At 61.7% G+C, this 57671-nt stretch carries 47 protein-coding genes, 2 tRNA genes and 2 pseudogenes (2 of these 51 running past the window's edge); 43 read left to right on the forward strand and 8 right to left on the reverse strand.

Annotated elements, in window-relative coordinates:
• Positions 1 to 1598: the 3' portion of a xanthine dehydrogenase family protein molybdopterin-binding subunit gene (locus AC1DOP_RS07685; protein ID WP_477250661.1), read on the forward strand. Its footprint begins 724 nt before the window's first position; 1598 of the gene's 2322 nt are visible here — the last part of the coding sequence; its start codon lies off the left edge, out of view; it ends in the stop codon at positions 1596 to 1598.
• On the opposite strand, the gene AC1DOP_RS07690 is transcribed toward AC1DOP_RS07685, so the two are convergent.
• Positions 1599 to 2024 (reverse strand): thioredoxin family protein, encoded by a 426-nt coding sequence (locus AC1DOP_RS07690; protein ID WP_442123171.1) that lies wholly within the window; start codon positions 2022 to 2024, stop codon positions 1599 to 1601.
• Positions 2025 to 2076: 52 nt separating this feature from the next.
• Between AC1DOP_RS07690 and tsaB the strand changes: the two genes are divergently transcribed.
• The 4 genes from tsaB to AC1DOP_RS07710 are packed head-to-tail and all read left to right on the forward strand — an operon-like array spanning position 2077 to position 5210.
• Complete coding sequence (gene tsaB / locus AC1DOP_RS07695) at positions 2077 to 2799, forward strand: tRNA (adenosine(37)-N6)-threonylcarbamoyltransferase complex dimerization subunit type 1 TsaB (protein WP_442123170.1); 723 nt, start codon at positions 2077 to 2079, stop codon at positions 2797 to 2799.
• Positions 2799 to 3269 carry a ribosomal protein S18-alanine N-acetyltransferase gene (gene rimI, locus AC1DOP_RS07700; RefSeq protein WP_477250662.1) on the forward strand — a complete coding sequence of 157 codons (471 nt, stop codon included), beginning with the start codon at positions 2799 to 2801 and terminating at the stop codon, positions 3267 to 3269. Before tsaB ends, rimI begins: the two co-directional genes overlap by 1 nt.
• Positions 3266 to 4246 carry a uracil-DNA glycosylase gene (locus tag AC1DOP_RS07705; protein WP_477250663.1) on the forward strand — a complete coding sequence of 327 codons (981 nt, stop codon included), beginning with the start codon at positions 3266 to 3268 and terminating at the stop codon, positions 4244 to 4246. Before rimI ends, AC1DOP_RS07705 begins: the two co-directional genes overlap by 4 nt.
• A complete protein-coding gene (locus AC1DOP_RS07710; RefSeq protein WP_477250664.1) occupies positions 4230 to 5210 on the forward strand; it encodes a DUF1853 family protein in 981 nt (326 codons plus the stop codon). Before AC1DOP_RS07705 ends, AC1DOP_RS07710 begins: the two co-directional genes overlap by 17 nt.
• Positions 5211 to 5445: 235 nt before the next feature.
• Here the strand turns inward: AC1DOP_RS07710 and lplT are convergent, their stop codons facing one another.
• Positions 5446 to 6708: a lysophospholipid transporter LplT gene (lplT, locus tag AC1DOP_RS07715; protein WP_442123166.1), complete on the reverse strand. Its 1263-nt coding sequence runs from the start codon at positions 6706 to 6708 to the stop codon at positions 5446 to 5448.
• Positions 6709 to 6870: 162 nt separating this feature from the next.
• On the opposite strand from lplT, the gene alr reads away from it, so the two are divergent.
• The 16 genes from alr to AC1DOP_RS07795 all read left to right on the forward strand — a co-directional run bounded on the left by alr (position 6871) and on the right by AC1DOP_RS07795 (position 24089).
• Complete coding sequence (gene alr, locus AC1DOP_RS07720; protein ID WP_477250665.1) at positions 6871 to 7974, forward strand: alanine racemase; 1104 nt, start codon at positions 6871 to 6873, stop codon at positions 7972 to 7974.
• A 27-nt stretch (positions 7975 to 8001) separates the two neighbouring features.
• Positions 8002 to 9381 carry a DNA repair protein RadA gene (radA, locus tag AC1DOP_RS07725; protein ID WP_442123164.1) on the forward strand — a complete coding sequence of 460 codons (1380 nt, stop codon included), beginning with the start codon at positions 8002 to 8004 and terminating at the stop codon, positions 9379 to 9381.
• 49 nt (positions 9382 to 9430) lie between these two features.
• On the forward strand, positions 9431 to 9748 hold the full coding sequence (locus AC1DOP_RS07730; RefSeq protein WP_442123163.1) for a PilZ domain-containing protein: 318 nt from the start codon (positions 9431 to 9433) through the stop codon (positions 9746 to 9748).
• 478 nt (positions 9749 to 10226) lie between these two features.
• Entirely contained in the window at positions 10227 to 11270 is a 1044-nt protein-coding gene (gene pstS, locus AC1DOP_RS07735) for a phosphate ABC transporter substrate-binding protein PstS (RefSeq protein ID WP_442123162.1), read from the forward strand.
• A 68-nt stretch (positions 11271 to 11338) separates the two neighbouring features.
• Positions 11339 to 12346 (forward strand): phosphate ABC transporter permease subunit PstC, encoded by a 1008-nt coding sequence (gene pstC, locus AC1DOP_RS07740; protein ID WP_442123161.1) that lies wholly within the window; start codon positions 11339 to 11341, stop codon positions 12344 to 12346.
• Positions 12347 to 13201, forward strand: coding sequence for a phosphate ABC transporter permease PstA (pstA, locus tag AC1DOP_RS07745; RefSeq protein ID WP_442123160.1), 855 nt, complete (start codon positions 12347 to 12349; stop codon positions 13199 to 13201).
• 10 nt (positions 13202 to 13211) lie between these two features.
• Positions 13212 to 14021 carry a phosphate ABC transporter ATP-binding protein PstB gene (pstB, locus tag AC1DOP_RS07750; protein WP_442123235.1) on the forward strand — a complete coding sequence of 270 codons (810 nt, stop codon included), beginning with the start codon at positions 13212 to 13214 and terminating at the stop codon, positions 14019 to 14021.
• A 175-nt stretch (positions 14022 to 14196) separates the two neighbouring features.
• Positions 14197 to 14898, forward strand: coding sequence for a phosphate signaling complex protein PhoU (phoU, locus tag AC1DOP_RS07755; protein WP_442123159.1), 702 nt, complete (start codon positions 14197 to 14199; stop codon positions 14896 to 14898).
• A 4-nt stretch (positions 14899 to 14902) separates the two neighbouring features.
• Positions 14903 to 15595, forward strand: coding sequence for a response regulator (locus tag AC1DOP_RS07760; RefSeq protein WP_442123158.1), 693 nt, complete (start codon positions 14903 to 14905; stop codon positions 15593 to 15595).
• Positions 15596 to 15700: 105 nt separating this feature from the next.
• Positions 15701 to 16993, forward strand: a complete 1293-nt coding sequence (phoR, locus tag AC1DOP_RS07765; RefSeq protein WP_442123234.1) for a phosphate regulon sensor histidine kinase PhoR — start codon at positions 15701 to 15703, stop codon at positions 16991 to 16993.
• A gap of 85 nt (positions 16994 to 17078) precedes the next feature.
• Positions 17079 to 17996 carry a patatin-like phospholipase family protein gene (locus tag AC1DOP_RS07770; RefSeq protein ID WP_442123157.1) on the forward strand — a complete coding sequence of 306 codons (918 nt, stop codon included), beginning with the start codon at positions 17079 to 17081 and terminating at the stop codon, positions 17994 to 17996.
• Between the two features lie 33 nt (positions 17997 to 18029).
• Positions 18030 to 18437, forward strand: coding sequence for a GlcG/HbpS family heme-binding protein (locus tag AC1DOP_RS07775; protein WP_442123156.1), 408 nt, complete (start codon positions 18030 to 18032; stop codon positions 18435 to 18437).
• A 222-nt stretch (positions 18438 to 18659) separates the two neighbouring features.
• Complete coding sequence (carA, locus tag AC1DOP_RS07780; protein ID WP_442123155.1) at positions 18660 to 19829, forward strand: glutamine-hydrolyzing carbamoyl-phosphate synthase small subunit; 1170 nt, start codon at positions 18660 to 18662, stop codon at positions 19827 to 19829.
• On the forward strand, positions 19830 to 23060 hold the full coding sequence (gene carB, locus AC1DOP_RS07785; RefSeq protein ID WP_442123154.1) for a carbamoyl-phosphate synthase large subunit: 3231 nt from the start codon (positions 19830 to 19832) through the stop codon (positions 23058 to 23060).
• An 89-nt stretch (positions 23061 to 23149) separates the two neighbouring features.
• Positions 23150 to 23623: a transcription elongation factor GreA gene (greA, locus tag AC1DOP_RS07790; protein WP_442123153.1), complete on the forward strand. Its 474-nt coding sequence runs from the start codon at positions 23150 to 23152 to the stop codon at positions 23621 to 23623.
• Positions 23624 to 23669: 46 nt separating this feature from the next.
• Positions 23670 to 24089, forward strand: coding sequence for a DUF4149 domain-containing protein (locus tag AC1DOP_RS07795; RefSeq protein WP_442123152.1), 420 nt, complete (start codon positions 23670 to 23672; stop codon positions 24087 to 24089).
• Between the two features lie 33 nt (positions 24090 to 24122).
• On the opposite strand, the gene yhbY is transcribed toward AC1DOP_RS07795, so the two are convergent.
• Positions 24123 to 24590, reverse strand: a complete 468-nt coding sequence (gene yhbY, locus AC1DOP_RS07800; RefSeq protein WP_442123151.1) for a ribosome assembly RNA-binding protein YhbY — start codon at positions 24588 to 24590, stop codon at positions 24123 to 24125.
• A gap of 46 nt (positions 24591 to 24636) precedes the next feature.
• Between yhbY and AC1DOP_RS07805 the strand changes: the two genes are divergently transcribed.
• The 6 genes from AC1DOP_RS07805 (at position 24637) to AC1DOP_RS07830 (ending at position 30109) form a co-directional block, all read left to right on the forward strand.
• Positions 24637 to 25275, forward strand: coding sequence for an RlmE family RNA methyltransferase (locus AC1DOP_RS07805; RefSeq protein WP_442123150.1), 639 nt, complete (start codon positions 24637 to 24639; stop codon positions 25273 to 25275).
• Between the two features lie 258 nt (positions 25276 to 25533).
• Positions 25534 to 27417: an ATP-dependent zinc metalloprotease FtsH gene (gene ftsH, locus AC1DOP_RS07810; protein WP_442123149.1), complete on the forward strand. Its 1884-nt coding sequence runs from the start codon at positions 25534 to 25536 to the stop codon at positions 27415 to 27417.
• A 72-nt stretch (positions 27418 to 27489) separates the two neighbouring features.
• Entirely contained in the window at positions 27490 to 28329 is an 840-nt protein-coding gene (gene folP / locus AC1DOP_RS07815) for a dihydropteroate synthase (protein WP_442123148.1), read from the forward strand.
• A 27-nt stretch (positions 28330 to 28356) separates the two neighbouring features.
• Entirely contained in the window at positions 28357 to 29697 is a 1341-nt protein-coding gene (glmM, locus tag AC1DOP_RS07820; RefSeq protein ID WP_442123147.1) for a phosphoglucosamine mutase, read from the forward strand.
• Between the two features lie 82 nt (positions 29698 to 29779).
• Positions 29780 to 29856, forward strand: a tRNA-Pro gene (locus AC1DOP_RS07825).
• A gap of 179 nt (positions 29857 to 30035) precedes the next feature.
• Positions 30036 to 30109 (forward strand) — tRNA-Arg (locus AC1DOP_RS07830).
• 496 nt (positions 30110 to 30605) lie between these two features.
• On the opposite strand, the gene AC1DOP_RS07835 is transcribed toward AC1DOP_RS07830, so the two are convergent.
• Positions 30606 to 30938: a helix-turn-helix domain-containing protein gene (locus tag AC1DOP_RS07835; RefSeq protein WP_477250666.1), complete on the reverse strand. Its 333-nt coding sequence runs from the start codon at positions 30936 to 30938 to the stop codon at positions 30606 to 30608.
• Positions 30939 to 31087: 149 nt separating this feature from the next.
• Here AC1DOP_RS07835 and AC1DOP_RS07840 point away from each other — a divergent pair, with 149 nt between their 5' ends.
• The 3 genes from AC1DOP_RS07840 to AC1DOP_RS07850 all read left to right on the forward strand — a co-directional run bounded on the left by AC1DOP_RS07840 (position 31088) and on the right by AC1DOP_RS07850 (position 32751).
• Positions 31088 to 31582: a hypothetical protein gene (locus tag AC1DOP_RS07840; RefSeq protein ID WP_477250667.1), complete on the forward strand. Its 495-nt coding sequence runs from the start codon at positions 31088 to 31090 to the stop codon at positions 31580 to 31582.
• A gap of 268 nt (positions 31583 to 31850) precedes the next feature.
• On the forward strand, positions 31851 to 32234 hold the full coding sequence (locus AC1DOP_RS07845; protein WP_477250668.1) for a hypothetical protein: 384 nt from the start codon (positions 31851 to 31853) through the stop codon (positions 32232 to 32234).
• A 229-nt stretch (positions 32235 to 32463) separates the two neighbouring features.
• The gene (locus tag AC1DOP_RS07850) at positions 32464 to 32751 is read left to right on the forward strand and encodes an antitoxin Xre/MbcA/ParS toxin-binding domain-containing protein (protein ID WP_477250738.1); all 288 of its coding nucleotides are present in this window, start codon (positions 32464 to 32466) and stop codon (positions 32749 to 32751) included.
• 453 nt (positions 32752 to 33204) lie between these two features.
• Here AC1DOP_RS07850 and AC1DOP_RS07855 read toward each other — a convergent pair.
• The 3 genes and pseudogenes from AC1DOP_RS07855 to AC1DOP_RS07865 form a co-directional block, all read right to left on the reverse strand.
• Positions 33205 to 34026: pseudogene (locus AC1DOP_RS07855) on the reverse strand (IS3 family transposase); the annotation flags it as partial.
• An 80-nt stretch (positions 34027 to 34106) separates the two neighbouring features.
• Positions 34107 to 35468 carry an IS110 family RNA-guided transposase gene (locus AC1DOP_RS07860; protein WP_477250669.1) on the reverse strand — a complete coding sequence of 454 codons (1362 nt, stop codon included), beginning with the start codon at positions 35466 to 35468 and terminating at the stop codon, positions 34107 to 34109.
• 128 nt (positions 35469 to 35596) lie between these two features.
• Positions 35597 to 35950 carry a transposase gene (locus tag AC1DOP_RS07865; RefSeq protein WP_477250670.1) on the reverse strand — a complete coding sequence of 118 codons (354 nt, stop codon included), beginning with the start codon at positions 35948 to 35950 and terminating at the stop codon, positions 35597 to 35599.
• A gap of 180 nt (positions 35951 to 36130) precedes the next feature.
• Between AC1DOP_RS07865 and AC1DOP_RS07870 the strand changes: the two genes are divergently transcribed.
• The 8 genes from AC1DOP_RS07870 to AC1DOP_RS07905 all read left to right on the forward strand — a co-directional run bounded on the left by AC1DOP_RS07870 (position 36131) and on the right by AC1DOP_RS07905 (position 49645).
• Positions 36131 to 37642, forward strand: a complete 1512-nt coding sequence (locus tag AC1DOP_RS07870) for a sigma 54-interacting transcriptional regulator (RefSeq protein WP_477250671.1) — start codon at positions 36131 to 36133, stop codon at positions 37640 to 37642.
• Between the two features lie 148 nt (positions 37643 to 37790).
• Complete coding sequence (locus tag AC1DOP_RS07875; protein ID WP_477250672.1) at positions 37791 to 38591, forward strand: vWA domain-containing protein; 801 nt, start codon at positions 37791 to 37793, stop codon at positions 38589 to 38591.
• Positions 38591 to 39289, forward strand: coding sequence for a PP2C family serine/threonine-protein phosphatase (locus AC1DOP_RS07880; protein ID WP_477250673.1), 699 nt, complete (start codon positions 38591 to 38593; stop codon positions 39287 to 39289). The genes AC1DOP_RS07875 and AC1DOP_RS07880 overlap by 1 nt, the downstream gene beginning before the upstream one ends.
• A complete protein-coding gene (locus tag AC1DOP_RS07885; RefSeq protein ID WP_477250674.1) occupies positions 39290 to 40654 on the forward strand; it encodes a protein kinase domain-containing protein in 1365 nt (454 codons plus the stop codon).
• A gap of 4 nt (positions 40655 to 40658) precedes the next feature.
• Positions 40659 to 43952, forward strand: a complete 3294-nt coding sequence (locus tag AC1DOP_RS07890) for a DEAD/DEAH box helicase (RefSeq protein WP_477250675.1) — start codon at positions 40659 to 40661, stop codon at positions 43950 to 43952.
• Positions 43936 to 45405, forward strand: coding sequence for a hypothetical protein (locus AC1DOP_RS07895; RefSeq protein WP_477250676.1), 1470 nt, complete (start codon positions 43936 to 43938; stop codon positions 45403 to 45405). The genes AC1DOP_RS07890 and AC1DOP_RS07895 overlap by 17 nt, the downstream gene beginning before the upstream one ends.
• A gap of 20 nt (positions 45406 to 45425) precedes the next feature.
• The gene (locus AC1DOP_RS07900) at positions 45426 to 47840 is read left to right on the forward strand and encodes an AAA family ATPase (RefSeq protein ID WP_477250677.1); all 2415 of its coding nucleotides are present in this window, start codon (positions 45426 to 45428) and stop codon (positions 47838 to 47840) included.
• Complete coding sequence (locus AC1DOP_RS07905; protein WP_477250678.1) at positions 47837 to 49645, forward strand: hypothetical protein; 1809 nt, start codon at positions 47837 to 47839, stop codon at positions 49643 to 49645. The genes AC1DOP_RS07900 and AC1DOP_RS07905 overlap by 4 nt, the downstream gene beginning before the upstream one ends.
• Before the next feature lie 15 nt (positions 49646 to 49660).
• On the opposite strand, the gene AC1DOP_RS07910 is transcribed toward AC1DOP_RS07905, so the two are convergent.
• Entirely contained in the window at positions 49661 to 49813 is a 153-nt protein-coding gene (locus tag AC1DOP_RS07910) for a hypothetical protein (protein WP_477250679.1), read from the reverse strand.
• 317 nt (positions 49814 to 50130) lie between these two features.
• Here AC1DOP_RS07910 and AC1DOP_RS07915 point away from each other — a divergent pair.
• The 5 genes and pseudogenes from AC1DOP_RS07915 to AC1DOP_RS07935 form a co-directional block, all read left to right on the forward strand.
• Positions 50131 to 51414 (forward strand): annotated as a pseudogene (locus AC1DOP_RS07915) (IS4 family transposase).
• A gap of 116 nt (positions 51415 to 51530) precedes the next feature.
• A complete protein-coding gene (locus tag AC1DOP_RS07920) occupies positions 51531 to 52013 on the forward strand; it encodes a glycine-rich domain-containing protein (RefSeq protein WP_477250680.1) in 483 nt (160 codons plus the stop codon).
• Positions 52014 to 52025: 12 nt separating this feature from the next.
• The gene (locus tag AC1DOP_RS07925) at positions 52026 to 52712 is read left to right on the forward strand and encodes a class I SAM-dependent methyltransferase (RefSeq protein WP_477250681.1); all 687 of its coding nucleotides are present in this window, start codon (positions 52026 to 52028) and stop codon (positions 52710 to 52712) included.
• On the forward strand, positions 52709 to 53572 hold the full coding sequence (locus AC1DOP_RS07930; protein ID WP_477250682.1) for a TauD/TfdA family dioxygenase: 864 nt from the start codon (positions 52709 to 52711) through the stop codon (positions 53570 to 53572). The genes AC1DOP_RS07925 and AC1DOP_RS07930 overlap by 4 nt, the downstream gene beginning before the upstream one ends.
• Positions 53569 to 57671, forward strand: the 5' portion of a protein-coding gene (locus AC1DOP_RS07935; RefSeq protein WP_477250683.1) for an excinuclease ABC subunit UvrA. It continues 133 nt past the right edge of the window; 4103 of the gene's 4236 nt are visible here — the first part of the coding sequence; its start codon is at positions 53569 to 53571; its stop codon lies off the right edge, out of view. The genes AC1DOP_RS07930 and AC1DOP_RS07935 overlap by 4 nt, the downstream gene beginning before the upstream one ends.

Here is a 57671-nt window from a genome sequence, read left to right on the forward strand (position 1 = left end):
GCCTGATCGGCCAGCCCGTGCCGCGCCGCGACAGCCCGGCCAAGGTGAACGGCAGCGCGCTGTTCGGCATCGACGCCCGCGTGCCCGGCATGCTGTATGCGGCAGTGAAGATGGCGCCGGTGGTCGGCGCCGGCGTCGCTTCCTTCGATGCCGCCAAGGCGATGGCGATGCCGGGCGTCGTGAAAGTGGTCGAGGTCTCGTCCGCGCTGCCGGAGTTCTCCGGCGCCGGCGCCGGCGTGGCGGTGGTGGCGAAGACCTGGTGGCAGGCCAGGCAGGCCGCGGCAAGCCTGCCGGTGGAATGGAGCGCCAGCCCGCACGCGGGCCTGTCCAGCGAGGCGATCTTCGCGGACTTCGCGAAGCTGCTCGACAGCGAAACCGGCTTCACCTATTTCGAGAGCGGCAGCCAGGACGTGCAGGGTTCGGCGCAGACGATCCAGGCCGAATACCGCGCGCCCTTCCTGGCCCACGCCACCATGGAGCCGATCAACTGCACGGCCCAGCTCAAGGACGGCAAGCTCAAACTGTGGAGCTCGACCCAGGTGCCGAGCGTGGCGGTCGAGGTCGCGGCCAGGGTGGCCGGCGTCGATCGCGCCGACGTCTCGCTCGACCTGATGCTGCTGGGCGGCGGTTTCGGCCGGCGCCTGGAAACCGATATGGTGGCGCAGGCGGTGGCGATCGCAAAAGCGCTCAGCGGCCAACTGAGCGGCCAGCCGGTGCAGCTGATCTGGACCCGCGAGGACGACATCACCCATGACGTCTACCGCCCGCAGGCGCTGGCGCGCTTCACGGCCAGGCTGGACGCGGAGGGCAGGGTGCTGGCCTGGGATAACAAATCCGTCAGCGGCGCGATCGGCCACCAGTACTTCCCGCGCAACCTCGGTTTGCCGGGCATCGGCCCCGACAAGACCACGGCCGAGGGCGAGTACGACATGCAGTACGCGATCCCGAACCGCCGCATCGCCCACGTGATCGCCGGCAGCGCGGTGCCGATCGGTTACTGGCGCTCGGTCGGCCACTCGCACAACGCCTTCTTCAAGGAGGGCTTCCTCGACGAAGTCGCGCACGCGGCCGGCAAGGACCCGGTGCAGCTGCGGCGCGAACTGCTGCGCGGGCATCCGCGCCACCTGGCGGTGCTGGAGGCGGCGCTGGCGAAGGCCGGCACCGCGCCGGACGGGCGCGCGCACGGCGTGGCGGTGCACCAGTCCTTCGGCAGCATCGTGGCGCAGGTGGCCGAGGTGTCGGTCATCGGGAAGCAGATCCGCGTGCACCGCGTGGTGTGCGCGGTCGATTGCGGCATCGTCGTGAATCCGAACATCGTGGCCCAGCAGGTCGAGTCGGCGGTGGTGTTCGGCCTGTCGGCGGCGCTCGGCGGCGAGATCACGCTGAAGGACGGCCGCGTCCAGCAGGGCAACTTCGGCGATTATCCGGTGCTGAGGATGAGCGAGGCGCCGCTGGTCGAGACCGTGATCGTGCCGAGCATGGAAGCGCCCGAGGGGATGGGCGAGCCGGCCACGCCGCCGGTGGCGCCGGCGGTGGCGAGCGCGCTGTTCAAATTGACCGGGCAGCGTTTGCGGAGTTTGCCCTTGCGTCTGGCGTAATTATTCGGCGTTGTTTAATAACACGCGCAAATTGGCATCCCGCTGCCACACGCGCCGCTCCTCGCTCGACGTCGCCAGGCGCGCCAGTTCCTCGTCCGCCAGCGCCGCCTGGGACTGCACCAGGCGGTCGGCCAGGTTCGCATCCGGCAGCATGGTACCGAAGAAGGCGACCATGTCGCGGCGCTGCAGCAGCAGGGTAGGGAAGTTCTCGACGTCGAGGTCGCCGACCACGTCGGCCTGGTCTTCGATGTCGATCCAGACGAAGGTCTTGTCCGGGTGGCGCGCGGCCAGGCCGTCGAAGGCGGCGCGGTAGGACGAGCAGGTGCCGCACCAGGCGGCGCACAGGCAGGCGACGACCCAGCCTTCGCCGTCCAGGGCGGCGGCGAGCTGTTCGCGATTGTCGGGCTCGAGAGTCAGGCTTTGCATGGGCCGGATTTTACGGCTTTTGGCCGACAGGCGCCACGGGTTAAAATACGGCATGCCTATCATCCTTGCCATCGAAACCTCGTCCGAACTGGCTTCCTGCGCGCTGTTCAATAGCGACGCGCTGCCGCACATCGTCCTCGCCCGCGAATCCTCCGGGGTCCGCACCCACTCGCAATCCGTGCTGCCGATGGTGCAGGACCTGCTGCGCGAAGCCGGCGTCGCGCTGGCTGACTGCGACGCCGTCGCTTTCGGCGCCGGTCCCGGTTCCTTCACCGGCGTGCGCACCGCCTGCGGCGTGGCCCAGGGCCTGGCCTTCGGCGCCGGCCTGCCGGTGCTGCCGCTGGTGACCCTGGAGGCGATGGCCGAAGCCTGCCGCGCCCGCACCGGGGCGACCGAGGTGCTGGCGGTGCTGGATGCGCGCATGGGCGAAGTCTACTGGGCCCAGTACCGTTATCGGGATGGCGGCTGGAGCGAAGTGTCGGCGCCCGCCCTGTGCGCGCCCCAGGACGTCGCGCCGCTGCCGGCCGCCGGCCTGGCCGCCTGCGGCAACGGCTTCGCGGCCTATCCGGACGCTTTCGCCGGCAAGGACTTCGCCGCGAACGCCATCGGCGACATGCTGCCGCACGCGCGCGAGATGGCCGTGCTGGGCGTGGGCGCGCTGGCCGCCGGCCTGGCGGTGCCGGCCGACCAGGCCCAGCCCCTCTACCTGCGCAACAAGGTCGCCTATACCAGCGCCGAGCGCCAGGCGATCAACGCGGCCAAGGCGGGCGGCTGATGGACTTTCGCGCGCAGCAGTCCCTGGCATTGCGGCCGATGACGGCGGCGGACATCGACGAGGTCCATGCCCTCGAACAGAGCGTGTTCCCGCATCCCTGGAGCCGCGGCAATTTCGTCGATTCGCTGGCCAGCGGCTACGATGCCTGGGTGCTGCGCGAACCGGACGAAGGTCCGCTGGCCGGCTACTTCCTGCTGATGTATGCAGTGGACGAAGCCCACCTGCTGGACGTCGCCGTGTGCGGCGCGCGCCATGGCACCGGCCTGGGACGTCACCTGCTGGACCGGATCGCGGCGCGTTCGCGGGCGATGGGCATGGCCTCGATCCTGCTCGAGGTGAGGCCGTCGAACGAACGCGCGCTGAAGGTCTACGAGCGCTACGGCTACACGCATATCGGGCGCCGCAAGGGGTATTATCCCGCCCATGAGGGACGCCGCGAGGATGCGATCGTGATGAGGTATGTACTATGAACGGATTGGCCGACCGCGACGCCGTCTTCCTGGCGGAGATGGGGATCACGCCGCTGTGGCATTTGCGGGATGCGCCGGTGGCGCCGGCCGTCGAGGCTGCGGCGCCGCTGGAGGAGGCGGCTGCCCTGGAGCAGGCCGTGGAGGCGGTGGTGGCGGAAGCCGCGCCGGTTGCACCGGCTGCGCCGCCGGATGCGGCCGAGGATGCGTTCGCCGCGCCCGCACCTGTAGCGGTACCTGCACCGTCACGCGCGCCTGCGCCGCGTCCGGCGGAGCAGGGGCCGCGTCCGCTGCAGCCGGTCGCCCAGTCGGTATCGGCCCTGGCACCAGTGGCGCCCGAAGACCTCGCCTGGGACGATGCCGCGCTGCCGCTCGATGCCACGCCGGAAGAAATCGCGCAGATGGACTGGGACCGGCTGCAGCTGGCGATCGCCGCCTGCCGCCGCTGCAGCGCCTGCCGCGACGGCCGTGCGCCGGTGCCGGGCACGGGGTCGAAGAAGGCGCGCTGGCTGGTGGCGGCCGGGGCGACCACGGCGGCCGACGAAAAGGCCCGCATCCCGCTCGCCGGCGATCCGGGCAAGCTGCTCGACAATATGCTGGCCGCGGTCGAGCTGTCGCGCGAGCGCGATGTCTACATCACCAACCTGATCAAGTGCCGCCCGACCACGTCCGCCGGCGGCGATCGCGCGCCGACGTCCGAGGAGGCGGCGGCCTGCCGTCCCTACCTGGAGCGCGAGCTGGCCTTGACCGGCGCCGGCACCGTGCAGACCCTGGGCCAGATCGCCGCCAATACTCTGCTGGGGCGTCCGCTGGCGGAGCCGCTGGCCGGCGTGCGCGGCAAGCCGTATCCGCTGCGGGACGGCGAGGCGACCCTGGTCGCGACCCTGCATCCGGGCGAGCTGCTGCGGCGCGGCGGCGACAAGGCGCTGGCCTGGGCAGACCTGTGTGCGGCAAGGGCAAGCCGTGCGCGGCGCGGCTGACAACTACCAGGCGCATTTCGAGCGCCGCTGGAGCCACCTGCGGCGCGCCAGGGTAAGGGCCCTGGCCTGGCTGCTGGACGCGCCCGACCTGCTCGACATCCACGACCCGCACTGGGAAGGCCGGATCGCGACCCTCGGGCCGATGACGCTGGAAACCGAGCGCTGGCTGGTCGCCCTGGACCAGGATCCGTCCGCGCTCGACGAAGCGCTCGGCGCCAAGATGACCACGCGCCTCGGCCTGTACGCCGAAAAGCTGATGGCCTTCTATTTCGCGCGGCAGGGCAGGCTGGTGGCCCATGGCTTGCAAGTGCGCGCCGGGCGCGACGCCACCATCGGCGAATTCGACTTCCTGCTCGATGCCGGCCCGGATGGCCTCGAGCACATCGAGTTCGCCACCAAGTTCTATCTGCTGCAGGGCGAGGCGCACGAGGGCCTCGCGGCCAGCTTCGACAACTTCGTCGGCCCCAACCTGGCCGACAGCCTGGGCCGCAAGATGCGCAAGGTGTTCGATCGCCAGCTGCAGCTCGGAAGCCATCCGGCCGCCCAGGAAGTGCTGCCGCGCCCGGTGACCAGTGCCAAGGCCCTGGTGAAAGGCTGGCTGTTCTATCCGGCCGGGAGCTATTTCGCCATGAACGGCATCAGCGCCGGCCACTGCCGCGGCTTCTGGTGCGCGCTGTCCGAACTGGAGCAGATGGACGCCGACCGCTTCCTGATCCTGCCGCGCCTGCAGTGGCTACCGCCTTTCCGCGCCTCGTCCGCGACCTGGATGCTGGACCGCGCCCAGCTGGTGGCCGAACTCGCCGACCATTTCGCCAGCTCGGGCACGCCGGTGCTGGTGGCGCTGGTCCGCGATGGTCGGGCCAACGGCGGCATCAACGGCCAGGGCGCCATCATCGAAACCGAGCGCGGCTTTATCGTCCCCGACGACTGGCGCGAACGCGCCGTCACCCGCCCGCACCCCTAAAATTCGGGGTCAGAGCACATTTTCCCTTCAATTCGGGGTCAGAGCGATTTTTGGGAACATGGCCGTGCGGAAGGCGCACTCAAGAGATTCGGCAAATGGATGAAATATTCTTTCATTTTTAGAAAAATATTGAAAGAATATTTCATGAGCCTCGGGGCCTCACTCTTCGGAGCAATTGCCCAAAAAAGTGCTCTGACCCCGAATTAAAGCGGAAAAGTGCTCTGACCCCGAATTTTTAGTGCTTGTGCTCGCCGATCAGCGCCAGCGAGTCGTGCTCGCGCTGGTTGGCGGCGTGGCGGCGGCCGATCATGTGCATCAGGCCGGCGAGCATGCAGCCGAACAGGACGATGATGATGTTCAGGTCCAGGTTCAGCGTGAGCATGATGGCGTATACCGCCAGCATGGTCAGGATCGACAGGTTCTCGTTGAAGTTCTGTACCGCGATCGAGTGGCCGGCGCTCATCAGCACGTGGCCGCGGTGCTGCAGCAGGGCGTTCATCGGCACCACGAAGAAGCCGGACAGCAGGCCGATGATCATCAGCAGGGGCACGGCGACCGTCACCGAATGCACCAGGGTCATGCTGGTCACGACCAGGCCCATGACGACGCCCAGCGGAATCACGGTCAGCGATTTCTTCAGCGGGATGATCTTGGCCGCGGCCGCGGCGCCTGCGGCGACGCCCAGTGCGAAGGTGCCGATCAGGAAACTCGACTTATCCAGCGGCATTTTCAGCGAACGTTCGGCCCACTTGATGACGATCAGTTGCAGCGTCGCGCCGGCACCCCAGAACAGCGTGGTGACGGCCAGCGAGATCTGGCCCAGCTTGTCCTTCCACAGCGTGGCCGAGCAGTTGGCGAAGTCTGCAATCAGCCTGGTCGGGTTGCGCTCCTGGTGATCATAGCGCGCGCCCGTGTCTGGAACGCCAAGGTTGAAAATGGCCGCCAGGATGTACACGCCGATCAGCACGGCCAGCGAGGCCTGGCTCGGCGTCGCGATGATGTTCTGGATGACGGGCAGGTGCAGACCCACAAGCCAGGCGCCGCCCATCGGGCTGACGAGGGCGCCGCCAAACGCGGTGCCCAGGATAATCGACAGCACCGTCAAGCCTTCGATCCAGCCGTTGGCGACGACGAGCTTTTCCGGCGGCAGCAGTTCGGTCAGGATGCCGTATTTGGCAGGCGAGTACACGGCCGCGCCGAAGCCGACCACGGCATAAGCGAGCAGCGGATGAATGCCGGTGAACACGAGGCCGCAGCCGAAAATCTTGATGAGATTGGCAATGAACATCACCCGGCCCTTGAGCATCGAATCGGCAAATGCGCCGACGAAAGGAGCCAGGAGGACGTAGAACAGGACGAATGAGAGTTTTAACAGAGGAATCAGCGACGGTGGCGCATGCATCGCTGCAAGCAGATCGATGGCGACGAACAACAGCGCACTATCTGCGAGCGACGAAAAAAACTGCGCCGCCATGATGGTATAAAAACCACGGATCATTCGAAACGTTCTAAAAGCTAGTGTGGGTTGCTTTATACCATGAAAGCCCGCCGCGCCAAAGAAATCGACAACACGCCATTTCAACAGCAGCGGCCACGGTTGGCGCCGAGTTGGCGCTAAAATAGCACTTCCGTTCGCCAGTTTCGACCCCATCTCCGCCCTATGCCACGCCCGATCCACGCCCTCATCCATCTCGATTCCATGCAGCACAACCTGGCCCGCGCCCGCGCCTGCGCGCCGACCGCCAGGGTGTGGGCGGTGGTCAAGGCGAATGCCTACGGTCACGGCCTGGAGCGCGGCATGCGCGGTTTCGCCCAGGCCGACGGCCTGGCCCTGATCGAGACCGAGAACGCCCTGCGCCTGCGCGAAATGGGCTGGGTCAAGCCGATCCTGCTGCTGGAGGGTATTTTCGACGCCTCCGACGTGCCGCTGCTGGCCGAGCACAATATCAATAGCGCGGTGCACTGCCTGGAGCAGATCCAGATGCTGGAATATACCCAGCTCTACCGCCCGATCGACGTCCACCTGAAGATGAACACGGGGATGAACCGGCTCGGCTTCCGTCCCGGCGAGTACGCGGCCGCCTACAAGCGCCTGCGCGCCATTCCCGGCATCCGCAACATCACCCTGATGACCCATTTCGCCAACGCCGACGAGCTGGAGCACCCGCGCCTGTCGATTACCGAGCAGGTGCGCCGTTTCCGCGAAGGGGCGGCCGGCCTGGAAGGGCAGCGCAGCCTGTCGAATTCCGGCGGCGTGCTGCACCAGGCGGAACTCGCCAAGGAATTGCACAACGACTGGGTCCGTCCCGGCGTGATGCTGTACGGCGGCACCCCGGGCGGCGCTTCGGCGCGCGATTACGGCCTGCTGCCGACCATGACCCTGAAATCGGAGCTGATCGGGATCCAGCGGATCGAGGCCGGCGACACGGTCGGCTACGGCAGCCGCTTCGTGGCGGAAGCGCCGATGACGATCGGGGTGGTCGCCTGCGGCTACGCGGACGGCTATCCGCGCCACGCCGAGCACGGCACGCCGGTGCTGGTGGACGGCGTCCGGACCCGTCTCGTGGGCCGGGTGTCGATGGACATGATGACGGTCGACCTGACCCCGGTCGCCAACGCGCGGGTCGGCAGCAAGGTCGTCCTGTGGGGCGACGGCTTGCCCGTGGACGAAGTCGCGGCCAGCGCCGGGACGATCGGCTATGAATTGATGTGCGCCCTGGCACCGCGCGTGCGCGTAGGCGAAGGCCGCCTCGGAACCGACTGAGAGCGCTCTAATATAAGAGAACAAGCAATGGCAAAATCCCGTACCAGTTTCGTCTGCAGCGATTGCGGCTCCGTGGCGAGCCGCTGGACCGGCCAGTGCACGGACTGCAAGGCCTGGAATACCATGACCGAGCAGGTCGAGACCGCCGGCCTGAACCGCATGTCGCAGACGCCCCAGATGCACAAGAGCCTGGCGCAGACCGCGCCGGTGCTGTCGCTGAAGGACATCGAGGCGCTCGACGTGCCGCGCTTCGGCACCGGCATCGAGGAATTCGACCGCGTGCTGGGCGGCGGCCTGGTGGCCGGCGGCGTGGTGCTGATCGGCGGCGACCCCGGCATCGGCAAGTCGACCCTGCTGCTGCAGGCGCTGTCCAACCTGGCCGCGAGCCGCAACACCCTGTATGTATCGGGCGAGGAATCGGGCGCCCAGATCGCCCTGCGCGCCAAGCGCCTGCAGGTCGAGGCCAAGGACCTGAAGCTGCAGGCCGAGATCCAGCTCGAGAAGATCCTCGGCACCCTGGCCGACCTCAAGCCGGAGGTGGCCGTGATCGACTCGATCCAGACCCTGTACTCGGACGCGCTGACCTCGGCGCCGGGCTCGGTCTCCCAGGTGCGCGAATGCGCGGCCCAGCTGACCCGGGTGGCCAAGCAGACCGGCATCACCATCATCCTGGTCGGCCACGTCACGAAAGAGGGCGCGCTGGCCGGCCCGCGCGTGCTCGAGCACATCGTCGACACCGTGCTGTACTTCGAGGGCGACACGCAAAGCAGCTTCCGCCTGGTGCGGGCGATCAAGAACCGCTTCGGCGCCGTCAACGAGCTGGGCGTGTTCGCGATGACGGAAAAGGGCTTGAAGGGTGTGTCGAATCCCTCGGCGCTGTTCCTGTCCCAGCACGACAGCCAGGTGCCGGGATCCTGCGTGATGGTGACCCAGGAAGGCACGCGGCCGCTGCTGGTCGAGATCCAGGCGCTGGTGGACGCCAGCCACCTGCCGAATGCGCGCCGGCTGTCTGTCGGCCTCGAACAGAACCGCCTGGCGATGCTGCTGGCGGTGCTGCACCGCCACGCCGGCATCGCCGCCTTCGACCAGGACGTGTTCATCAACGCGGTCGGCGGCGTGAAGATCGCGGAACCGGCGGCCGACCTCGCGGTGCTGCTTGCCATTAATTCATCGATGCGTAACAAACCGCTGCCGCGCGGGCTGGTGGTGTTCGGCGAAGTCGGCCTGGCCGGCGAGATCCGTCCGGCCCCGCGCGGTCAGGAACGCCTGCGCGAAGCCGCCAAGCTGGGCTTCTCGATTGCCGTGATCCCGAAATCGAATGTGCCGAAGCAGAAGATCGAAGGCATGACCATCGTCGCGGTCGAACGCATCGACGAAGCCTTCAGCAAGCTGCGGGAGCTCGACTGAACCTTTATAATCCCTGGCTCGTTTGATGAGTGGTCAAGGTAAAAAGGTAATGAAAGATCAAAGGCAGTCGGGACGCAAGATCGTGAAGGTGAAGGCGGTTGTCGCGATGGAGGGCATGGGGCCGATCCCGGGACGGACCTCGGACGTCGGCTCCAACGGCGTCAGCATCGCGGTGGATTATCCGCTGCAGGTGGGGCAGGCGGGGCAGCTCAGCTTCGACCTGCTGGTCGACGGCAAGCTGGCGCCGATCGCGGCGCGCGCCAAAGTCATCTATTGCATCTTCAGCGGCGGCGATTTCAAGGTCGGGTTCCAGTTCCTGAACCTGGATTTGAACGCCATGACCCAGCTTTCGCGCTTCCTGCGCTGAGTTTTCCTCGATAAAAAATGAAAGCGGCGAGCGCCCATTGGGCCTCGCCGCTTCGGTTTTCAGGCTATCAAGCCTTCGCTGCTATTCGTGATAGCGGTCCGTCAACTTCTCCGAGCCTCCATGGCCCTCGCTGATGGCTTCGAAGATCACCAGTCCGGCGATCCCTGCCAATACTGCTCCGACTGCAATCAAGGCCAACATCGACATAAACGCCGTTTGGCGAGTCCTCCCCGATGATTCCGCACGCTCGGCTGGCGTGGCGTGCGCACGCTGATCAAACCCTCCATACAGTCCCTACACCTTCACGGTAGCAGAGAATAAGGCATTTACAAGGATCGATTTCCGCTGTTCCGCATAGTGCCGTCCGCCCTATATGACATCCATGACGGCCATGTCATAAAGCCGTCATATTCGCCTACTACACTGCGCAGCATTAGCACGGCGTCACCACCCTTAACCAAGTAACCAAGGACCTGATATGCGCATGAAGCAACTGCTGGCAACCCTGATCATCGGCACCTCGGCCGCCTTCGCGAGCACCGCGACCCTGGCAGCGGACATCACCGGTGCGGGCGCTACCTTCCCGTACCCGATCTACGCCAAGTGGGCGGAGATGTACAAGAAGGCCTCCGGCAACGGCCTCAACTACCAGTCGGTCGGCTCGGGCGCCGGCATCAAGCAGATCAAGGCCAAGACCGTCGATTTCGGCGCCTCCGACATGCCGCTGGCAGCCGACGAGCTGAACCAGGCCGGCCTGTTCCAGTTCCCGGCCATCATGGGCGGCGTGGTGACCGTGGTGAACCTGGACGGCATCGCTCCCGGCCAGCTGAAGCTGACCGGTCCGGTCGTCGCCGACATCTTCCTCGGCAAGATCACCAAGTGGAACGACCAGGCCATCGCCGCCCTGAACCCGGGCGTCAAGCTGCCGGCCGAAGACATCACCGTCGTGCACCGCGCCGACAGCTCGGGCACCTCCTTCCTGTTCACCGACTACCTGTCGAAGACCAACCCGGAATTCAAGGCCAAGATCGGCGCCGGCACCGCGGTGAAGTGGGCCACCGGCGTGGGCGGCAAGGGCAATGACGGCGTCGCCGCCAACGTCCAGCGCATCAAGGGCTCGATCGGCTACGTCGAGTGGGCTTACTCGAAGAAGAACAAGATGAGCCACACCCAGCTGAAGAACCGCGACGGCGTCTTCCTGCAGCCGGACGACGACGCCTTCAAGGCCGCCGCCGCCAACGCCGAATGGGCCAAGACCCCGGGCTTCTCGGTGGTCCTGACCGACCAGCCGGGCAAGGCTGCCTGGCCGATCACCGGCGTGTCCTATATCCTGGTGCACAAGACCCAGGAAGACGCCGCCAAGGGCAAGGAAGTGCTGAAGTTCTTCGACTACGCCTTCAAGCACGGCGGCGCCGCAGCGGCCGACCTGGACTACGTGCCGATGCCGGACAGCGTGAACAAGCTGGTGCAGGACGCCTGGAAGGCCAATCTGAAGGATGCTTCGGGTAAGGCGATCTGGTAAGGATTGACCACGTGGTTCCCGCGTAGGCGGGAACCACGTGCAAACGGTTCAAAAAATTGAATAAACACATGAGCGCACAAACCGCGATCGCAGCAGATCAGGCAGCCCTGGACGACGCCGGCGCTGCCCGCCTGCGCAACACCATGCGCAAGCAGCGCATCCAGGACTTCTTCTTCCATAAAGTCACCCTGCTGTTCGCGGCTTCCGTGCTGCTGGTGCTGGTCGGGATCATCGTCTCGCTGGCGATCGGCGCGGCGCCGGCCTTCCGTGAATTCGGCGCGCGTTTCATCGTCACCAACGAATGGGACCCGGTCAACGACCAGTTCGGCGCCCTGATCGCCATCACCGGCACCCTGGCCACCTCGGTCATCGCGCTGCTGGTGGCCGTGCCGATCAGCTTCGGCATCGCCCTGTTCCTGACCGAGATCTGCCCGACCTGGCTGCGGCGCCCGATGGGCACTGCGGTCGAGCTGCTGGCCGGCGTCCCTTCCATCATCTATGGCATGTGGGGCCTGTTCGTGTTCGCGCCTTTCTTCGGCGACCACATCCAGCCGCTGCTGAAAAAGACCCTCGGCCTGCTGCCCTTCGTCGGCAAGATGTTCCAGGGCCCGACCATGGGCCTGGGCATCCTCACCGCCGGCATCATCCTGGCCGTCATGATCATCCCCTTCATCGCTTCCGTGATGCGCGACGTGTTCGAGATCGTCCCCGCGGTGCTGAAGGAATCGGCGTACGGCCTCGGCTGCACCAAGTGGGAAGTGGTGCGCAAGATCGTGCTGCCCTATACCCGTAACGGCGTGGTCGGCGGCGTCATGCTGGGTCTCGGCCGCGCGCTCGGCGAGACCATGGCCGTCACCTTCGTGATCGGCAACGCCAACGAGATCTCCTGGTCGCTGTTTGCCGCCGGCAACTCGATTTCGTCGACCCTGGCCAACGAATTCGCCGAGGCCAGCTCGCCGCTGCACGTGTCTTCGCTGTTCGCGCTGGGCCTGATCCTGTTCGCGATCACCTTCATCGTGCTGTCGGCCGCCAAACTGATGTTGCTGGGTATGTCCCGCAAAGAAGGAGCAAAATAAATGGAAGGCGTCATGAATCCGGTCTACCGCCGCCGCCTGCTGGGCCACCGCATCGGCATCGCACTGTCGGTGCTGGCGATGGTCGTCGGCCTGGGCTTCCTGGCCTGGATCCTGTTCACCCTGCTGGTGCACGGTTTCGGTGCGCTCTCGCATACCCTGTTCTCGCTGGACACGCCGGCGCCGGGCAGCGAGGGCGGCATCCGCAACGCCATCGTCGGCAGTCTGCTGATGGTCGGCCTGTCCGCCCTGGTCAGCACCCCGGTCGGCATCCTGGCCGGCATCTACCTGGCCGAGTTCGGCCAGAACAACAAGTTCGCCGCCGTCACCCGCTTCGTCACCGACATCATGCTGTCGGCGCCCTCGATCGTGGTCGGCCTGTTCGTCTACGCGCTGCTGGTGCCGCGGATGGGCCACTTCTCGGGCTATGCCGGCACCCTGGCGCTGTCGCTGATCGCGATTCCGGTGGTGGTGCGCACCACCGACAACATGCTGCACCTGGTGCCGAACAGCCTGCTCGAAGCGGCCTTCGCCCTCGGCGCGCCGCGCTGGAAGGTGGCGACCACGGTGCGCCTGCGCGCGGTGAAGGCGGGCGTCGTGACCGGCGTGCTGCTGGCCGTGGCCCGCATCTCCGGCGAAACCGCGCCGCTGCTGTTCACCGCCCTGAACAACCAGTTCTTCACGGCCGACATGAACCAGCCGATGGCCAACCTGCCGGTGGTCATCTACCGCTTCGCCATGAGCCCCTACGAAGACTGGCAGTCGATCGCCTGGGGCGCGGCCCTGCTGGTGACCTTCAGCGTGCTGCTCCTGAATATCCTGTCGCGGACCCTGTTCCGCCAAAAGAACCCGCAATAACATGATCATGATGACCCAAGCCGCCATCTCCACCGCGAACGCCAAAGCGACCGTGAACAAGCCGAAAGCCAAGACCATCGAAGTCCAGGGCCTGGACTTCTACTACGGGAAGACCAAGAGCCTGAAGAACGTCAGCCTCGACATCCACGACAAACAGGTCACGGCCTTCATCGGTCCCTCGGGCTGCGGCAAGTCGACCCTGCTGCGGACCCTGAACCGCATGTACGATTTGTATCCAGGGCAGCGCGCAGAGGGATCGATCCTCTACCGCGGACGCAATATTTTGGAGCCGGGCGTGGACGTCAACATGCTGCGCGCGAAAGTCGGCATGGTGTTCCAGAAGCCGACCCCGTTCCCGATGTCGGTCTACGACAACATCGCCTTCGGGGTTCGCTTATATGAAAACCTGTCGAAGGGCGAGATGGACGAGCGCGTGGAATGGGCGCTGAAGAAGGCGGCGCTGTGGGCCGAGGTCAAGGACAAGCTGAACAAGAGCGGCCTGTCGCTGTCGGGCGGCCAGCAGCAGCGCCTGTGCATCGCGCGCGGCGTGGCGGTCAAGCCGGACGTGCTGCTGCTGGATGAACCGACCTCGGCGCTGGACCCGATCTCGACCGCGAAGATCGAGGAACTGATCAGCGAGCTGAAGGGCGACTACACGATCGCCATCGTGACCCACAACATGCAGCAGGCGGCGCGCTGCTCGGACTACACCGCCTATATGTACCTGGGCGAGCTGGTCGAGTTCGGCGAGACGGACCAGCTGTTCATGAATCCGTCCAAAAAAGAGACGCAAGACTACATCACCGGCCGCTTTGGATAAGGGACTCTACAACCTACTGCGCGGCGGCAGGGGCGGCCTGCGATGCTCGCCGTACCGGATGTACGGCTGCGCTTCTCGGCCACCCCTGCGGCCGCTCGCTACGGTTGTAGAGCCCCTCGTTAGGCTAGCAGCGTGCTGACAAGTTAATATAACGATATTCGACAGGAACAATGACATGGTAGGCGAACATTCATCAAAGCAGTACGACCAGGAACTGGAAGCCATCCGTTCCAAGGTGCTGCTCATGGGCGGCATGGTGGAAACCCAGTTCGACGAGGCGATCGAGGCCTTCCGCGTCGGTAACGCCGACCAGGCCGACAAGGTGATCGGCGACGACCAGGCCGTGAACCAGCTCGAAGTGCAGCTGGACGACGCCTGCAGCCACCTGATCGTTCGCCGCCAGCCGGCCGCGAACGACCTGCGCACCGTGATGGCGACGATCAAGGTGATCACCGACCTCGAGCGCATCGGCGACGAAGCCAGCAAGATCGCGCGCACCGCCAAGAGCCTGCACGAGCGCGGCATGATCGGTTTCAACCACTACGACATCGTGCGCACCATCTCGCGCAACACCGCCGACATGCTGCACGACGCCCTCGACGCCTTCGCCCGCCTCGACGGCAAGCAGGCATTGCAGATCATCGCCCAGGACGACGAGATCGACTATGAATTCCGCACCATCCTGCGCAACATGATCACCTTCATGATGGAAGACCCGCGCACCATCTCCTCGGCCCTCGACACCCTGTGGGTGGCGAAAGCGATCGAGCGCATCGGCGACCACGCCAAGAACATCGCGGAATACGTGATCTACGTGGTCGAGGGACGCGATATCCGCCACTCGAAACCGGCCCTGGTCAGCCAGGCGGAAAGCTGAGCGGATGGCGGCCAACACGAGTGTCCTGATCGTCGAGGATGAACCGGCGATCGTCGAGCTGGTGAGCTACTCGCTGCGCGAGACCGGCTGGGAGATCCGCACGGCGTCCAACGTGGCGGCGGCCTGGGATTCGATCGTGCATGGACGTCCCGACCTCTTGCTGCTGGACTGGATGCTGCCCGACCAGAGCGGGCTGCGGCTGCTGTCGCGCCTGCGCGGCGACCGTGATTTCCAGGACATCCCGGTGATCATGCTGACCGCGAAGAGCATGGAAGAGGACAAGATCGCCGGCCTGAACACGGGCGCCGACGACTACGTCACCAAACCCTTCTCGCCGCGCGAGCTGCTGGCGCGGGTCAAGGCCCTGTTGCGGCGCAAGAGCCCGCACCTGGCCGAGGCGCCGCTGTCGGCCGGCCGGGTGACCCTGGATCCGGGCAGCTGCACCGTCACCCTGGACGGGCGCCAGCTCGAGATGGGCAATGCGGAGTACCGCCTGCTGAAGTTCCTGATGGCCCACCGCGAGCGCGTGTTCTCGCGCAGCCAGCTGCTGGACAAGGTCTGGGGCGATGCCTCGGCGGTCGAGGAACGCACCGTCGACGTCCACGTGCTGCGCCTTCGCAAGGCCCTGAAGGAAGCCGAAAAGCTGATCAAGACCGTCCGCAGCGTCGGCTACATGCTGACCGAGAAAGAACTGTAAGCCGTGCAAGCCGCTCCAGAATCCTCTCCCGAATCCGCTCAGGAGCCCACGCCGGACGCCAGCGTCGCCGCGCCCACGCCGTCGTCCGCGCCGGCGGCCGCCGGCATCCATCCGCGCCTGCTGTTCTGGGTGCCCGCGCTGCTGCGCCTGGGCCTCGTGTTCCTGGCCGCCGGCGTCGCCTGGTGGCTGTTCGGCATGGTGGCCGGGCTGTCGCTGGCGCTGCTCATCACCATGACCCTGCTGGTGGTGCAACTGGCCTACCTGCACCAGCTGGGCGAATGGCTGGACCATCCGCACAGCAGCCGCCTGCCCGACGGCTGGGGTTCCTGGACCGATGTCTTCGCCCGCTTGTATAGACTGCGCCGCGACGACGAGCGTAACCAGAACGAGCTGGCCGAATGGCTGGCGCGCTTCCGCCAGGCCATGCACCTGCTGCCGGAAGGGGTGGCGATCATGGACGACGTGCTGTTCCTGGAGTGGTGCAACCCGGCCGCCGAGCGCCACCTGGGCCTGACCCTGGAGAAGGACAAGGGCCGCCGCGTCACCAACCTGATCCGCCATCCGGAATTCATCGACTACATCATCCTCGGCCGCTACGAGCAGCCGCTGACCTTGTCCTTCCGCGGCCGCAAGCTGGTAGTGCAGATCATCCCCTTCGAGAACCGGCGGCAGATCCTGGTGACCCACGACGCCACCGAGACCGAAAGGATCGAGGCGATGCGCCGCGACTTCATCGCCAACGCCTCGCACGAGCTGCGCACGCCGCTGACGGTGGTGGTCGGCTTCCTCGAGATCGCCATGGCCGACCCGGGGATGGACGAGCGTACCCGCGTGGCCCACCTGAAGCTGATGACCGAACAGGCCCAGCGCATGCAGCGCCTGATCGAGGACATGCTGACCCTGTCGCGCCTGGAATCGAGCGACTATCCGCTCAAGCGCGAGCGGGTCGACGTCAAGACCCTGGTCGAGCAGGTGGCGCTGGATGCGCGCGCGCTGTCGAACGGCCGCCACACCATCGACTTCACCGTCGACGGTCCGGACGTGATGGGCAGCCTGGACGAACTGCGCAGCGCCTTCGGCAACCTGGCGACCAATGCGGTGCGCTACACGCCGGAAGGCGGCAGCATCAAGCTGGCCTGGGAGCGCGGTGCGAACGACCTGCGCTTCTCGGTGGCGGACACCGGCATCGGCATCGACGAACAGCACATCTCGCGCCTGACCGAGCGCTTCTACCGCGTCGACAAGAGCCGCTCGCGCGAGACCCAGGGCACGGGGCTGGGGCTGGCGATCGTCAAGCACGTGCTGCTGCGGCATGGCGGGAAGCTGACCATTTCCTCGCAGGCGGGGCAGGGGAGTGTGTTTACGGCGGTGTTGCCGAATACTTCCTTGCCGGGGTGAGTGGGGCGGCTTAAGCTTCATCTACGTCAGCAGCAAGCAGACTCGGGTTACAATCGTCTTTTACCGATTCGACCCTCCTGGATCCATGCTGTCTCGACGCTCCCTCCTGTCCGCCACGGCCGCGGCCCTGCTGCTTGCCGGCTGCGGCAGCGCTCCCACCCAGCCTTCCGCACCCATCGCCGCCGCCCCGGCACCGCAGCCGCGCCATGTGAAGATCGGCCTCGCCCTCGGCGGCGGCGCCGCGCGCGGCTTTGCCCACATCGGCGTGATCAAGGCCCTCGAAGCCCAGGGCATCGTGCCCGACATCGTGGTCGGCACCAGCGCCGGCTCGGTGGTCGGCTCGATGTACGCTTACGGCTACAACGGCTTCGCCCTGCAGAAGATGGCGATGGAGATGGACGAGGCTTCGATCTCGGACTGGGCCCTGCCTTTCTTCAGCAAGTCGTCCGGCGTGCTGAAAGGGGAGGCGCTGCAGGCCTACGTCAACAAGGCGGTCCACAACCTGCCGATCGAAAAGCTCAAGATCCCCTTCGGCGCGGTAGCGACCGACCTGAAGACCGGTCAGCCCATCCTGTTCCGGCGCGGGAACACCGGCATGGCCGTGCGCGCCTCCTCGGCCGTGCCGAGCGTGTTCCAGCCCGTCAGGATCGCCGGCAAGACCTATGTCGACGGCGGCCTGGTGGCGCCGGTGCCGGTGCGCTTCGCCAAGGAGATGGGCGCCGAGTTCATCATCGCCGTCAACATCTCGAGCGCGACCGAGGCCCAGGCCACGGCCAGCTCGCTTGACGTCCTGATGCAGACCTTTACCATCATGGGCCAGCGCCTCAACCAGCACGAGCTGAAGGAAGCCGACGTCGTCATCACGCCGGCGCTGGGCGCGATGGGGAGCGCCGACTTCAACGGCCGCAACCTGGCGGTGCTGGCCGGCGAACAGGCCGCAGCAAGCGTCATGCCGCAGCTGAAGGCCAGGCTCAAGGCCATGCAGCTGACCCCGGCCCCCTGAAGAATTCATCACCACGACAACAAGGAAGACACGATGCAAACCAAGCCAGTACTGACCCTCGAAGACGCCAGGAAGATCGCCGCCGCCGCCGAGCAGGAAGCCGTCACCAATAAATGGAACGTCGTGATCTCGATCGTCGACGACGGCGGCCACCTGCTGTGGCTGCAGCGCATGGACGGTACCGCCCCGATCTCGTCCTACATCGCGCCGCAGAAGGCCAAGACCGCCGCCCTCGGCTGCCGTGAATCGAAGATCTATGAAGACATGATCAACAACGGCCGCGTGTCCTTCCTGAGCGCACCGGAACTGCAGGGCATGCTGGAAGGCGGCGTGCCCATCGTGGTCGACGGCCGCACCGTCGGCGCGGTCGGCGTCTCGGGCGTGAAATCGACCGAGGATGCGCAGATCGCCAAGGCCGGCATCGCCGCCCTGGGTCTGTAATTTCCTAAGGGGAACGGCAGGCGGGTGCAGGGATGGACGATTGCCGGATAGGCGGATTCGCGCTATAATTCGGAAGTTTATCCATCACTCACCTGCCGTAGCGCATACCCACTTACATCATCATTCTGTAGACCTCGCGCCCACGGTAGACCTATCGTCGCGGCGTACCCGAAGGTCAGTCTGACGTGGCGCAGCTACGGCAACCTTCTTGGAGAGTTGCCCTTGCCGCCATTTTTTTCTGGCCCAGCCGTTCCAGCCATCCTGGCCCTCGCAGACGGAACCATTTTCAAAGGATATTCGATCGGAGCCATCGGTCACACGACCGGTGAAGTGGTGTTCAACACCGCGATCACGGGCTACCAGGAGATCCTTACCGACCCCAGCTATTCGCGTCAGATCGTCACCCTGACGTACCCGCACATCGGCAACCAGGGCGTGAACCCGGCCGACGTGGAGGCCTCGAAAGTGCACGCCGCCGGCCTCATCATCCGCGACCTGCCGCTGCTGGCGTCGAACTTCCGCTCGACCCAATCGCTGGCGGACTACCTGAAGCAAGAAAACGTGGTCGCCATCGCCGGCATCGACACGCGCAAGCTGACCCGCATCCTGCGCGAGAAGGGTGCCCAGAACGGCGCCATCCTGACCGCCCAGCAGGGCGTGGAACCGTCGGAAGCCCAGGCGCTCGAACTGGCGCGTTCCTTCCCGGGCCTGAACGGCATGGACCTGGCCAAGGTCGTGTCGGTCAAGGAGCCGTATGAATTCACCGAGACCGAGTGGAGGCTGGGCCAGGGCTTCGGCAAGCAGGACAAGCCGCAATTCCACGTGGTCGCCTTCGACTACGGCGTCAAGCGCAACATCCTGCGCATGCTGGCCGAACGCGGCTGCCGCGTCACCGTGCTGCCGGCGCAAGCCACCGCCGCGGAAGCGCTGGCGCTGAACCCGGACGGCATCTTCCTGGCCAACGGCCCCGGCGACCCGGCCGCCTGCGACTACGCGATCGAGGCGGCCAAGCAGGTGATCGATTCCGGCATCCCGACCTTCGGCATCTGCCTCGGCCACCAGATCATGGCGCTGGCCTCGGGCGCCAAGACCGTCAAAATGAAGTTCGGCCACCACGGCGCCAACCACCCGGTGCAGGACCTCGATTCGAAGAAGGTCCTGATCACCTCGCAGAACCACGGCTTCGCGGTGGACTCCACCACGCTGCCGGCCAACTGCCGCGTGACCCACGTCTCGCTGTTCGACGGCTCGCTGCAGGGCTTCGAGCGCACCGACAAGCCGGCCTTCTGCTTCCAGGGCCACCCGGAAGCCTCGCCCGGCCCGACCGACGTTTCGTATCTGTTCGACCGTTTCATCAGCCTCATGCAAGCTCAAGTTCAGGAGAAGAAGTAAATGCCAAAGCGTTCCGACATTAAATCTATCCTGATCATTGGCGCCGGTCCGATCGTGATCGGCCAGGCGGTGGAGTTCGATTACTCCGGCGCCCAGGCCTGCAAGGCCCTGCGCGAAGAAGGCTACAAGGTCATCCTGGTCAACTCGAACCCGGCGACCATCATGACCGACCCGGAAACGGCCGACGTCACCTACATCGAGCCGATCACCTGGAAGGCGGTCGAGCGCATCATCGAGAAGGAGCGTCCCGACGCGATCCTGCCGACCATGGGCGGCCAGACCGCGCTGAACTGCGCGCTCGACCTGCACCGCAACGGCGTGCTGGACAAGTACAAGGTCGAGCTGATCGGCGCCTCGCCGGAAGCGATCGACAAGGCCGAGGACCGCGCCAAGTTCAAGGATGCGATGACCAAGATCGGCCTGGGCTCCGCACGTTCCTACATCGCCCACTCGATGGACGAATCGCGCGCCGCGCAGCGCGAGCTGGGCTTCCCGGTCATCATCCGTCCGTCCTTCACCATGGGCGGTTCGGGCGGCGGCATCGCCTACAACGAAGAAGAATTCGAAGCGATCTGCAAGCGCGGCCTGGAAGCCTCGCCGACCAGCGAGCTGCTGATCGAGGAATCGCTGCTGGGCTGGAAAGAGTACGAGATGGAAGTCGTGCGCGACAAGGCCGACAACTGCATCATCGTGTGCTCGATCGAGAACCTGGATCCGATGGGCGTGCACACCGGCGACTCGATCACCGTCGCGCCGGCGCAGACGCTGACCGACAAGGAATACCAGATCATGCGCAACGCGTCGATCAACGTGCTGCGCGAGATCGGCGTCGACACCGGCGGCTCGAACGTGCAGTTCTCGATCAACCCGGCCGACGGCCGCATGATCGTGATCGAGATGAACCCGCGCGTGTCGCGTTCGTCGGCATTGGCGTCGAAAGCGACCGGCTTCCCGATCGCGAAGATCGCGGCGAAGCTGGCGGTCGGCTTCACGCTCGACGAGCTGCGCAACGACATCACCGGCGGCGCGACCCCGGCCTCGTTCGAGCCTTCGATCGACTACGTGGTCACCAAGATCCCGCGCTTCACCTTCGAGAAATTCCCGGCAGCGGACAAGCACCTGACCACCCAGATGAAATCGGTCGGCGAAGTCATGGCGATCGGCCGCACCTTCCAGGAATCCTTCCAGAAGGCCCTGCGCGGACTGGAAGTCGGCGTCGACGGCCTGAACGAAAAGACCCGCGACCGCGAGAAGATCGAGGAAGAACTGGGCGAGCCGGGTCCGGAACGCATCTGGTACGTGGGCGACGCCTTCGCCCAGGGCTTCACCCTGGAAGAAGTGCATGCGCTGACCAAGATCGATCCGTGGTTCCTCATCCAGATCAAGGAAATCGTCGACATCGAGCTGTGGCTGGATCACCAGACGCTGGAAAGCCTGGACAAACCGACCCTGTACAAGCTGAAGCAGAAAGGCTTCTCGGACCGCCGCCTGGCCTTCCTGATGCAGACCACGCCGCAAGCCGTGCGCGAGCGCCGTCACGCGCTGGGCATTCGTCCGGTCTACAAGCGCGTCGACACCTGCGCCGGCGAGTTCGCGACCAACACCGCCTACATGTACTCGACCTATGACGAAGAGTGCGAGTCGAACCCGACCGACAAGAAGAAGATCATGGTGCTGGGCGGCGGCCCGAACCGGATCGGCCAGGGCATCGAGTTCGACTACTGCTGCGTGCACGCGGCCCTCGCCATGCGCGAAGACGGCTACGAGACCATCATGGTCAACTGCAATCCGGAGACCGTGTCGACCGACTACGATACCTCGGACCGCCTGTACTTCGAATCGCTGACCCTGGAAGACGTGCTGGAAATCGTCGACCTCGAGAAGCCGGAAGGCGTGATCGTCCAGTACGGCGGCCAGACCCCGCTGAAGCTGGCGCTGGACCTCGAAGCCAACGGCGTGCCCATCATCGGCACCTCGCCGGACATGATCGACGCCGCCGAGGACCGCGAGCGCTTCCAGCAGCTGCTGCAGAAGCTGGGCCTGCGCCAGCCGCCGAACCGCACCGCGCGCACCGAGGAAGAGGCGCTGAAGCTGGCCACCGAGATCGGTTACCCGCTGGTGGTGCGCCCGTCCTACGTGCTGGGCGGCCGCGCGATGGAGATCGTCCACGAGCAGCGCGACCTCGAGCGCTACATGCGCGAGGCGGTCAAGGTGTCGAACGATTCGCCGGTGCTGCTGGACCGCTTCCTGAACGACGCGATCGAAGTGGATGTGGATTGCATCTCGGACGGCGAGACCACCTTCATCGGCGGCGTGATGGAACACATCGAACAGGCCGGCGTGCACTCGGGCGACTCGGCCTGCTCGCTGCCGCCGTACTCGCTGTCGCAGGAGACCATCGATGAGCTGAAGCGCCAGACCTCGCTGATGGCCAAGGCCCTGAACGTGGTCGGCCTGATGAACGTGCAGTTCGCGATCCAGCGCGCCGAAGTGGACGGCAAGGTCCAGGACACCGTGTATGTGCTGGAAGTGAACCCGCGCGCTTCGCGTACCGTGCCTTTCGTCTCGAAGGCGACCGGCCTGCAGCTGGCCAAGATCGCGGCGCGCTGCATGGTGGGCCAGACCCTGGCCCAGCAGGGCGTGACGAAAGAGGTCGTCCCGCCGTTCTACAGCGTCAAGGAAGCCGTGTTCCCGTTCGTGAAATTCCCGGGCGTGGACACCATCCTCGGCCCGGAAATGAAGTCGACCGGCGAAGTGATGGGCGTGGGCATGACCTTCGGCGAAGCCTTCGTGAAGTCGCAGCTGGCGGCCAGCGTCAACCTGCCGACCTCGGGCCGCGTGTTCCTGTCGGTGAAGGGTTCCGACAAGCCGCGGACCGTGGCCGTGGCGCGCGACCTGGTGGCGCTGGGCTTCTCGCTGGTGGCCACCAAGGGCACCGCGGCGGTCATCTCCGCCGCCGGCATCCCGGTCACCGCGGTCAACAAGGTGCTGGAAGGACGTCCGCACATCGTCGACATGATCAAGAATCACGAGATTGCAATGGTGGTGAACACGGTCGAGGAAAAGCGCAGCGCGATCAACGATTCGCGCACCATCCGTACCTCGGCACTGCAGGCGCGCGTCGTGACCTACACGACCATCGCCGGCGCCGAAGCGGCGGTGCAGGGCATGAGTCACCTCGACGAGTTGCGGGTCTATGATTTACAAGGCCTGCATAAAACCTTAAACTAAGCATCAAGAGCAGTACCGATAACCACAGAGTTCGCGCGGCTGGCGCCGTGTGACTCTGTGGTTTTACTTTTGTCTTTCGACGGATAATCATGAATACTCCATTGACCAAACACGGCGCCGAACTCCTGAAGGACGAGCTGCACCAGCTCAAGACCAAGGAGCGCCGCAATGTGATCGATGCGATCGCCGAGGCGCGTTCGCATGGTGACCTGTCCGAAAACGCCGAATACGATGCCGCCAAGGAGCGCCAGGCCTTCGTCGAGGGCCGCATCGCGGAGCTGGAGGCGAAGCTGTCCACGGCCCAGGTCATCGACCCGGCCACCCTCGATGCCGAAGGCCGCGTGGTGTTCGCCTCGACCGTCGACCTCGAAGACCTCGAGGAAGGCCAGAAAGTGACCTACCAGATCGTCGGCATCGATGAAGCCGACCTCAAGCTGAGCAAGGTGTCGGTGACCTCGCCGATCGCGCGCGCCCTGATCGGCAAGTACGCCGGCGACGTGGTCGAAGTGCAGGCCCCGTCCGGCCCGCGCGAATACGAGATCCTCGAAGTCCGCTACGTCTGACGTGAAAGCCGCCGCCGCAGACGCGCAGGTCGCCAACGCCCGGCTGTTGCTCGCCGCCCTGTGGGCCGGCAGCGTGTGGGGCGTCAGCTATCTGGCCGCGCCGAGCGCCTTCGCGGTGCTGGACAGCACGCAGGCGGGCTCGGTGGTGGGCATGATGCTGACGCGCGAGGCCTGGCTCTCGATCGTGCTGGCGCTGCTGCTGGCCGTGCTGGCCTGGCGCTCCGCCGACCTCGATGCGAAGCGGCGCCGCTGGCTGTTCTGGTGCATCGGCGGGATGCTGGCCTGCAGCCTGGTCGTCTATCTCGGCCTGCAGCCGGCGATGGCGGCGATCCGCGAGTCGGCCGGCCCGGCCGGGGTGAGGGCGTCGCCGCAGTGGGGTACGTTCGCGGCGCTGCATGGGGTGTCCCAGTTGTGCTATCTGGTCGAGAGTGTGCTGGGTGCCGTGCTGGTCGTGAAATCGAGGTAGGGTGTAAAAAAACCGGGACTGGCCCGGTTTGTATTACTTCAGTGCAGTCTTCTTGGTGCTGGCCTGGCGCGGCTTGACGCGCTTGATGTTGCCGCCCTGGGTCACGCGTTCGTTACCCTTGAGCAGGACCTTGGTAACGCTCGGCTTCTTGGTGCCGCTCGGGCTCGGCTTGACGATGGTGACTTCGCGCATGCCCTTGCCGGCCTTGGTCGAGCGTTCCTTGACCGCTTCCTTCTTCGGACGATACAGGACCAGCAGCTTGCCGATATGCTGCACGGGCGCCGCGTCCAGTTCTTCGCTGATCCGTTCGTAGATGGCGACGCGTTCCTCGCGGTCGTCGCCGAACACACGTACCTTGATCAGGCCGTGTGCGTCCAGGCTGGACGAGATTTCTTTCATGACGGCCTCGGTCAGGCCGGCTTCGCCGATCATGACGACGGGATTGAGCCCGTGGGCTTCAGCACGAAGGGCTGAGCGCTCGGCCGGTGTAAGTTTGATCATAATGGTTCTTTTTTGATGTACCTGATAAAAGCAGTATTTTACGCCAATGGCCAAGAACAAATTCAATAAAAACTGGATACACGACCACATTAACGACCCGTATGTCAAATTGGCACAGAAAGAGGGTTACCGTGCGCGTGCAGCCTACAAGCTGAAAGAGATCGACGAGGCCGAAAAGCTGATCAAGCCCGGCCAGGTAATCGTCGACCTCGGCTGCACGCCCGGCAGCTGGGGCCAGTACACGCGGCGCAAGCTGGCCGGCGGCGAGGACGGCGGCATCAAGGGCACCATGATCGGCCTGGACATGCTGCCGATGGAGCCGATCGCCGACATGCACTTCATCCAGGGCGACTTCCGCGAGGAAGAGGTGCTCGACCAGCTGGCCGGGGTGCTGGAAGGCCGCCAGGTCGACCTGGTGCTGTCCGACATGGCGCCGAACCTGTCCGGGATTCCGTCGGCGGATGCGGCGCGTATGGAGCATTTGATCGAAATCGCTATTGAGTTTTCTCAAGCGCACCTCAAGCCGTCCGGCGCATTGTTAGTAAAATGTTTTAAGGACATGGGGTTCACGCAAATCCTCGAGCTCTTCCGCAAGGAATTCAAGGTGGTCAAACAGATCAAGCCAAAGGCCAGCCGCGATAAATCCTCGGAAATCTTCCTGCTGGGGCGCGGTCTCAAGAATTAATTCCCGATTTCACCCTTGATTTCCGGGATTGACACCGCACATCAGCCACGGATGGTGAGCTTGGTGAAGCCGCTGACGCCATCATGACGGGCAGAGATATGCTTATTCGTGCGCGTCGGAAATAAAAAACCGTTATAGTGACGGGATAAAGCTTCAAAGCGGGCTTCACGGGCGGGCGTGCGTGGCACCGCCCGCTTATTGCGGTAAAATCCGCGTTTGAAACATGGGAAAAGATGCGTCCGCATCAGAGGAGTTTTCGTGAATAATATGTTTTCCAAATCCGCCATCTGGGTGGTGGTCGCGCTGCTGTTGTTCATGCTGTTCAAGCAGTTCGACAACCACAGCGTCGCGGGCGGCAGCAAGACGATCGCTTATTCCGAGCTGCTCGATGACGTGAAGGCGAAAAAGATCAAGGATGTCACGATCGAGGGATCGAGCATCACCGCCACCCGCCAGGACGACACCAAGGTCCGCACCACCGCGACCATGCTGGACCGCGGCCTGATCGGCGACCTGCGCGACAACAACGTGCACTTCGACGTCAAACCGCCGGAAGAGCCGTCTTTCCTGCAACAAGTCTTCATTTCCTGGTTCCCGATGCTGCTGCTGATCGGCGTCTGGGTCTTCTTCATGCGCCAGATGCAGGGCGGCGGCAAGGGCGGGGCTTTCTCGTTCGGCAAGTCGAAGGCGCGCATGATGGATGAAACGAACAACACCGTCACCTTCGCCGACGTCGCCGGCTGCGACGAAGCCAAGGAGGAAGTCGCCGAGATCGTCGACTTCCTGAAGGATCCGACCAAGTTCCAGAAACTGGGCGGCCGCATCCCGCGCGGCGTGCTGATGGTCGGCCCCCCGGGTACCGGCAAGACCCTGCTGGCGCGCGCCATCGCCGGCGAAGCGAAAGTGCCGTTCTTCTCGATCTCGGGTTCCGACTTCGTCGAGATGTTCGTCGGCGTCGGTGCGAGCCGCGTCCGCGACATGTTCGAGAACGCCAAGAAGCACTCGCCCTGCATCATCTTCATCGACGAGATCGACGCCGTCGGCCGCCATCGCGGCGCCGGCATGGGCGGCGGTAACGACGAACGCGAACAGACCCTGAACCAGCTGCTGGTCGAGATGGACGGCTTCGAAGCCTCCTCGGGCGTGATCGTGATCGCCGCGACCAACCGCGCCGACGTGCTGGACAAGGCGCTGCTGCGTCCGGGCCGTTTCGACCGCCAGGTGATGGTGGGCCTGCCGGACATCCGCGGCCGCGAGCAGATCCTGAACGTTCACATGCGTAAAGTGCCGATCGGCACCGACGTGAAGGCCGACATCCTGGCCCGCGGCACCCCGGGCTTCTCCGGCGCCGACCTGGCCAACCTGGTCAACGAAGCCGCCCTGTTCGCCGCGCGCCGCAGCAAGCGCCTGGTCGAGATGAGCGACTTCGAGGACGCCAAGGACAAGATCTTCATGGGCCCGGAACGCAAGTCCATGGTCATGCGCGAGGAAGAGCGCCGCAACACGGCCTACCACGAGTCCGGCCACGCGGTGATCGCCAAGCTGCTGCCGAAGGCCGATCCGGTGCACAAGGTCACGATCATGCCGCGCGGCTATGCCCTGGGCCTGACCTGGCAGCTGCCGGAACACGACAGCCTGTCCGGTTACAAGGACAAGATGCTGGAAGAAATCTCGATCCTGTTCGGCGGCCGTATCGCCGAGGAGATCTTCGTCGGCCAGATGTCGACCGGCGCCTCGAACGACTTCGCCCGCGCCACCAAGCTGGCCCGCTCGATGGTCACCCGCTTCGGCATGTCGGAAAGCATGGGCGTGATGGTCTACGAAGACGATGCGAACGAAGGCTTCTTCGGCGGCTCGGTCAAGACCATCTCCGAGGCGACCCAGCAGAAGGTGGACGCCGAGATCCGCGCCATCCTGGACTCTCAGTACGCGCTGGCCCGCCGCCTGCTGGAAGAGAACCGCGACAAGGTCGAAATGATGACCAAGGCCCTGCTCGAGTGGGAAACCATCGACGCCGAGCAGATCAACGACATCATGGCGGGCCGCGAGCCGACCCCGCCGAAGTCGGTCCAGCTGACCAAGCGTCCGTCGAGCGGCGGCGATTCCGGCGGTGTGGCGACCAACGCCCCGGCACCGGCCTGAGCGCCAGCCGATCTCTCATAAAAGACACCCTGCGGGGTGTCTTTTTTTCTGTTCACGATTATTTTTTTCATCATGCGTCAGTATCTGCAATGTGGCCGTTTCGGCTTCGATCTCGCCCAGCGCCCGCTGGTGATGGGCATCCTCAACGTCACCCCCGATTCCTTCTCCGACGGCGGCCGCTACCAGTCTCTCGAATTCGCCATGGAGCGGGCCGAGCAGATGATCAAGGACGGCGTCGACATCATCGACATCGGCGGCGAATCGACCCGTCCCGGCTCGCCCAGCGTGCCGGTGCAGGAAGAACTGGCGCGCGTGATGCCGGCCATCTTCGCGCTGCGCGAGCTCGGCTATGCGCTGTCGATCGACACCTGCAAGCCGGAAGTGATGCGCGAAGCCATCATCGCCGGCGCCGACATGATCAACGACATCAATGCCTTCAGGGCGCCGGGCGCGATCGAGGCGGTGGCGGACAGCGATTGCGGTTTATGCATCATGCATATGCAGGGCACGCCCCAGGACATGCAGGCCCAGCCGGTTTACCATGATGTGGTAACGGAGGTGATCGCCTTCCTGCGCGAGCGCGTCGAGGCCCTGGAGGCCGCAGGTGTTGCGCGGGAGCGCGTCACGATTGATCCCGGATTTGGCTTTGGGAAGACTGTCGAGCATAATGTCGCCTTGCTTCGTAGTATCAAGCGCATGGAGCACGAACTGGGCCTTCCTGTATTGGCCGGCCTGTCGCGCAAGTCGATGATCGGTGCGCTGACCGGGCGCCCCGTCGAGCAGCGCCTGGCAGGCAGCCTCGGTGGTGCGTTGGCTGCGGTAGCACAGGGCGCCCGCATCGTGCGGGTCCATGATGTGGCAGAGACGGTGGATGCGATCAGGGTGTGGAACGCCACCTTCGCCGACCACTGAACCGCCAACCGAATAGAAGAGAATAATATGGCACGTAAATATTTTGGTACCGACGGTGTACGCGGCCTGGTGGGCGTCGCGCCCATCACCCCCGATTTCGTGATGCGGCTCGGCTATGCCGCGGGCAAGGTGCTGGCCAAGGGCAGCACCGGCGCCAGCGGACGTCCGACCGTGCTGATCGGCAAGGACACCCGCATTTCCGGTTATCTGCTGGAAGCCGCGCTGGAAGCGGGCTTCTCGGCTGCCGGCGTCGACGTGATGCTGGCCGGCCCGATGCCGACCCCGGCGATCGCCTACCTGACCCGCGCACTGCGCCTGCAGGCCGGTGTCGTGATCTCGGCCTCGCACAACCCCTTCCAGGACAACGGCATCAAGTTCTTCTCCGAGCACGGCACCAAGCTGCCGGACGCCGTCGAACTCGAGATCGAGGAAGCGATCGACCAGCCGATGGGCTGCGTTTCGTCCGAAAAGCTCGGCCGCGCGACCCGCCTGCGCGACGCCCAGGGTCGTTACATCGAATTCTGCAAGGGCAGCTTCCCGAGCGAGCTGGACCTGCGCGGCCTGAAGATCGTGGTCGACTGCGCCCACGGCGCCGCCTACGCCATCGCCCCCCACGTCTTCCACGAACTGGGCGCCGAGGTGATCGAGCTGGGCACCAAGCCGGACGGCTTCAACATCAATGACGGCGTCGGCGCCACCGCGCCCAAGGCGATGGCCCGGGCCGTCGTCGAGCACAAGGCCGACCTCGGCATCGCGCTGGACGGCGATGCCGACCGCCTGATCATGTGCGACGCCAACGGCCGCCTGTACAACGGCGACGAGCTGCTGTACGTGATGGTGCGCGCGCGCATGGCGACCGGCAAGGTCGAGGGCGCGGTCGGCACCCTAATGACGAATATGGCGCTCGAAGTCGCCTTCAAGGAAATGGGCGTGGGCTTCGCGCGCGCCAAGGTCGGCGACCGCTACGTGCTGGAAATGATGAAGGAGAAGGGCTGGCTGTTCGGCGGCGAAGGCTCCGGCCACCTGCTGGCCCTGGACAAGCACTCGACCGGCGACGGCATCGTCTCGGCACTGCAGGTGCTGTCGGCGCTCAAGCGCGGCAACCAGAGCCTGGCCGATTGCTGCAAGGAGCTGGTGCTGTTCCCGCAGACCCTGATCAATGTGCGCGTGCAGCCTGGCTTCGACTGGACCAAGAACAATGCGATCGTCGGCGAGAAGGAAGCCGTCGAGCGCGAACTCGGGGACCGCGGCCGTGTGCTGATCCGTCCGTCCGGCACCGAACCCCTGGTGCGCGTGATGGTCGAGGCCAAGAGCGCCGAGCTGGCCGAGAGCATGGCCAAGCGCATCGCTGCGCGTTTCGAAGTGTAAGGCTGACGGGAAGCTTTGCCTGCATGCAGGCAAAGCCTCTTACATTGACGCCTCCGGGCCGGCGGGGTATGATCGTCCCCATCGGAGTGTAGCGCAGCCCGGTAGCGCACCTGCTTTGGGAGCAGGGGGTCCAAGGTTCGAATCCTTGTACTCCGACCACCGTTTCGAATGCGGGCTGTCCTCGACGGCCCGTTTTCATTTCCTCTGGACAGTTAAGCTGTCCGTCATCTGCCCATAGCTCAGTTGGATAGAGCATCAGCCTTCTAAGCTGAGGGTCGCTGGTTCTTATTGTCGGAGAAGCCAGTTGCATATTATACTGCCGACGATTTTCATCCTATCCGTCCTTAGCTCAGTTGGATAGAGCACAGGTCTTCTAAACCTGGGGTCACACGTTCGATTCGTGTAGGACGGGCTTTTCCCTGTTAAAACAATGGGTTAGAGAAGCCTAGGATGAACTCTTCATCTGTCGGTTGTCTTTTTTACTGACAACACCGACGTCGGCATGCGAAGCCCTCACTCAATTGTGCTCAACTGCATATTTGGGAGTGAGCGCCTTCCTGTAAACCCGCTTTCACGTAGCAAGTTAGGCGCGTAACAAGCCACCAGCTGCCCCGTCCTTTCCTGGTTAACCTGCTTTTTGCTTGAGATAATTGACGGCGTGTGGGCGCTGCAGTATGTCTCGTTGATTTTTGCGGTTGTGACGTTCGAAAGCTGATGACAGTTGCATTGCTAAGACCCATACCCGACCTCAGAGACTTTCGAAAGTCTTGCAACGATCGTCCAGCTCTAAGTGAGTTTAAAATTCGGCCGACGCTGTTGGCAGTCCTCAGCGGCTCTCCGTCCCAAACTCATTCCGATTCAGCGCTCTATTCAGACTAGACGTACCACTGTCTCTGTTCTCTTCCACACTACCTCAACCTTCGGTTGATTACAGGCCGGGCTGGTTTAGCCGCATTGGCTCTGCGTGCATTCGGCTTGCTTGGTAGACGTGCTGCACTAACCTCCTTGAAGAGATCAACCAGCGTAACGTGTAGAGCCTGACAAATGTTTTCTAGCGTTAAGTAGGAAGGATTGGCATTGCCGACCTCGATCTTGGAGATAACAGTACGGTCGATTTCAGCTGCAAATGCTAAGTCTGCCTGACTCATGCCTGCTGCGATCCGAATTTTCTTCAGGCCTACGCCAAGCGCAACGAGCGCTAAATTTTTCGGGTTTGGATCATTGTCTGGAGCTGATGTCATGTTGGCATGATGCCAGTCACGTGCCCAAGGTGCGACGGTTTAAACACGACATAGCAATGATGCGTATACACCTCATTACGATGTAGTGTATATTGCACATATACGTGGCGCGCTGTGGGTGTGCTTCCTATGCGCATAGTGCAGTTGATGTGGATCCGTCCAACTGCTTGCTTAAGATTTTTGTTGAAGGACTCATAGTGTTTTCTGCTTACGAGGGCTGGGAAGAGGTTGAAAGAATCGAAACGCTTCGCTCGCTATTCGGTCAACCAGGCTTACACCAGTATCCATTTGTTGAAGTAGTCTTCAACAGCTATTTGTTTCATGTCGACGTTGCGCCAGTGGATGAGCACAGCCAATGGCAACGGTTTATTTTCGATAAGATGGAAAACGTATTTAGTTTCGTCAAAGTAGAAAGGATAGATGAGTATAGAATTTTCCTTCAGACAAGACGAAGCTCCAGCGCGGATTATGAGATAAAAAGAGTGGTCGAGATAGCAAGTTCTAAAGCGATTGATGGAGAATCATTTTTTGTTTTTTCTTTTGCCGACGGGTCGGTTGAAATAGGTAGTCTGAATAATCTAGTTGAACACGAAATCGTTTCGCGTTATAGAATTTGGCGCCAACCATATATTGATGAGAAATAAGTCGCATCGTCAGCAAAATTTTTATTGAGCTGATGTTCCATGGCGTAATTGGAATAGACACCGTAAGGCAAGATTTAAGAACACTAGATGTCATGAGCAGCGAAATGAAACGCAGAAATTTTATATCGTATTCGACAGTTGTTGTGGTGGTAGATGGAATCTAATTGTGCTGATATGCAAGCGTTGATGAGTTTTACTGTGGACTGGATTTAGATATAAACCTGATGATTAAGCTGCGACGCATTTGTTATGAACGAGAAAATTGGCGATGAAAATGATTGAAAATGATGAGATCGATTATGCAAAAGTTCCAGAAAGTTTTCCTCGTCCCGCATCATATAGCGCGGTTCCGGGCACTCAGCCGAAAGTCATAGCGACAAAATTCAATGATAAGTTTTATCCTTCAGGAGGCACGCCTCCTGAAGTATATGAACGATGGCGAGACTGCGAGGAGGTCGCGCAGATGCTAGCCTTTGACGCAAATCGATCAAAGACCGACAAAATGACCCGTATGAGTGAAGTTCAGATACTTGAACAGTTTTTGGAGATCCTAAATAAAAAATCGTGGATTTCAGGCGATGAGGCAAAATGGGTAATCTGTCGGGTCAGCCAAATATTGTGTTGGCCACTGCCGCCATCGATAACTGCTTAATTTCAAAAGCATGATGGCACGAATCTAATTTGGAACATGGGGCTAAAATAAGATCAACAAATGCGAAACGAAATTTGGAAATATCTAGTCAGCGTTAGATGTCGAGAAGAGATTGACATGGTTGTTTCAAACAATTGAACGTACGTCAGGTTGGAAAGATCTCACATGATTTTCCAAGTAATTTCGGCTCTGCCTGTGGGGCGAAGAATAAATGTTCGGGCCTACAAATATGGATGTGAAATCAAGAAAAAAAAGATTGTACCGGTATCTTTTGTGCGCCACCAAACATGACTGCCAGAGATCAGATCAGACTGTCGCTGGAAATAGCAGGGCTTGGCGCCTGATCAAGGCTGATGCACTTCGGGTGTTTGAACATAACTATACCGACGCATGGGAATGGTTCACTACTCCAGCTCTAGCTTTCAACGGAATGCAGCCCGCTGACTTGGTGCGAGCAGGCGACTTGCAGTTCGTCAGAAATCATTTGATAAAAATGGAGTACTGCGTTTATATCTAGGCCCGAGTCGGGCGGATTTCGCAACTGGTCGTGGCCTTAAATGAACATGAGCTTTATCTAGGACTCCGCTTCGGAGGAAACCTGCCTTGCTAGCTGCTAGACTCTATCGTCTAGACGAGGCGGACTCCCGTCCTCGCCTACACCGCTTCTTGAGCTTGCCTCAAGACGGGTCCGCGACCTTCCGGTTTGGGAAGCGCACTTAGCATTAGTGCGACCGTGCTCCCTACGATTTCAACTGCGTGAGTCCAGCCACACTATAATCCCTCTCCGAATAGAGGTTGCTCAACTGCAGCCTTCAATCGTCGCTGACTGATTCCGGAAGAACTGGTTAATAAGCTCAACGACGATTTCGAAGGTTTGTCCAATCGCAGGATATAGAGAATCTGAGCCGTGGGCATGCATATTCCTCACCACCGGCAGGGTGGCCTTCCCCCACCGATACGGACACTTCCGTTAGGCGCATTTTAGATTTTCAAGCTGTGCTGGGCTGATGTAGCCGATAGTGGAATGACGCCGGCGTGGATTGTAGAACCTTTCGCGATATTGTCGAACACATCAGCACGTAAATCATCCCTGGTCCGGTAGTGCTTTTTGCTCAGGCGCTCAGTCTTGAGCGTTGAGAAGAAGCTTTCCATCGCAGCGTTGTCCCAGCAATTAACGCGACGACTCATGCTGCAAACGACTCCGTGGGACTCGAGCAACCGCTGGAAATCCTCACTCGTGTATTGCGAACCTGATCGGAATGATGCAGCACTGCGCGAGGACGGCTGCGGCGGAAGACGGCCATGAGCAGGGCGTCCATGACCAACTGTGCCGTCATCGTCGGCTGCATCGACCAGCCCACCACACGCCGCGAGTACAGGTCGAAGACAACAGCGACAAATAGCCAGCCTTCGCCTGTCCACACGTAAGTGAAGTCGGCTGCCCATTTCTGGTTCGGCCCTGTCGCTTCAAACTGCCGGTCCAACAGATTCGGCGCGATGGCGTGGACTGGCGAATCAAGCTGCCCTGGCGCACGGCGGTGCTGTGGCGGGCCTTGATGCCGACCGCTTTCGTCAGTCGCGCCACGCGGTTCTCGCTGCAGGAGAACCCAGCGTCGATAAGGTCTCGCACTACGCGTGGCGAACCATATGTGCCATCGCTGGCGTCAAAGCTGTGCTTGATTGCCCTGAGGTGCTGGGCATTCTCGCGTTCATGCGCACTTGCGGGCCGTCCAAGCCAGTCGTAAAAACCGCTGCTCGACACGCCGAGTAGACGGCACATCATTCGCGTTGGTCAGATGGTTCGATATTTGGCGATGAAGCCGTACTTCACTTGAGGTCGGCTGCGAAGTAGTCGAGCGCTTCCTAAGAAACTCACCCGTTGGCTGTTGATTGCTGCGGTTGCAGAGCGAAGCCGAACTGCGCGGCACGACGATGCAACTGTTTGATGACGCGGTCACGATACTGCTGTTCGTAGTGGTCCGCGCAGGGGTCGCGATAATCCATCCCATATCGCATTGCGTTGTAAAACAGGACCGCGATTTTACGGGCGGTGGCCGTCACCGCTTTGGCCGTGCCGATGCGTGCCGCGAGGCGTCGGTAGAAGGCACCGAGTGCAGTGTTGCTTCGTCCAACTGTGACGGCTGCCAGCCGAATCGCGACGGTGAGCCGGCTGCTGGTCTTGCGCGTATGCGCGGACAGCACCTTGCCGCCGCTGATTTTACAGCCGGGTGATAGCGTCAGCCATGAGGTGAAGTGTTTCGCGGTACGCCATCGGCTAAAGTCCGTGCCGCATTCGCCGATGAAGCGTAGCGCCAGAAATGGGCCGATGCCGTGGATTTGTGTCAGGTCGGTGCCAGTCAGCTGGTACAACGCAGTGCGCGCGTCAAACTTCGGATCGCTCGGCAATTTGCTGCGGTGCTTGGCTTTGGGCAGCGGCGTATCTGGCACTGTCTTTCCGATGTTCAGACCACCCACCGTGCGCTCGATTTCAGCATCGCATTCGTCGATACACTGCTGATAGAAGTCGTAGAGGGCAAGCGACTGCTTCAGCGCGAACACGTGCTCGGGCTGGTAATTGCCGACCAGGGCGCTGCGGATCGTCTCTAGACTTTCCTTGCAGCGCACATCGCGCATCGCCGCCAACGTATCGGGATCACGCTCGCCGGCAACGATGGCACGGATGATCCTCATCCCCGTGACGCCGGTGATCGTAGCAATGACGTGATGCAGCTGAAGGTTCATGAAGGTCAGCGCTTTCTGCATGTGCTGGATATGCGCGGCGGAATAATCGGTGTGCTTTTCGCGCGCGCGAAGGTAAGCACGCAACTCCGCAATATCGCGGCCGGGACGGAAACTGGCACGCAGCAGTCCACAGGCATGCAGGCGCTGCAGCCACTGGGCGTCGTTGACGTCGCTCTTTCGGCCGGGGACGGCACGCGCTTCGCGGGCGTTGGCCAGGATGACCTCCAGCCCATGCGACTCGAGCACCTCATAGGCGGCTACCCAATACACGCCAGTCGATTCCATCACGACCGTCTTCGTTCCGGTGGCGACCAGCCAGTCGGCCATGCGTTCCAAGTCACTGGTAAAAGCCTGAAAAGTCTGGACAGGTTCGTCGCAAAGATCGGGGCTGACTGCGGCGACGTGAAATCGTGAACCGATATCGATACCGGCCGCGAAGGGATGAATGATCGGCAGCCCGCTGGGCTTGGATCGCGAACGTTCGTGGGACATGGCCACCTCCTGGATAGTCAGGCGCAGGACGGGGACTCGGAATTGATCAACTTCCTAAACGGGGTCGCCAAGTGGCGCCGCCACAGATGAGTCCGCAGCTTCCCCTGGACCAGGTTTTTTGACGGGGTCTATGCCTCCAAAAAGCGTTCGGTCACGGTCTCTGCGTGCGTCCAGTGTACTCGCCCGGAGTTTCTATTCATGAGGGTCACGGGCGACCGTGTGGGGCGGTTTTTTAATATGTCGCGCTCCGTCTTCACCTTCGCCAGCTCGCGCCGCATGCGCTCATATTCCTGGGTCGATACCTTCTCGCGCCCGACTGCGACCTCTGCATCGACTTTAGCGTCGCTGCACCACCGTCCCAGAAAATTGGCCCCAATGCCACGGTCGCGGGCTATCGCCGCCTTGCTCGCGCCAGGCTGGCCTACTAGCTTGACTGCCTCGCGCTTAAACTCTTCTGAGAACAACCGTCTTTCACGTGCCATGTAAGGCCTCCGATAGGAACATCATACCTATCGAAAGTGACCGTCGTGCTAGGGGAAGGCCATACCTTGTTTTTCAGGCATTTGTGCAGTTCAAAAAAATAACTACCTAAAGTAATAAAATTTCTAGTTTTTTTGTTTGCGAGCGCGTAAGATTGCTTGGCAAAAAGCAATCATGCGCATATGAAAAAGTGGCTTATTTCTTGGGTCGGCGAGACTGACCACCGAGCAGCTGAGGGACAACTCAATAATGGGGTGGGCCCCATTGCAGCAGCGCTTAAAAGTGAACATTTCGATACTGTCCACTTACTGACTAACTATCCTTATGAACGGAGTAGCCGATATTGCACGTGGTTGCAGGCGTTGACGTCCCATTCCAATATCGAACTGCGCGAAATCGCACTTAGTAGTCCTATCGATCACGTTGAAATCTACCGGGAAGTCACGGCGCAACTAGGGAAAGTGCAGGATCGACACGGTCCCCTCCACCGAACCTTTCACTTATCCCCCGGAACACCGGCCATGGCCACTATTTGGGTGCTGTTGGCCAAGAGCCGCTTCCCTGCGCGCCTGATCCAGACCCACACCGACGGCAGAGTGTTAGAAGCGAACGTCGACTTCGACCTAGCAAGTGACTTCCTGCCCGAGTATCTGCAGCGCAGTGATGCACGTGTGAATCGGATGGTCGACCTGCCGTACCGCGTTCCTAAAGAGTTCAAAGGCATCATCCACGAAAGCAAGGTGATGCAGACGCAGATCTCACGCGCCCAGCGTATCGCCGCCCACAATTTACCAGTCCTGATTCTGGGAGAGACCGGCACTGGTAAAGAGCTGTTCGCTGAAGCCATTCACAAGGCCAGCGCGCGCAAGGGTCGCTTTATTACTGTGAACTGTGGCGCAGTCTCCAGTGACCTAATCAGTTCAGAGTTGTTCGGCCACAAAGCCGGGGCCTTTACTGGCGCAACCAAAGACCGCAAAGGGCACTTCCGCGAAGCAGAAGGTGGCACGCTATTCCTCGACGAGATCGGTGACTTACCTTTAGATGCCCAGGTCGGCTTGTTACGCGCTCTCCAGCAAAAGCAGATCGTCCCACTCGGCCAATCCATCGCCGAACCGGTCGATGTAAGGATCATCGCCGCCACCCACCGCAACCTCCAAAGCAAGGTCGAAGACGGCAGCTTCCGCGAAGATCTGTTTCACCGCCTTGCGGTCGGCATCCTGCAGCTGCCTCCGCTGCGTGAGCGCGAACGCGACGTGGAAGGTCTGGCGAGTTACTTTATCGACCTCATCAATCGCGACAGTGCTTTGGCACCCGAGTGGCAAGAGAAATTCCTTTCTCCAAACGCAAAAAAGTTTCTGCATCAATACTCATGGCCCGGCAATATCCGTGAGCTCTATCACACCCTGACTCGCGCAGCGATTTGGAGCCGCGAGGCCGAACTCTCGGTCGAAGACATCAAAGACAATCTGTTGACACAGAGCGCCAGCCGACCCGGTCTCTCTCTCACACCAATTGGCCAAAGCATTGATTTGGATAACTTTTTGCTCGATCTCGAGCGCCATTACCTGTGGGAAGCGATGGAAAAGGCGGGCGGTAAAAAGAAGAAAGCTGCAGCGCTGCTGGGGATCAAAAACTACCAAACACTCGCGCACCGGCTTAAAAAACATGGTTTCACGGTGGAGGATGCTGAGTGATGCGGCTGCTGGCACGCTTTTCGCAATACCCCTGCTGTCTGCGCCAAACACGGACCTCCGAGTTGCTCAAGGAGAGCACATCGTGCCGAGCGCAGATGAGCGCCTGCACGGCGTCCAACGAATGAACACCTAACTCAAGGATCGCGCCATGGGATTTGCTAAATACAGTGAAGACATTGTCAGCCGCTATGTCAATGACAACAGGGACAAGGCATCGCCCAGCGCCCCACAAGAAATTAACCGCACTTCTGCCAACAAAGGAAAAAAACCAATGAGCGGACTCAAGCAGTTCCAAATGACGACGGCACGGCCTTTGCCCGTGATTGTTCTGGCCGATGTGAGCGGCAGTATGGAGTCGGACGGTAAGATTCAAGCGCTCAATGCTGCGCTCAAGGAGATGGTGCAAGCGTTCGCCGAACAGAGCCGCCTGCGTGCGGAGATCCAGGTCAGCCTGATTACGTTCGGCGAAGTCGCCAAGATGCATTTGCCGCTTACGCCTGCCAACCAGATCGGCACCGTCGCGCCATTAACAACACAAGGCCGCACCCCTATGGGACAAGCCTTTGAACTTGCGAGGACCCTGCTCGAAGACCGCGACCAAATTCCATCGCGCGCCTATCGTCCTGTCCTCGTGCTGGTTTCTGACGGCCATCCGACCGATGATTGGCAAGAGCCTTTCGCACGTCTGCAGAGCGCAGAGCGCGCCCAAAAGGCCGTGCGCTACGCCATGGCAATTGGCGCCGATGCGGACGAAGCAATGCTTGGCGGCTTTGCCAACGACCCCGAAGCGCCCCTCTTTAAGGCGCACAACGTGCGCGACATTCAGCGCTTCTTCCGCGCGGTGACCATGAGTGTGTCGGTCAAGAGCCAAAGCCCCGTGCCTGATCAAGCGACCCCCTTCGTGATTCCTGACGCGCCGGAAGACGACCCACTGGACATCGAATTCTGATGCGTTTTGCCGTCGTAGGAACGAGTGTGCGTGGTCCAGCCCACGTGGCGCAGCAACTGCCCAACCAAGATGCCTTGATGTTGCGAGGGCAGTGTGGTGGCTGGCTTGCTGCTGTCTGCGATGGGCTGGGTTCAGCCAGTCAAAGCCATATTGGCGCGCAGGCCGCCACGCAGGCAACCCGCCAAGTATTACGAGGCGCCGACCAAATTGATCCTAGCAGCATCAATGCAGCAATCCACGCCAACTGGCGCGCGCAGACCGCGCGCTATCCAGCCAGAGACGTGGCGACGACCTGCCTCTGGCTCTCAGTCAAAAACGACGGCATTGCGACCTTCGGGCAGCTTGGCGACGGGCTCATCCTTTTTCGACAGAGCGGACGTTTTTACCGGCTCACGCCACCGCGCGAAGGTTATGGCAACCAAACCCAGGCTTTATATGACACCCACGCGCCGGGTCAGTGGCAGCACGGAAGGTGCACGCTATCGGAGCCCGGGGATGGTGTCGTGCTGATGACGGACGGGATTTCCGATGATCTTGTGCCAGACGCACTCGACGGCTTTTACCAGACCGTCTTCAACAAGGTGCGCCGCCGCAGCCAGCGCAATGCCCAGCGCTGGTTGCGTCGCGAGTTAGAAGAGTGGTCCACCCCTTTACATGGCGATGACAAATCACTGGTCGCCATCTTCAAAACAGCCTAGATGAACAAGCCCGATACGAATCTTCGCCAAGTGACCGACACCTTGGACCATACCTATCTCCTCACCGACAAACTCGGTCAAGGAGGACAAGGCAGCGTCTGGCGCACCGATCAGCCCCAAGTACTGATCAAACAACTGTCGACGCGCGATAACGAGCAGCGTCAGCGCTCGATGGATCAGCTGGCTTGGTTGATGCGCCAAGACTTCGATGGCCTACACATTGCCAAACCCTTGGCCCTCTTAAAGGCGCCAGATGCGGGCTATGTGATGGAACTGATGGATGGTCTGACCCCACTCACAGGCTTACTTGAGCAGGTCAAGGACGAAGGCGTTGAGGGCTTCTTGCAAAGCGGAGGCTTAGCGCGCCGTCTGGCGCTACTAAAACAGTTGGCCACGACGCTGGCGCTCTTGCACACCCGTGGGATGCTGTTTGGCGACCTCTCTCCCGACAATATCTATGTGTCGTCGAAGGTCGATCATGCCGAACTGTGGCTGATTGACTGCGACAACATTAGTTTTGAAGCCAATCCGTGCCGCGCGCTTTACACCCCGGATTACGGCGCGCCTGAGCTCGTCGCCGGGCGTGCAGATTTTTCGACGCGAACCGATGTCTGGAGTTTTGCTGTTCTCGCTTTTCAGCTTTTGACGGGAAACCACCCGTTCAAAGGTGACGTCGTGAACGACGGTGAGTTGGAACTGGAGGAGCAAGCGCTTGCCGGCACACTGCCATGGATCGGACATAGCAGCGATACAAGTAACGTTTGCTCGCTTGGTATCCCCTTGTCTTTAACGAGCACCAGCAAGATGGCGCAGTTGTTCTCGCGTTGTTTCGAAGCCGGCTTAGCCGACCCACACACCCGACCTGCGATGACAGAGTGGTTAGAGGCCATCGTCGAAGCATCGGAGCGGATGATTTACTGCAGCGCATGCACCAGTACCTATCTGCTCAACCCGACGAAAAGCTGCTCTTTCTGCGACCACGAACTCGAACCAGACCACGTGATCTTTATTGAGTATCAATTCCTTCCGCTTGACCATCTGCCTGATTGGCACGAGCACAGCACAGCCGACAACTGGCTTAAAACGGGACGCGCGCTCGTACTGCAGTCCCAGCAATCGCTGACTCTGCGACGGAGTATCCCGTCGATGTGGGCCAGTGAGTCCCTCACGCCGCTGGTCAATGTCACGCTTGCCGACGGCAAGCTGACGTTTGCGCCGCTTGAGGTACCGCTAACCTTGCAGCGTGGCGCGCAAGTCGTGCGCCTCGCTAAATCGGTCTCGCTCGACCGAAAGGCCGGTCCCGACTATATCCTGCATGCCGGCCAGATCGATGCGCCGCATATGGCTTGGCGCGTCAAATGGTGACACGATGAACTTGCATGATTTCCCACTACTGGCGAGTAACATCGTGCCCCTGGAATGCCCCGAGGGAGAAGACGGTCTGACACCAAACGAAGAGGCCGGATTTTTCCAAGAGGGCGCGCAGTGGTTCATCCGCCAAAATGCCGTCGTCAAACCGGTGCGGCCGGGTAAAGACAAACTCTTGTTTGAGGGCCTGGCAAGGCGCCGCGAAACGCTTTGGATGTTGACGCGCGCCACTACCACGCACGTCTTTATGGCCTTCCTCTCACCGAGTGAGCGAATGGACGGCGCCATCAACATTGGTGTCGATGCCGTCATCGCCGAGTCCTTGCAGCAGAAAGGAGAAATCGTCGACGCCAATGTGACGCAGGCGTGCGACTGGCTCAACAATGAATTCTTGATCCACACTACTCCCCCGAAACTGATTGTTGCTCGGTTTTCGAATGGCACGACGGCGAATTTCCAAGTCATTGGTCGGCGTTGGCGTGCGGACGTCCAGTCGATCAATGGCCAGGGTTACTTGATCAAGCACTTGGCACCGCGCCCAGCCAGTGCACCGCGCCTCACTCTTCTTGAGGGGCCGAGCGCATTTGTCGATGCGAGCGCCGCAGCACGCTTAGAAGACCCAGCGCAGAAAGCATTGCTCGAGGCCGTCTTGCAGAACAACACCGCTTACCTCGAACTGTGGAAGTTGTATAACGACTTGTCTTGGAAACGCGCACAAGAGGAGGCGAGCCGCCTTGGTGCGCTGTCCTATCAAGACTATGAGGGCCTCGAATACCGAGGCGGTAACGCATGGCGCTTGATCCCCAGGAGCAGTGAGTCATTAAAAGCCTTTAAGGAACGCTGGGCCGAATTGGGCATGGCCGATTCGACGCAGGTTGAGGTGACGGACAATGCGCCGGACTGGACCGTTGATCTACCCGACGCAACGGCGCAGACGCGCTCTGTGCGCGGCAATCTGGTGTTCGAAAGCGATAGCATCTTAGTGGTACCGGACGAACGACGCAAAGGGGATAAGCCACCGAGGTCGGGTTATGTCTATTACTCGCTCGCTGGCGAGCGCACTGTCGGCAAACGGCGCGAGGACGCCAAGCGCGCCATCGACAGTGGCAAGCGTCTACCCCAATTGCGCTATTTGCTAGAAGGCGTATCCGTACCCGTTGAGCGGCACCGAAAAATTAAGGATGTCACCGCCTATGCGCAGGAAACCTTTAAAGGTGGTAAGCCCACCGAGCGTCAACGCGATGCACTGCGCGTGGCCCTGAATACGCCAGACGTCGCCCTAATCATCGGGCCGCCCGGGACTGGCAAAACCCAGGTTATCGCGGCGCTGCAACGCCGCCTCGCAGAAGAAGGGGAGGGCCGTAGCCTGCGCGGACAGGTTTTGATCAGCAGTTACCAGCACGATGCGGTCGATAACGCGCTTAGCCGCAGCAATGTGTTTGGCTTGCCGCCGGTGCGCGTTGGTGGCCGCCAGAGCAGTGGAAAGTTGAGCGTTCAGTTTGAACATTGGGGCCAAGAGCGCGCGAAACACTTAGACGAGCGTGTCGAGGAACTCGAACGTAGTGAGCCATTGCTCAAGCATATGAAAATGCTGCGGCATGAATTTCAACTGCTGCGCATTGCCAAACTGGATGCGACTGGGCGCCTGCAAGCTTTAGAGCGCATCGCGGCATTGTTGGCGCAGGCGGCCGACTGCGGCGTACGTATCCCGTCCGAATTGGAGTCACGGTGGACGGAATATTTAGAATCCCAGCAATCGCGCGAAGTAGGGAACGGCGATGCGAGCGACCGTCGCGCCCTACTCGTGCGCGTGCGCGCGCTGCGGGTCGAACCGGTCGGGTTCGCCGATGATGGCGATGCACGCGCTCACGCCTTAATTCGGGCGCTGCGCCGCGGAAAGGTCGCGCTGAGCGAAGCGGAACAGCAAGTGTTGTACGACGCTGCCGACGCCGACACGCCAGACGAGGCGCCACTTGCCGCTTTGCGGCAACTGCGTGATCAACTCCTCGATCGTCTGCTGCCAGACTATCGCCCGCCATCGATTCGTAGCCGCCTCGATGATGAGGGTCGGGGTCTACTCACCGAGTTGGAAAAGGCACTCGAGCATAATTTGAGCGCCAGCCGCCGAGGCATCGCCGGCGTCCTCGCGCAGTTGAGTAACGCCCTTCGTTTTGACCCGTGGCAGGCCCAAAGTACAACCGAAGAATATGCGATGGTGGTCGGCGCGACGTGCCAGCAAGCGGCCGGCAACCAAATGAGCAGCCTCAAACAGGTAGCTGGGCTTGAGCACGCAACGATTTCCTTCGACACCGTCGTCATCGACGAAGCTGCGCGTGCCAACCCGCTTGACCTGTTCGTCCCGATGGCCATGGCGGAGCGCCGCATCATTCTCGTTGGCGACGATCGCCAACTTCCCCACTTACTCGAGCCGGACATTGAACAAGAAGTCGCCCGTCAAAACGAGCTCACTAGTGTCGAACGCAAAGCGTTTGAAACCAGCTTGTTCGAGCGCCTACGCGTGCAACTTCAACGTTTAGAAAAAGAAGACGCAGTGCAGCGCGTAGTGATGCTCGACACACAGTTCCGGATGCATCCGGCGCTGGGCAAGTTCGTCAGTCAACATTTTTATGAAGCGGTCGGCATGGAAGCGGTGAAGTCAGGACGAGAGGCCGATGTGTTCCGTCATACGCTCGAGGGCTATGACAACAAAGTATGTGCCTGGCTGAATGTGCCCGTCGAGTTAGGCACTGAGCGCCGCGTTGGTACTAGCCGCATTCGTGCAGAAGAGGCTAGCGCGGTCGCACAAGAGGTTGCACGTCTCCTCAAGCAGGCGGACCAAGTGTCTATCGGCGTGATCACCTTCTATAGCGCCCAAGCCCTGGAAATCATGCGTGAGCTCGAAAAGCTGCGCATCATGGTGCAGACACAGCACGGCTATGAGCCAGCCGAAGCCTACCGCATGACCGCCGACGGCGAAGAGCGACTGCGCGTCGGCACCGTCGACGCCTTCCAAGGCAAAGAGTTTGACGTTGTGCTGCTCTCGAACGTCCGTACTAGCCGCAAGAAGTCCGACACCGAAACGCTCGACGCCGAGCAGCGCGAAGCACAACTAAACGCCAAATACGGCTTCCTGCGCCTCCCCAACCGGATGAACGTGGCAATGAGCCGCCAGCGCAAACTGCTAATCGTCGTGGGCGACCTCGCACTCGCCGAGGGTCCAGAAGCACAAGAGGCGGTGCCAGCCCTCGCGGCGTTCGCGACACTGTGCAGGGGGGGGCATGGCTGTATTCGCTAAACGCTACCTGCAATTACGCAAAGCGCCCGCGCAGCGTGGCGAAGCTGTTCTATGGCCCGTGCACGCATATCGCGTTCAGTATGCGGAGTCACAAGGAAAAAGCTTAAACCTGTTTCAGCGCGCGGTGTTGGGCTTAGCCCGCGCTGGTTGCCGCGATGCGCACGAGATGGCGAGTCTGCTGGGCTTACATCCGCAAATGGTGCTGCTGATCCTGGCCCAATGTAATAGCCAAAACTGGATCGATAGCCAAGGTCGACCGACAGCGAACGGCGTTGGCTTGCTCGACGATGAGGAGGACCGAAATATCGACTTGAAGGCAGGGGTGCTGTTCCGTGACGCGATCAGTGGTGCGTTTTGGCCACGCATCGTCAGCATCGATGGCCTCAATGAAATTGAGTCGATCGCGGCGGCTGGGGAGCTCCCCGTGTTCAAGCCGCTACGTGCGGAGCGCAAGAACATCGAGCCACACGTCTTCAGCGCGGATCGAGACGTCCCAGCGCATTTTGACAGTCGCGATATCCAGAAGGCGTATCACGCTTATCGACTCGACCATTTCAATGCGCGTCAACTGTACGGTGGTATTGAGGTGGAGCCCCAAGTGCATGCGCATGGTATCGAACTCATGCACGAGCAGGCCGAGCCCATGTACATGCTGACCTGGGTCACACCCGACGAGACAGGCGACAGGCCGTGGCGTGTATGTGATCCGTTCGCCTTACGGCAGCAAGTGCCATGGTTAGACCACACCTTCGACAGTCTACTCAGCCATCCGCGACAACACCGGCTGATGCGTCGACTTGCGACCATGATCGGCAAGCCCCAACCAGAACAGCAGAACGTCAAGGAATGGCTGCGCCAACTCGAGCAAGAACTTGACTTCGAACTGTTGACCGAACACCCCTGGGTCGCGAGAGAAAAGCTGATCGGACGTTACTTCCGCGTCCTTAGCTGGCGTACGCGAGTGATGGAACAGGCGTTCGGCAGGCATGAACTCGAAAGCGCGCTAACAGACGCCCAAAAATTGTGCGAGGCAGTATGCCAGTGGGTTGTGCGGCGCTATCCCATCAGCATCGATGTGGTGCCGCCAACCAAGCACCGCGATCCAGCCCTCAATCAAGGCTTGCTCGAGGAATTGGACTTGCCAGCATTGACGCCAGACTTGATCCGGAGCTTGGCCAACCAAGATACAAGCTTGGTACGTAAGGCCTTAGGTGGCGCTAACCAGTCACTCAAGGCTATGTTGTTCGCCGCACTCCTCACCACGCTAAACAGGCCAGAACACCCGTTCCGGCACCTGGCACCAGAGGCGTTGGCACTTGGCCGTCTTTTGCAGCTCGCGAAATCGCGCAATGAAGCAACGCACGCGAGCGGTAAGGAATTTCACATGACAGAAGTTGTCCAGGCAGCGAAGTTCGCCCTCGACTGGACAGCGCAATTGAAAGAATGGATGTAATGGGTAAGAAGAAACCACACATGCCTACGCAGAAGGCCGGTCCCCCGCAGCCGACGCAATCGACGAACACGGTCAAGGTGCCGCCGTACATGGCAGCGATGCTCAATGGTGCAAAGGTGATGGACAAACCGGTACCCGAGGCCTTAGCGAACATCGACGCAAGCTTCTTGGACGAGCTATCGGCCAGCTTACCGTCCGAGAACGCGACACGATTCACGACGTGGCTTGAGCGCTTCTCCAGCTTTTGCAAGGATCTGGAAAAGAAAAACGATGCGCTGTCCGAAGAGCGCACAGCGTGGCTCACACAAGTTGACAGCGACAAGGCAGCGATCGAACGGCAGCGCGATGAGCAAAAGCAGCAGCACGAAGGTGCAATCAACGCCCTGCAGCAAGACCGTGACAAGTTAAGCCTGCAACGTGAACAAGTCGAAACCGCACAACGCGCACTTCAAGAGCGCGAAGCGAGTCTAGCACCGCGCTTTGAAGAGCTAGCCAAACACCAGGCAAGGCTGCAAGAGCTAGAAATATCGCTCGAAGCGCGCGAACTGAACGCGCGCACCGGCTTCGTCGAAACGAAACAGCAGATGCTAGACGGTCTCAAAACGGACATCCGCACCTTGGAGGCCGCGCGCGACGTCTTGATCAAGGAAATTGATCAGCTCAAAGGTAGTTTGAATCAAGCGCAGCAAGTCCGCGATGCTGAGTTAGAAGAACGGGCGCAAGCCCTCCAAAGTGAGACCGCCAAACTCGAGCGCGCCAAGCAGCGTGTGCAGCGCGATGCCAACGCTCTCGAGGAAGAGCGTCAACAAATCGACGAAGATAGGAAGCGCGAGCTGGCAGACGAACAAGAGAAACATCGCAAGATCGTCGACGGGTACAAAGCACGTTTGACGCGTATGAGCCAAGACTTGGACGCCGAGCGGCGCCAAGCGGATGGCTTGCGGGCGCTTCGCGACGTTTTTGGCGACCGCGAACCACAAGCCCTGCTCGATGAATTCGAAGCCCTTCAGCGCGAGAACAGCGCGCTACGCCGCAATAGCGCTGCCCTAGAAGCGGAGCGCCTTGAAACCGAGAACCAGGGCTTGCGCGAGCGCCTGTCGATTTTGCAGGGCAATCTGCGCGAACTGAGCCAAGAACACGAACAAGCCAAAGCTGAGCTGAGCCGTAAGCGCATGGGCGCGCTCGACCTCGAGACACTGTCGATGGAAAAGCGTGGCCTTGAAAAGCACAGACAGTTGCTTAGCGCAGCGCTGATCGATCTGGAAGCCCGCGTCGACAGCTTGACCTCAGCAACCAAGACGCAGTCGGCCTTCCCGCAACTGACTGACATGGATGCGCAATCCGATTTCCGTATCCCACCCACACTCGAACCTGTGCCCGACGACTTGGCCGCCTTCGCTGTCGAATTGCAGCAGCGCATCGCGGTCGCGGAACTCGGCACGAAGCTGTACTACCAGATCGACGACATCCGCGCATTGCTCGGTGGTTTAGCGATGAGTCAGCTACACGTGTTCCAAGGGATTAGCGGTACGGGTAAAACCAGTTTGGCCAAGGCCTTCGCCAAAGCCATGGGCGGCTTTTGCACGGATATCGCTGTCCAAGCTGGGTGGCGCGATCGTGATGACCTACTCGGACACTACAACGCGTTCGAAAAGCGCTTTTATGAGAAGGACTGCTTGCAGGCGCTCTATAAAGCCCAGACTGACGCCTGGAAGGATTGCTGCAACGTGATCCTGCTCGATGAAATGAACTTGTCGCGCCCAGAACAGTACTTTGCCGAGTTTCTGTCCGCACTGGAGAAGAACAGCCACAAAGAGCGTCTCATTACGCTTAGCGAACACGCGGTACCGCAAGCACCAAGCCTCTTGGTCGAACAACGCAAGATCCGCGTCCCTAGCAACATCTGGTTCATCGGCACGGCAAACCACGACGAGACCACCAGCGAACTGGCCGACAAGACCTATGACCGGGCTCACGTGATGACGCTCCCGCGCCAAGAGAAGCGCTTCCCGATTCCAAAATTAGATCCTGTCCGTTACTCGTACTCCTCACTGCAAACACGCTTTAAAGGGGCGGTGACCCGTCACGTGGATGAGGTGAGCGATTTGCTCGACCAACTGAAGCGTGACCCCTTGACTTCGCTTCTCGAGGAACAGTTCAAACTTGGTTGGGGTAACCGTTTCGAGCGCCAAGCCAAGCGTTTTATTCCCGTGATGATGGCGTGTGGCGCGACGAAGCAAGATGCGCTTGACCATCTGCTGTCGACCCGGGTCATGCGCAGCGGGAAGGTAACGGGACGTTACGACATTACGCTCGACACCCTGAACACGCTGCAAGACACCTTCGATAACTTCTGCGTGGCCGTGGGCGGCGAAGCGCCGAAGTCCAGGAAGCTGATCGAAGAAGACCGGCGCCACAAGGAACAGATGTTATGAAGCTGTACGACCGGATCAATAGCAAATCGTTGACCCGACTTCCTGAGCTGATTCACCCAGGACGCTATGTTCTGGGTCAGGTGGTCGCATTCAATGGCCATTCACAGTTGGCGAGCGGCGACCTGCTCAGCGATGATGGAAGCGAGCGCTGCAATTTGAACGGCGAGACGACGCGTTTTTGCGAGTTCGATCCTGCGCTCAGCGACGACACGGTTTTTCTAGGCCGTGTTCTAGACAGCATTGCGCAAGCAGGTGCGCAGGGTGGTGCCTTACCATCGCCCTTGCTTCCGACCGCCCTCATCAATGAAGAAAACCACCTCAACGACTTGGAGTTGCTCCTCGAAGAGGTCTTACAGGCTGGCCACCTGCATGCGATTTCGAAACGTCCCCGAATCGATCTGCGCTACGACGAAACCGTGACCGACGTGTCGCGCGCCCGGCGTCTCACGAATAAGACCTACACGCACCTAGCGTCGCGCTCTGAATGCTGGCAGCGACAAACGCTGCAAGGCATCCAACCGAAGCGCGTCTTGGCGCGCTTTAGTGAAGACGAATATGCCATCTACGAAAACGTCGTGTATGCCCGGCTCTTAGATAAGCTGGTGCACTATTTGTCGGGCCGCCTGCGGCGCCTCGACCGCCTGTGTAAGCGCCTAGAACGGTCGCTAGCGTTCTCGTCGAGTACCGACCTCAACCATCGCCTAATCAACGACATCTGCCATTTGTGGGGCGAGACCTATCTGCCGGCGGCGACCGCCCAGCAGCTCGAGGCCACGCAGAAGACGCGAAACACGGTCGCTAAGCACCTCAAGAGTTTGCAAGGCTTGCGACAGCGGGGCCTCTATATTGAGGTCGCACGCGAACGACAAGTGGGGCAAGCGCTCCATCAAACCAATATCCTGACGCACGACCAGCACTACCGGCACGTGAGCCTGCTGTGGGATGCGCTGCGCCAGACGATCCAAGCTGCCCACCAGTCCCCAGCAGAACGCCTATATACCAACCAACAGCGCGAAGCCGACTATAGTGAGTATGTCGGCTTGGTTCTGCGCCACGCCTTGCGTCGTTACGGTTTAGACCATGCCGATGAGGGCGCGTGGGCAGGGCATGTCCTAAGCGTGCGCCGGGATCATTTGAATTGGTTCCTGTGTATGGATGGCGAGGTCAAGCTCGGCCTAGTGCCCTGGGCCTACCCCGACGATCTACCCGCCGACATCGCCATCCCCACTAACTTCCGCCTGTGCTGGCCTGGCGTTGAGCTCAACGACACCCTTGACCGCGCGCTGACTGGTGATCGTCTGCGTCTGTCGCCGATGGATGTCTACGTAGTCGAACACATGGGGCATCTTGTCGACCGCATTCTCACCGAAGCACTCTTGGACGACTATGCGATGCCCATCAAACCGCTGCCGAAGATTGTTGCGGAAGAGGGGCAAAAGGTGCAGGGGATCGTCGTGCAAGCAAACGAGTTGCGGGTGCTCTCGCCCTTGGCGCCGACTGACGTGTTGACCATGCAAAACCTGTTCGATCAACATACTCGCCCACAACTGGCGCAGGCATTCAAGCGGCAGGCGCAGCATGTGCAAGCGCTCCGTGAGTGTCCAGTATGCGGTGACACGGCCCTCATTACGCCACAAGAAAACGGCAGCTTTAGCTGCCACTGCCGCCGCGCCGGTTGTGAGTCCAAGCGCTTTTATCGCAAAACGAAACAGGGGCACTGGACTTATCAGCAACTGCTTGGCGATGCCTTGGAATTTCGCGTGAATGGCCGGCGTAGCATGGAATTTTCCATGCTACGCAGCTGACACACGGCAGCGGTACTACAGCAGCCATCCCAGCAGTGCCCCGCCGATCGCACCCAATGCGGCGCCGGCGGCCTCACCGTATTTGCCGAGTGACTTACCGATCTTGGCGCCCAAAGCCGCGCCCGCCGTCGCACCTTTGACGATGCGGTCCCAGACAGTCTTTTTCACACGAGCTTCCTGCTCGGGGTCGAGATTAATGCGTGGCTTCGTACGGCCAGTTTGAGCTGCCGTCTCGCCAGCGCTTGTGTCCTGCGCCTGCGCAGTAGGCTTCGCTTCATTCGCTAGCGGCTATCGAAAAACACTTACATGTTGACTGGCCGCCCTTACAGCACCGCGTTATACACAAGTGCGCCGTTGACGTCGGGCGGGCCTTGAAAACGCCGGCGAAATCACGTTTACCCCTCGTCTTTTGCTTGGCGCAATTGACCAACAGAGCGACGTAGGCTGAGCAGGAATTCCGGCAACTCGATCTAGGCGACGCGCGCCTGAACCGGCGACCGTAGGTACTGATGGAAACGATGGCGGCGACACCGACGGCGAGCGTACCGAAAGCGTGTAATGGCTGGGGCGAGACGATGGCGGCGTACCGCTTTTTCGACAATGCCGGCGTCGACTGGCAGGCAATCCTGGAGCCGCACTGGCAGCAAACGGAACAGAGAATGGCCGAGCAGGCAGTGGTATTGTGTCTGCAGGATACGACCGAACTGGACTTCAACGGGCAGCAGACGCGCGGTCTCGGACCACTCAGCTACGAGGCGCAGCGCGGCATGTATGTGAACCCGACCTACGCGGTGACGACGACGCGCGAGCCGCTGGGGATTCTGGACGTATGGATGTGGGCGCGCGAACTTCGCGACGCCACCGGCCAGCGGGGCGGCCCGAAGGAAAGCCTGCGCTGGATCGAAGGTGACGAGCGCCTGGCGGGGCTGGCGCCGCGTCTGCCGACGACACGCCTGGTGTATGTGGCCGACCGCGAGGCAGACATGTTGCCCTTGATGATACGGGCGCAGCAGTTGGATCGTGCAGCCGACTGGCTCGTGCGCGCCGCGCAAGACCGTTGCTTGCCCAATAGCGACAAGTTGTGGCCCCATGTCACCGAAGGCGAGGCACTGGGCGACATCGAATTTTCTCTGGCCGCGCGGCCTGGCACCAAGGCACGCATCGTGCTTCAGCAACTGTGGGCACGTCATGTCGAACTCAATATGGGCAAGGGCAAGGCGCTGACTGCCACTTGCATCACTGCGCGTGAAGTAAATGCTCTTCCTGGCGTCAAGCCGATCGAATGGCGGTTACTGACGAGCCGGGCCGCTGCCAATGCGGCCGATGTCGCCGAATTGATCGACTGGCATCGCGCCCGCTGGGAGATCGAAATGTTGTTCAACGTGCTCAAGAACGGCTGCAAAGTCGAGCAACTTCAACCAGGCACGATCGAGCGCATCGAGCGCGCGTTGGCGCTGTATCTGGTGGTCGCCTGGCGCATCGCATGCTTGATGCGGATGGCGCGAACTTGCCCCGACCAGGACGCCGGACTGTTCTTCGACCCGGAGGAAATCCAGGCCGCATATCTGCTTAATAAGCAATTAGCGCCTCCCGCGCCCAGACTCAATGCCGTACTGCGCTTGATCGCCCGTGCCGGCGGCTTCCTGGCCAGGAAAGGCGATGGCGAACCCGGTGCCAAGACTATCTGGGAAGAACTTCGGGATCTCCAATCCTCGGCTCATACCATCAAAACGCTACGTGAAATGGAAATGCCTTTAAATTGTATATAACGAGGTGCTTATCCTACGATTTGCACCAGGGCTGATTCGCCGACTGTCATAAATCCTGTTTCGAATTTTCTTGCTTGCTCTTATAATAAATTTCCACAACAACACTAGGGAATGGCATGTCAGCATTGTCAGAACAGCTGCTCACCTTTGAGCAGGCACAGGGACTGGTCCGGCGCGATGATGAGCTCGAGGCCGCACTGGAAATGGTCTCAAAAATCGATTTCGGCATGGTGCGCCGCAAACTGGTCGAGGAGAACGGCTGGACTGCTGACGCCTGCGATGAAGCCGAAACACTCTACCGCAGGTTCCTGGCCCTGAATATTCGCTATCCGGACCGGAAGCTCTGCCCGAATGGTCCGGTCGACGAATTCTGGCATGCCCATATCCTGGATACCCGCCAGTATGCGGCCGACTGCGATTTGCTGTTCGGCCAGATGCTTCATCACTATCCCTATTTCGGCATGCGCGGACCAGATGACCATGCAGACCTCGAGCGCGCGTTTGCCGACACGGTGGACCTGTTCATCCGGCATTTCGGAACCGATCCTACTGCTGGAGACTGCGAGGCGCGTAGCTGCAAGCCGCAGCGGTGTCCCTGAAGCCGGGCAGAGATGACCGAATCCTCGTTCTTTTCGGCGCAGGATGACGACGATGCCCTGGAAAGCCGCAATGCGGTTTTCTGGGACGCGATGCTCGACCATATCCGCCGAGACGGTTTTGCATGCGCGCCCCGGCGGGTACTTGACGTGGGATGTCACCGGGGTGGACTGCTTGCCCGCATTGCCGCATTGTGGGGTGCGGACGAGCTGACCGGCATCGAGCCGATCCAAGCTGCCCGCTCCCGAGCCCTGCTTCGTCTCAAATCTGTTGCTCAACGTGTGCAGTTGCTGTCTCCGATGCAGTGGGCGCAGGTGCCAGATGGAGCTATAGATCTGGCTGTTTGCCATGAGGTTCTCTTCATGCTGCCAGACCTTGACGAATTTGCCGCTGCTCTCGCCCGCGTCCTGGCTCCGAAGGGAAGGGCATATATTGTCACGGGATGCCATGCGGAGAATCCTGTATGGCCGGTATGGAAGTCAGCTCTTGAAGACGACGGAAAAGTGACCTTTACGCACGCGCCCATGTCGCTGATGGCTGCAGCGGGACGGCATGGCCTGTTGCCCAGCGTACGTCCCCTACGCGAAAGTGGCTGGGCGACCCATGACCCTGCCGAGAGCCCGTTCAGCTTTCCGAGTGTTTCCACGCTGCTGGACCACCAGTTCCGGCACAAGCTTCTCTTCCGTTTGGTGCACAAATGAGCGAAACCCCGGAAGTGTTTCTTACCGATTCGGAGGCCGGATTCGTCGAGGCAGAGTGCGCCCGCTCAGGATCCCTGCAGGCGATCGAGAAGGCGGTGCTGGACCAGGCAGCGCAAGGTAACAGCATCGGACGTCTCGCCGCGCTGCGCCTCAGGGTGGCCGCCCAATGGCGGATGCATGACCATGCCGTCATTCGCAATGTCCCGCCCACTGACGATGGCAGGACCGGTTTGCTTGTAGCTGCCGCCTGCTTCGGCGAGCTCAAGCCGTATCGAGGTGGCCAGATCGTGAAGCATTTCCGGATGTCGCCTTGGACGACCGCGCTGTCGCATACGCTTGCATCGGGTTTCTTCCACACCGATATCAATACTGCGCCTGTGCCGCCAGCGGCCACCGTCATGCAGTGTCTCGAGCGTGACCCTGGCGCACCCGAATTCGGGCAACTGCGGGTGGCCCGTGTCGCCGACCTGCTGCGGAGGCTCGAATCAGCTGGGCAGCGCGAAACGGTCCGGTTCCTGACCGGCGACCGCATAACCATGGTGAACGAAACGTCGCCACAGGGATGGTCGGGCGTTCTGGTCGACGGAGACACGATCCGTTTCCATCCCGAAAGCCTGCAGGCTGCGCGTGGACTGGGTTTCGAAAGTCCGGCCGCCCTGCAGACGCACCTGGATGTCGTGCATGAAGCCGCCCTGGCGGTATCCCGGCCGATCGACCTCGCGCCTGGAGAGCTGCTATTCGTCAGCAACCGGCGCGCGCTGCACCAGCGCGGCGCCTGTACCGTGCGCTTCCTCGAATACCCGCGCCGGTTTACCGCCCGGCGGGTTAGCGTCTTTCATACGCTCGACGAGCCGGCATGAACGTCCCGGACTGCATCGAGATCGTCGGCGCCGACGCCAACAACCTTCGCGGGATCGGGCTGGAGATTCCGGTGAATGCGCTCACGGCCATAGTTGGCGTGTCCGGGTCCGGAAAAAGTTCGCTGATCGATGACACGCTCGGGCGCGAAGCGGCCAGCCGCATGCGCCGTTTCATCGATGTGGAAACCGGGCCGTCTGGTGCCGATGTCACGGCCTACATTGGGCAGCTTCCGCCGGCGGTTACCGTCGGTCAGCGCGCTTTTCAGGCATCGTCGCGCAGCACCGTGGGCACGGCGACTCCTCTACTTCGTCTGCTCCGGCGCCTGTTTGTCCGCTTTGGCGAACCGTTTGCGGATGACCTAGGCAAACCGCTGCCCGCGCCGGGCCCTGAGGTCTTTGCCGGCTGGCTTTCGCGGCATGCTGGCGGCCGTGCCACCGTGTGGGCGGTCCCGGTTCGTCAGGAGGCAACTACCGGGGAGTCAGCAGTGCGCCGGCTTGCAGCCGCCGGGCTCGCGGAAGCAGTGGTGTTCAGCGAGACCGACCGGGGCAGGCGGATCGAAACGGGTACGCCAATGCGTCTGAACCGGTTTAGGCCGCTCAGGGCAGATGTGCGGCATACCATCGAGGCACAGGTTGGAGACGTCGTGCTCGGGCCAGGATCCGGTGACCGACTCCTGAAGCTCCTCGAACTGGCCTGGGCAGCCGGTAACGGCGGAGTATTTGTCGAACTTTCCGAAAGCCGGCACCCGGAACTCGCCCGGGCTTTCTCGTTCGGTCTCGATTCGCGCGTGCACCGTGTGCATCCGGATTCGCCGCACGTCTTTCGTGCGCCAGGAGCGCACCTGCTGTCCTTCAATGCTCCACTGCACGAAGAGAGCGGCGCGTGTCCTGTGTGCGCCGGACTGGGAACTGCTGCGGACCTGGACGAAACCGCACTGGTTACCCATCCGGAAAGGTCCATGCATGAGGGTGCCCTTGCACTGTGGACGGCCAAGAACTACCGCCATGTCAACATCCAGCATTCGACCATCGAAGGCCTACGCGGCCGGGCCGGATTCGATCCGGATCTGCCATGGCTTGCACTACCGGAAAGCGCCCGCGCTCTGATTCTGGACGGTTGTCCGGAGCCGGTGGCCGACATCGACCCTGTTACCCGTAAAAAGGCCAGCCTGCCACACCGCTATGACGGCTTCCGGAAGAGCATTCTGGAACGTGCTGCACGTCCAACAGCAGCCGGGGAGGCATTAAGGCCATTTGTCGGAAGCGGGCCGTGCAAGGTCTGTGCGGGCACACGGTGGAATCCGTCTGCCCGTGCGTTACGGGTAGCTGGACGGACCATCGACCAGCTCCTGTCGATGCCTTTTTCCGCGCTGCAGGCAGACCTGTGCGACCCGTCCTGGCGTCAGCTGGAAAATTCCTCCGGAGGTCGCAGCGACGGACGCGAGGCTCTACGGATGACGGCGAACGTCGCCCGGATAGCTGAATCGTTTGTCAACATGGGGCTGGGACACCTCTCCGGAGACCGTAGCATGCTGGAAGTCAGTGACGGGGAATCGCGCCGCATCAGGCTGGCTGCAGTGCTGAACAGCCGCCTGACCGGTATGCTGGTCGTACTGGACGAGCCCGGACGTGGTCTGCATGAGGCGGACCTGGCAAGGCTCGGAGAGTCCATCGTGCAGGCGGCGACGCGTCACACCGTGGTCATGAGCGAACATCGGCAGAGCCTTGTCCGCCAGGCAGACCACATTGTTGAACTGGGGCCGGGAGCCGGCCCTGCCGGCGGCCGGATCATTGATCGCGGGGCATGGCAGGGTACGGGCAAAGCCCGTCCTTCCGTGACTGGGCGCAGTGCGCCACCGAAGCAGTGGGTGTCTGTGCGTGGCGCACGCATCAACAACGTGTCCGTTGCCGAAGTACGGATTCCGCTTGGGACAATTACCTGCGTCGCCGGCGTTTCGGGGTCTGGCAAGTCGAGCTTCGTGCGTGGCGTACTTGTGCCCGCGCTGCGCCTTGCGCTGCCACGCGAACAGGTCGACACAGAGGATTTCAGAATGCTGCGGGGAACATGGCAGACCGTGAAAGGGGCCGAACCGGTTTCGGCACTTCATGCACTGGACCAGTCTCCCGTACCGGCACAACGCCGCAGCCTGGTCGCCACATTTTTGGATGTGGCAGCTCCGCTGCGGCAGAAATTCGCTGCAGCGCCGCAGGCCAGCGCCCTCGGGCTGCTCGCTGCCGATTTTGGCACCAACTCCGGCCGCGGCCGCTGCCAGCACTGCCTTGGTGTGGGCACCGTAACTGACGGGGGGCCGTGCCCGGTATGTGGCGGCCTACGCTTCGGCATGGACGTCCTTTCCGTGCGGCTCCACGGACTCAACATGGCAGAGCTGCTGGCCATGCCGGTGTCCGAACTGGGTGACCGCGCGCCGTCACTGATCGCGTCCGATCTTGCAGCGCAACTGGCAGAACTCGGGATCGGACATCTCGCGTTGGGCCGCAGCCTGGATACGCTCAGCGGCGGCGAAATCCAGCGGCTGCGCATTGCCCGTGCGCTCTCGCGACACGGGCGGGAGGGCGCCTTCTTCGTCATCGATGAGCCTGCATGCGGGCTGCATCCGGAGGATGTCGACCGCCTCTACCAAGCGCTGCGACATATCGTGGCGAAAGGCGCCAACACGGTCGTCGTGGTCGAGCACGAGCCGGCGCTGCTGGCACGCTCCGACCACATTATCGAATTCGGCCCCGGAGGCGGTCCCGCTGGGGGCCATATCATTGCGGCCGGAGTTCCGTCCGTAGTATCCCGTCTCGACACGCCGACTGGCCTTGCGCTGCGCGCGCGTGCCACCCGGAAGGCCAACCCTGCGGGAGCACGTGAAGTTCTTTCGCAGGTGGAGAGTGCCGCCTCGCTTGCGGTGGCCTCGGGCGCAAGGGCCGAAATCCGGCAGATTCTGGGTCATGATGTGGCCCCTCCCGACGACGGTCCGGTCGTTCGCCCGGCTGCCATCTTTCCCGCCCGCGATGACAGGCGGCGTGCGCACGAGCTGGCCGATCTCGACCGGGCGATCGCGTCGGTTGCACTCGACGCCTTCCGTCAGAACGCGAACGATTCCTCGCGGTTGCTGGATCAGTGGAGACGCCACCCGGACGCGCAGCTTTACGTTAATCCGCTTCTGGACGCCGTGGAAGTCTGGGGGCGGAAAATTCCGGTCTCGGTAGTCCAGGAAGTGAATATACATGCGGCCGCCATGGGACTCGGTCCCCCGGCTCCGCTTGGAGCCAATGCGCTGGAAGTACGTATGACCGGGCCCCGGTTGTGGCCCGGGAAAGCATCAGACGCTGCTTTCGACACCGTTCTTGCAGAAGCCGCGCTGCTGGGAAACGGGTACGTCGAGCTTGTCGGCCCTGACGGTGCCGTTCTGGCAAGCGCCGGCGACCGGCTCATCGACCGTGACACCGGATGCGTCGGGCCGCGGCGGCCGGGGCCGGCACACTTCAGCCGGCTCGGTGCCGCCGGGCGCTGCCGGGCCTGCAACGGAACAGGGACCGTTCCCGACCTCGCGGAATCGCTTCTTCTCGGCGACAGGCGGTTGCGGGTATCTGACGAGGGCCTGATTGGCACCCATGCGCTGGCGGTGCTCAGGGGAGTGCGCCGTTCGACAATGCTACCGTTCTTCCGCCGGATGGTCGCGGAAGGATTGTGGGTCGACTTGCCCTGGACGAAAATGCCGGAGGAGCAGCGGTTGGCACTGCTTCAAGGGTTTTGGATCCGTCCCGGGCACGGCACATTCCTCAAGGAGGGGAAGGGTATGGACGGGAGCGAGGTTGGCCACTGGCTTTCCTGGGACGGACTGATAACTTCCGTCCTGCAGCAGGCAGACCGGAGCGGCAACAGCGAGTGGCGTGACGCCATCCGGACATCGTGCCGGGAAGCGGCATGTCCGTACTGTAAAGGGTCTGGTTTGGCCCGACATGCGCACCTTCTTCCGATTGGTCCGCGTACGCTCGCGGACTGGACTGCGAGTGGCACGGTCGCTGAACTGCTCGATGCACTCGAAGGTCTGGAAGGGCTGCCACCGCGCGCGGAACGCACCCGGGTACG

Source organism: Massilia sp. 01N410, from assembly GCF_056399665.1.

Bases quoted from the DNA above. Each gene is read 5' to 3' on its own strand.
- AC1DOP_RS07900 (WP_477250677.1), top strand. From the start codon at position 45,426: ATGCCTACGCAGAAGGCCGGTCCCCCGCAGCCGACGCAATCGACGAAC.
- pstC (WP_442123161.1), top strand. From the start codon at position 11,339: ATGAGCGCACAAACCGCGATCGCAGCAGATCAGGCAGCCCTGGACGAC.
- AC1DOP_RS07835 (WP_477250666.1), bottom strand. From the start codon at position 30,938: ATGACATCAGCTCCAGACAATGATCCAAACCCGAAAAATTTAGCGCTC.
- AC1DOP_RS07860 (WP_477250669.1), bottom strand. From the start codon at position 35,468: ATGTCCCACGAACGTTCGCGATCCAAGCCCAGCGGGCTGCCGATCATT.
- AC1DOP_RS07905 (WP_477250678.1), top strand. From the start codon at position 47,837: ATGAAGCTGTACGACCGGATCAATAGCAAATCGTTGACCCGACTTCCT.
- greA (WP_442123153.1), top strand. From the start codon at position 23,150: ATGAATACTCCATTGACCAAACACGGCGCCGAACTCCTGAAGGACGAG.
- AC1DOP_RS07805 (WP_442123150.1), top strand. From the start codon at position 24,637: ATGGCCAAGAACAAATTCAATAAAAACTGGATACACGACCACATTAAC.
- AC1DOP_RS07870 (WP_477250671.1), top strand. From the start codon at position 36,131: ATGAAAAAGTGGCTTATTTCTTGGGTCGGCGAGACTGACCACCGAGCA.
- carB (WP_442123154.1), top strand. From the start codon at position 19,830: ATGCCAAAGCGTTCCGACATTAAATCTATCCTGATCATTGGCGCCGGT.
- AC1DOP_RS07845 (WP_477250668.1), top strand. From the start codon at position 31,851: ATGAAAATGATTGAAAATGATGAGATCGATTATGCAAAAGTTCCAGAA.
- AC1DOP_RS07885 (WP_477250674.1), top strand. From the start codon at position 39,290: ATGAACAAGCCCGATACGAATCTTCGCCAAGTGACCGACACCTTGGAC.
- alr (WP_477250665.1), top strand. From the start codon at position 6,871: ATGCCACGCCCGATCCACGCCCTCATCCATCTCGATTCCATGCAGCAC.
- radA (WP_442123164.1), top strand. From the start codon at position 8,002: ATGGCAAAATCCCGTACCAGTTTCGTCTGCAGCGATTGCGGCTCCGTG.
- tsaB (WP_442123170.1), top strand. From the start codon at position 2,077: ATGCCTATCATCCTTGCCATCGAAACCTCGTCCGAACTGGCTTCCTGC.
- AC1DOP_RS07705 (WP_477250663.1), top strand. From the start codon at position 3,266: ATGAACGGATTGGCCGACCGCGACGCCGTCTTCCTGGCGGAGATGGGG.
- pstA (WP_442123160.1), top strand. From the start codon at position 12,347: ATGGAAGGCGTCATGAATCCGGTCTACCGCCGCCGCCTGCTGGGCCAC.
- AC1DOP_RS07930 (WP_477250682.1), top strand. From the start codon at position 52,709: ATGAGCGAAACCCCGGAAGTGTTTCTTACCGATTCGGAGGCCGGATTC.
- AC1DOP_RS07925 (WP_477250681.1), top strand. From the start codon at position 52,026: ATGACCGAATCCTCGTTCTTTTCGGCGCAGGATGACGACGATGCCCTG.
- AC1DOP_RS07730 (WP_442123163.1), top strand. From the start codon at position 9,431: ATGAAAGATCAAAGGCAGTCGGGACGCAAGATCGTGAAGGTGAAGGCG.
- AC1DOP_RS07690 (WP_442123171.1), bottom strand. From the start codon at position 2,024: ATGCAAAGCCTGACTCTCGAGCCCGACAATCGCGAACAGCTCGCCGCC.
- yhbY (WP_442123151.1), bottom strand. From the start codon at position 24,590: ATGATCAAACTTACACCGGCCGAGCGCTCAGCCCTTCGTGCTGAAGCC.
- AC1DOP_RS07865 (WP_477250670.1), bottom strand. From the start codon at position 35,950: ATGGCACGTGAAAGACGGTTGTTCTCAGAAGAGTTTAAGCGCGAGGCA.
- AC1DOP_RS07875 (WP_477250672.1), top strand. From the start codon at position 37,791: ATGGGATTTGCTAAATACAGTGAAGACATTGTCAGCCGCTATGTCAAT.
- folP (WP_442123148.1), top strand. From the start codon at position 27,490: ATGCGTCAGTATCTGCAATGTGGCCGTTTCGGCTTCGATCTCGCCCAG.
- phoU (WP_442123159.1), top strand. From the start codon at position 14,197: ATGGTAGGCGAACATTCATCAAAGCAGTACGACCAGGAACTGGAAGCC.
- AC1DOP_RS07775 (WP_442123156.1), top strand. From the start codon at position 18,030: ATGCAAACCAAGCCAGTACTGACCCTCGAAGACGCCAGGAAGATCGCC.
- AC1DOP_RS07890 (WP_477250675.1), top strand. From the start codon at position 40,659: ATGAACTTGCATGATTTCCCACTACTGGCGAGTAACATCGTGCCCCTG.
- AC1DOP_RS07895 (WP_477250676.1), top strand. From the start codon at position 43,936: ATGGCTGTATTCGCTAAACGCTACCTGCAATTACGCAAAGCGCCCGCG.
- AC1DOP_RS07880 (WP_477250673.1), top strand. From the start codon at position 38,591: ATGCGTTTTGCCGTCGTAGGAACGAGTGTGCGTGGTCCAGCCCACGTG.
- AC1DOP_RS07760 (WP_442123158.1), top strand. From the start codon at position 14,903: ATGGCGGCCAACACGAGTGTCCTGATCGTCGAGGATGAACCGGCGATC.
- glmM (WP_442123147.1), top strand. From the start codon at position 28,357: ATGGCACGTAAATATTTTGGTACCGACGGTGTACGCGGCCTGGTGGGC.
- lplT (WP_442123166.1), bottom strand. From the start codon at position 6,708: ATGATCCGTGGTTTTTATACCATCATGGCGGCGCAGTTTTTTTCGTCG.
- pstB (WP_442123235.1), top strand. From the start codon at position 13,212: ATGACCCAAGCCGCCATCTCCACCGCGAACGCCAAAGCGACCGTGAAC.
- rimI (WP_477250662.1), top strand. From the start codon at position 2,799: ATGGACTTTCGCGCGCAGCAGTCCCTGGCATTGCGGCCGATGACGGCG.
- AC1DOP_RS07920 (WP_477250680.1), top strand. From the start codon at position 51,531: ATGTCAGCATTGTCAGAACAGCTGCTCACCTTTGAGCAGGCACAGGGA.
- pstS (WP_442123162.1), top strand. From the start codon at position 10,227: ATGCGCATGAAGCAACTGCTGGCAACCCTGATCATCGGCACCTCGGCC.
- AC1DOP_RS07850 (WP_477250738.1), top strand. From the start codon at position 32,464: ATGGATGTGAAATCAAGAAAAAAAAGATTGTACCGGTATCTTTTGTGC.
- AC1DOP_RS07770 (WP_442123157.1), top strand. From the start codon at position 17,079: ATGCTGTCTCGACGCTCCCTCCTGTCCGCCACGGCCGCGGCCCTGCTG.